This window comes from Paraburkholderia tropica, assembly GCF_914484835.1.
Classification (GTDB): Bacteria; Pseudomonadota; Gammaproteobacteria; order Burkholderiales; family Burkholderiaceae; genus Paraburkholderia; species Paraburkholderia tropica_A.
On record NZ_CAJZAR010000062.1, the window covers coordinates 285,612 to 342,380 of the forward strand.

55 protein-coding genes (2 of these 55 running past the window's edge) are annotated in these 56,769 nt (G+C 63.1%); 35 read left to right on the plus strand and 20 right to left on the minus strand.

Features of this window, described 5'->3' with window-relative positions:
- A protein-coding gene (locus tag LDO54_RS22315; RefSeq protein WP_224012835.1) for a helix-turn-helix domain-containing protein crosses the window boundary here: on the plus strand, positions 1-586 show its 3' portion. It extends 362 nt beyond the left edge of the window; 586 of the gene's 948 nt are visible here — the last part of the coding sequence; its start codon lies off the left edge, out of view; its stop codon occupies positions 584-586.
- Positions 587-711: 125 nt separating this feature from the next.
- Here LDO54_RS22315 and LDO54_RS22320 read toward each other — a convergent pair whose 3' ends face one another.
- Positions 712-1,371 (minus strand): NADPH-dependent F420 reductase, encoded by a 660-nt coding sequence (locus tag LDO54_RS22320; RefSeq protein ID WP_224012996.1) that lies wholly within the window; start codon positions 1,369-1,371, stop codon positions 712-714.
- Between the two features lie 129 nt (positions 1,372-1,500).
- On the minus strand, positions 1,501-2,463 hold the full coding sequence (locus LDO54_RS22325) for a LysR family transcriptional regulator (RefSeq protein WP_224012836.1): 963 nt from the start codon (positions 2,461-2,463) through the stop codon (positions 1,501-1,503).
- Positions 2,464-2,539: 76 nt separating this feature from the next.
- Here LDO54_RS22325 and LDO54_RS22330 point away from each other — a divergent pair, with 76 nt between their 5' ends.
- Both LDO54_RS22330 and LDO54_RS22335 read left to right on the plus strand, forming a co-directional pair.
- The gene (locus tag LDO54_RS22330; protein ID WP_436975644.1) at positions 2,540-2,860 is read left to right on the plus strand and encodes a DUF2798 domain-containing protein; all 321 of its coding nucleotides are present in this window, start codon (positions 2,540-2,542) and stop codon (positions 2,858-2,860) included.
- A gap of 255 nt (positions 2,861-3,115) precedes the next feature.
- A complete protein-coding gene (locus LDO54_RS22335) occupies positions 3,116-4,909 on the plus strand; it encodes a B12-binding domain-containing radical SAM protein (protein WP_224012837.1) in 1,794 nt (597 codons plus the stop codon).
- 80 nt (positions 4,910-4,989) lie between these two features.
- On the opposite strand, the gene LDO54_RS22340 is transcribed toward LDO54_RS22335, so the two are convergent.
- Positions 4,990-6,006, minus strand: coding sequence for a nodulation protein NodZ (locus tag LDO54_RS22340; protein ID WP_224012838.1), 1,017 nt, complete (start codon positions 6,004-6,006; stop codon positions 4,990-4,992).
- 359 nt (positions 6,007-6,365) lie between these two features.
- On the opposite strand from LDO54_RS22340, the gene LDO54_RS22345 reads away from it, so the two are divergent.
- Together LDO54_RS22345 and LDO54_RS22350 are read left to right on the plus strand one after the other, a co-directional pair.
- The gene (locus LDO54_RS22345) at positions 6,366-7,148 is read left to right on the plus strand and encodes a DeoR/GlpR family DNA-binding transcription regulator (RefSeq protein ID WP_436975645.1); all 783 of its coding nucleotides are present in this window, start codon (positions 6,366-6,368) and stop codon (positions 7,146-7,148) included.
- A 63-nt stretch (positions 7,149-7,211) separates the two neighbouring features.
- Positions 7,212-8,354, plus strand: a complete 1,143-nt coding sequence (locus LDO54_RS22350; RefSeq protein ID WP_224012840.1) for an MFS transporter — start codon at positions 7,212-7,214, stop codon at positions 8,352-8,354.
- Positions 8,355-8,543: 189 nt separating this feature from the next.
- On the opposite strand, the gene LDO54_RS22355 is transcribed toward LDO54_RS22350, so the two are convergent.
- Both LDO54_RS22355 and LDO54_RS22360 read right to left on the minus strand, forming a co-directional pair.
- Positions 8,544-8,852, minus strand: a complete 309-nt coding sequence (locus LDO54_RS22355; protein ID WP_224012841.1) for a hypothetical protein — start codon at positions 8,850-8,852, stop codon at positions 8,544-8,546.
- A 191-nt stretch (positions 8,853-9,043) separates the two neighbouring features.
- On the minus strand, positions 9,044-9,943 hold the full coding sequence (locus LDO54_RS22360) for a LysR family transcriptional regulator (RefSeq protein ID WP_224012842.1): 900 nt from the start codon (positions 9,941-9,943) through the stop codon (positions 9,044-9,046).
- A 182-nt stretch (positions 9,944-10,125) separates the two neighbouring features.
- Here LDO54_RS22360 and LDO54_RS22365 point away from each other — a divergent pair, with 182 nt between their 5' ends.
- The 4 genes from LDO54_RS22365 to LDO54_RS22380 all read left to right on the plus strand — a co-directional run bounded on the left by LDO54_RS22365 (position 10,126) and on the right by LDO54_RS22380 (position 12,857).
- Positions 10,126-10,587 carry a (R)-mandelonitrile lyase gene (locus LDO54_RS22365; protein ID WP_224012843.1) on the plus strand — a complete coding sequence of 154 codons (462 nt, stop codon included), beginning with the start codon at positions 10,126-10,128 and terminating at the stop codon, positions 10,585-10,587.
- 35 nt (positions 10,588-10,622) lie between these two features.
- Positions 10,623-11,360 (plus strand): SDR family oxidoreductase, encoded by a 738-nt coding sequence (locus tag LDO54_RS22370; protein WP_224012844.1) that lies wholly within the window; start codon positions 10,623-10,625, stop codon positions 11,358-11,360.
- 73 nt (positions 11,361-11,433) lie between these two features.
- Positions 11,434-11,661 carry a tautomerase family protein gene (locus LDO54_RS22375; RefSeq protein ID WP_224012845.1) on the plus strand — a complete coding sequence of 76 codons (228 nt, stop codon included), beginning with the start codon at positions 11,434-11,436 and terminating at the stop codon, positions 11,659-11,661.
- Between the two features lie 11 nt (positions 11,662-11,672).
- Positions 11,673-12,857 (plus strand): arabinose transporter, encoded by a 1,185-nt coding sequence (locus tag LDO54_RS22380; RefSeq protein WP_224012846.1) that lies wholly within the window; start codon positions 11,673-11,675, stop codon positions 12,855-12,857.
- A 224-nt stretch (positions 12,858-13,081) separates the two neighbouring features.
- Here LDO54_RS22380 and LDO54_RS22385 read toward each other — a convergent pair whose 3' ends face one another.
- The 3 genes from LDO54_RS22385 to LDO54_RS22395 form a co-directional block, all read right to left on the minus strand.
- The gene (locus LDO54_RS22385; RefSeq protein WP_224012847.1) at positions 13,082-14,569 is read right to left on the minus strand and encodes an aldehyde dehydrogenase family protein; all 1,488 of its coding nucleotides are present in this window, start codon (positions 14,567-14,569) and stop codon (positions 13,082-13,084) included.
- Positions 14,570-14,588: 19 nt separating this feature from the next.
- Positions 14,589-15,539 (minus strand): agmatinase, encoded by a 951-nt coding sequence (speB, locus tag LDO54_RS22390; RefSeq protein WP_205994785.1) that lies wholly within the window; start codon positions 15,537-15,539, stop codon positions 14,589-14,591.
- A gap of 116 nt (positions 15,540-15,655) precedes the next feature.
- Entirely contained in the window at positions 15,656-16,498 is an 843-nt protein-coding gene (locus LDO54_RS22395) for a helix-turn-helix transcriptional regulator (RefSeq protein WP_224012848.1), read from the minus strand.
- 240 nt (positions 16,499-16,738) lie between these two features.
- On the opposite strand from LDO54_RS22395, the gene LDO54_RS22400 reads away from it, so the two are divergent.
- From LDO54_RS22400 to LDO54_RS22425, 6 genes are all read left to right on the plus strand, one after another.
- On the plus strand, positions 16,739-17,086 hold the full coding sequence (locus tag LDO54_RS22400) for a cupin domain-containing protein (RefSeq protein ID WP_224012849.1): 348 nt from the start codon (positions 16,739-16,741) through the stop codon (positions 17,084-17,086).
- Between the two features lie 65 nt (positions 17,087-17,151).
- Complete coding sequence (locus tag LDO54_RS22405) at positions 17,152-17,292, plus strand: hypothetical protein (RefSeq protein WP_224012850.1); 141 nt, start codon at positions 17,152-17,154, stop codon at positions 17,290-17,292.
- A 25-nt stretch (positions 17,293-17,317) separates the two neighbouring features.
- On the plus strand, positions 17,318-18,757 hold the full coding sequence (locus LDO54_RS22410) for an NAD(P)/FAD-dependent oxidoreductase (protein ID WP_224012998.1): 1,440 nt from the start codon (positions 17,318-17,320) through the stop codon (positions 18,755-18,757).
- A gap of 19 nt (positions 18,758-18,776) precedes the next feature.
- A complete protein-coding gene (locus LDO54_RS22415) occupies positions 18,777-19,700 on the plus strand; it encodes a LysR family transcriptional regulator (RefSeq protein WP_224012851.1) in 924 nt (307 codons plus the stop codon).
- A 147-nt stretch (positions 19,701-19,847) separates the two neighbouring features.
- Entirely contained in the window at positions 19,848-21,389 is a 1,542-nt protein-coding gene (locus LDO54_RS22420) for a purine-cytosine permease family protein (protein ID WP_224012852.1), read from the plus strand.
- A gap of 197 nt (positions 21,390-21,586) precedes the next feature.
- Entirely contained in the window at positions 21,587-22,444 is an 858-nt protein-coding gene (locus LDO54_RS22425; protein ID WP_224012853.1) for a mechanosensitive ion channel family protein, read from the plus strand.
- 15 nt (positions 22,445-22,459) lie between these two features.
- On the opposite strand, the gene LDO54_RS22430 is transcribed toward LDO54_RS22425, so the two are convergent.
- A complete protein-coding gene (locus LDO54_RS22430; RefSeq protein ID WP_224012854.1) occupies positions 22,460-23,854 on the minus strand; it encodes a DHA2 family efflux MFS transporter permease subunit in 1,395 nt (464 codons plus the stop codon).
- Between the two features lie 160 nt (positions 23,855-24,014).
- Between LDO54_RS22430 and LDO54_RS22435 the strand changes: the two genes are divergently transcribed.
- Entirely contained in the window at positions 24,015-24,410 is a 396-nt protein-coding gene (locus LDO54_RS22435) for a hypothetical protein (protein WP_224012855.1), read from the plus strand.
- A gap of 49 nt (positions 24,411-24,459) precedes the next feature.
- Here the strand turns inward: LDO54_RS22435 and LDO54_RS22440 are convergent, their stop codons facing one another.
- The 6 genes from LDO54_RS22440 to LDO54_RS22465 all read right to left on the minus strand — a co-directional run bounded on the left by LDO54_RS22440 (position 24,460) and on the right by LDO54_RS22465 (position 30,868).
- On the minus strand, positions 24,460-24,741 hold the full coding sequence (locus LDO54_RS22440) for a DUF971 domain-containing protein (RefSeq protein ID WP_224012856.1): 282 nt from the start codon (positions 24,739-24,741) through the stop codon (positions 24,460-24,462).
- On the minus strand, positions 24,738-25,718 hold the full coding sequence (locus LDO54_RS22445) for a HEAT repeat domain-containing protein (RefSeq protein ID WP_224012857.1): 981 nt from the start codon (positions 25,716-25,718) through the stop codon (positions 24,738-24,740). The genes LDO54_RS22440 and LDO54_RS22445 overlap by 4 nt, the downstream gene beginning before the upstream one ends.
- Before the next feature lie 58 nt (positions 25,719-25,776).
- The gene (locus LDO54_RS22450) at positions 25,777-26,022 is read right to left on the minus strand and encodes a 4Fe-4S dicluster domain-containing protein (protein ID WP_224012858.1); all 246 of its coding nucleotides are present in this window, start codon (positions 26,020-26,022) and stop codon (positions 25,777-25,779) included.
- Between the two features lie 26 nt (positions 26,023-26,048).
- Entirely contained in the window at positions 26,049-27,788 is a 1,740-nt protein-coding gene (locus tag LDO54_RS22455) for a fumarate reductase/succinate dehydrogenase flavoprotein subunit (protein ID WP_224012859.1), read from the minus strand.
- The gene (locus LDO54_RS22460; protein ID WP_224012860.1) at positions 27,785-28,576 is read right to left on the minus strand and encodes a GntR family transcriptional regulator; all 792 of its coding nucleotides are present in this window, start codon (positions 28,574-28,576) and stop codon (positions 27,785-27,787) included. Before LDO54_RS22460 ends, LDO54_RS22455 begins: the two co-directional genes overlap by 4 nt.
- 177 nt (positions 28,577-28,753) lie before the next feature.
- Positions 28,754-30,868: a secretin N-terminal domain-containing protein gene (locus LDO54_RS22465; RefSeq protein WP_224012861.1), complete on the minus strand. Its 2,115-nt coding sequence runs from the start codon at positions 30,866-30,868 to the stop codon at positions 28,754-28,756.
- Positions 30,869-31,798: 930 nt separating this feature from the next.
- Here LDO54_RS22465 and LDO54_RS22470 point away from each other — a divergent pair.
- From LDO54_RS22470 to LDO54_RS22525, 12 genes are all read left to right on the plus strand, one after another.
- On the plus strand, positions 31,799-33,526 hold the full coding sequence (locus LDO54_RS22470) for a phospholipase C (RefSeq protein WP_224012862.1): 1,728 nt from the start codon (positions 31,799-31,801) through the stop codon (positions 33,524-33,526).
- Between the two features lie 140 nt (positions 33,527-33,666).
- On the plus strand, positions 33,667-35,100 hold the full coding sequence (locus LDO54_RS22475) for a cytochrome-c peroxidase (RefSeq protein WP_436975646.1): 1,434 nt from the start codon (positions 33,667-33,669) through the stop codon (positions 35,098-35,100).
- 47 nt (positions 35,101-35,147) lie between these two features.
- Positions 35,148-36,584, plus strand: coding sequence for a type II secretion system ATPase GspE (gene gspE / locus LDO54_RS22480; RefSeq protein WP_253074416.1), 1,437 nt, complete (start codon positions 35,148-35,150; stop codon positions 36,582-36,584).
- 18 nt (positions 36,585-36,602) lie between these two features.
- Positions 36,603-37,820 (plus strand): type II secretion system inner membrane protein GspF, encoded by a 1,218-nt coding sequence (gene gspF, locus LDO54_RS22485; protein WP_224006744.1) that lies wholly within the window; start codon positions 36,603-36,605, stop codon positions 37,818-37,820.
- A 46-nt stretch (positions 37,821-37,866) separates the two neighbouring features.
- Positions 37,867-38,346, plus strand: a complete 480-nt coding sequence (locus tag LDO54_RS22490) for a GspH/FimT family pseudopilin (protein WP_224012864.1) — start codon at positions 37,867-37,869, stop codon at positions 38,344-38,346.
- A 1-nt stretch (position 38,347) separates the two neighbouring features.
- The gene (gene gspI / locus LDO54_RS22495; protein ID WP_224012865.1) at positions 38,348-38,746 is read left to right on the plus strand and encodes a type II secretion system minor pseudopilin GspI; all 399 of its coding nucleotides are present in this window, start codon (positions 38,348-38,350) and stop codon (positions 38,744-38,746) included.
- Positions 38,724-39,410, plus strand: coding sequence for a PulJ/GspJ family protein (locus LDO54_RS22500; RefSeq protein ID WP_224012866.1), 687 nt, complete (start codon positions 38,724-38,726; stop codon positions 39,408-39,410). Before gspI ends, LDO54_RS22500 begins: the two co-directional genes overlap by 23 nt.
- Before the next feature lie 2 nt (positions 39,411-39,412).
- Positions 39,413-40,516, plus strand: coding sequence for a type II secretion system minor pseudopilin GspK (gene gspK / locus LDO54_RS22505; protein WP_224012867.1), 1,104 nt, complete (start codon positions 39,413-39,415; stop codon positions 40,514-40,516).
- Between the two features lie 208 nt (positions 40,517-40,724).
- Positions 40,725-40,889, plus strand: a complete 165-nt coding sequence (locus tag LDO54_RS22510) for a hypothetical protein (RefSeq protein WP_224012868.1) — start codon at positions 40,725-40,727, stop codon at positions 40,887-40,889.
- A gap of 196 nt (positions 40,890-41,085) precedes the next feature.
- The gene (locus LDO54_RS22515; protein WP_224012869.1) at positions 41,086-41,643 is read left to right on the plus strand and encodes a sorbitol dehydrogenase family protein; all 558 of its coding nucleotides are present in this window, start codon (positions 41,086-41,088) and stop codon (positions 41,641-41,643) included.
- 13 nt (positions 41,644-41,656) lie between these two features.
- Positions 41,657-43,258 carry a GMC family oxidoreductase gene (locus LDO54_RS22520; protein ID WP_224012870.1) on the plus strand — a complete coding sequence of 534 codons (1,602 nt, stop codon included), beginning with the start codon at positions 41,657-41,659 and terminating at the stop codon, positions 43,256-43,258.
- A gap of 10 nt (positions 43,259-43,268) precedes the next feature.
- Positions 43,269-44,606, plus strand: a complete 1,338-nt coding sequence (locus LDO54_RS22525; RefSeq protein ID WP_224012871.1) for a cytochrome c — start codon at positions 43,269-43,271, stop codon at positions 44,604-44,606.
- Between the two features lie 70 nt (positions 44,607-44,676).
- Here the strand turns inward: LDO54_RS22525 and LDO54_RS22530 are convergent, their stop codons facing one another.
- Entirely contained in the window at positions 44,677-45,174 is a 498-nt protein-coding gene (locus tag LDO54_RS22530; protein WP_224012872.1) for a GNAT family N-acetyltransferase, read from the minus strand.
- 116 nt (positions 45,175-45,290) lie between these two features.
- On the opposite strand from LDO54_RS22530, the gene LDO54_RS22535 reads away from it, so the two are divergent.
- Positions 45,291-46,241, plus strand: a complete 951-nt coding sequence (locus tag LDO54_RS22535) for a LysR family transcriptional regulator (protein WP_224012873.1) — start codon at positions 45,291-45,293, stop codon at positions 46,239-46,241.
- 9 nt (positions 46,242-46,250) lie between these two features.
- Here LDO54_RS22535 and gcvA read toward each other — a convergent pair whose 3' ends face one another.
- Positions 46,251-47,162, minus strand: a complete 912-nt coding sequence (gcvA, locus tag LDO54_RS22540; protein ID WP_224012874.1) for a transcriptional regulator GcvA — start codon at positions 47,160-47,162, stop codon at positions 46,251-46,253.
- Positions 47,163-47,309: 147 nt separating this feature from the next.
- Between gcvA and LDO54_RS22545 the strand changes: the two genes are divergently transcribed.
- The 5 genes from LDO54_RS22545 (at position 47,310) to LDO54_RS22565 (ending at position 51,850) form a co-directional block, all read left to right on the plus strand.
- Entirely contained in the window at positions 47,310-48,152 is an 843-nt protein-coding gene (locus LDO54_RS22545) for a DMT family transporter (protein WP_224012875.1), read from the plus strand.
- Entirely contained in the window at positions 48,110-48,634 is a 525-nt protein-coding gene (locus LDO54_RS22550; protein WP_224012876.1) for a GFA family protein, read from the plus strand. Before LDO54_RS22545 ends, LDO54_RS22550 begins: the two co-directional genes overlap by 43 nt.
- An 83-nt stretch (positions 48,635-48,717) precedes the next feature.
- A complete protein-coding gene (locus LDO54_RS22555; protein WP_224012877.1) occupies positions 48,718-49,722 on the plus strand; it encodes a hypothetical protein in 1,005 nt (334 codons plus the stop codon).
- Between the two features lie 271 nt (positions 49,723-49,993).
- Positions 49,994-50,302: a hypothetical protein gene (locus LDO54_RS22560; RefSeq protein WP_224012878.1), complete on the plus strand. Its 309-nt coding sequence runs from the start codon at positions 49,994-49,996 to the stop codon at positions 50,300-50,302.
- Positions 50,303-50,566: 264 nt separating this feature from the next.
- A complete protein-coding gene (locus tag LDO54_RS22565; protein ID WP_224012879.1) occupies positions 50,567-51,850 on the plus strand; it encodes a hypothetical protein in 1,284 nt (427 codons plus the stop codon).
- A 45-nt stretch (positions 51,851-51,895) separates the two neighbouring features.
- Here LDO54_RS22565 and LDO54_RS22570 read toward each other — a convergent pair whose 3' ends face one another.
- From LDO54_RS22570 to LDO54_RS22580, 3 genes are all read right to left on the minus strand, one after another.
- Positions 51,896-52,510, minus strand: coding sequence for a carboxymuconolactone decarboxylase family protein (locus tag LDO54_RS22570; RefSeq protein WP_224012880.1), 615 nt, complete (start codon positions 52,508-52,510; stop codon positions 51,896-51,898).
- Between the two features lie 49 nt (positions 52,511-52,559).
- Positions 52,560-53,909: an MFS transporter gene (locus LDO54_RS22575; RefSeq protein ID WP_224012881.1), complete on the minus strand. Its 1,350-nt coding sequence runs from the start codon at positions 53,907-53,909 to the stop codon at positions 52,560-52,562.
- Positions 53,910-54,040: 131 nt separating this feature from the next.
- Positions 54,041-54,892 carry an AraC family transcriptional regulator gene (locus LDO54_RS22580; RefSeq protein ID WP_224012882.1) on the minus strand — a complete coding sequence of 284 codons (852 nt, stop codon included), beginning with the start codon at positions 54,890-54,892 and terminating at the stop codon, positions 54,041-54,043.
- 323 nt (positions 54,893-55,215) lie between these two features.
- Between LDO54_RS22580 and LDO54_RS22585 the strand changes: the two genes are divergently transcribed.
- On the plus strand, positions 55,216-56,769 hold the 5' portion of the coding sequence (locus LDO54_RS22585) for a TonB-dependent siderophore receptor (protein WP_224012883.1). 624 nt of this gene lie beyond the right edge of the window; only the first 1,554 of its 2,178 coding nucleotides appear in the window; its start codon is at positions 55,216-55,218; the stop codon falls past the right edge of the window.

The window sequence follows — 56,769 nt, forward strand, 5'->3', positions numbered from 1 at the left end:
CCGCCTGCTCTACGTGCGCGTGCCGATGACGCTGCTGCCGCCGCGCCTCGTCGATCCGCGCCTGCTCGCGTGCGGGATCCTGCCCGGCAACGCGGGGCTCACGCGCGTGCTGGGCGGCATGCTGCAGGCGGTGGGCGAGGAACTGGAGTCGTTCGAGGCGAGCGACCTGCATCCCGTGGAAGTCGCGCTGGCCGAGTTTCTGACCGCGAGTCTCGCGCGCCTGCTCGATACGCCAGGACTCGGCGATCATCGGCGCACCGCGCATTTTCTGCGTATTTGCGAGTCGATCGACCGGCAACTCGGCGACGCCGATCTCTCGCTCAATCAGATCACGGACCAGCATCGCGTCTCGTCGCGCTATGTGCAGAAGCTGTTCGCCGATGTGGGCCTGAGTTTTACGGGCTATCTGCGCGACAAGCGGCTCGAACGCTGTAGCCAGGACTTGAGGAGTCCGGCGCATCGTGCGTTGTCGGTGTCGGAGATCTGCTTTCGATGGGGCTTTAACGACGCCGCGCATTTCAGCCGCACATTCCGCGCGCGTTTCGATATGACGCCGCGCGAGTGCCGGCGGCGCGCGGGGCTGTGAGGCGGGCCGCTCGCGGTCGGGCGGCATAGCGGTGTCGATATGAAAACGCCGCGTTTCCTTGGGGAAACGCGGCGTTTTTTTGTTGGCGGCGGCGTTGCGGTTGGCGTGAGCCGCCGAGGCTTGCGTTAGCGCTTGATCCAGGTGGGCGCGATCTGCACGCCGAGTCCCGCGCCGTAGCCGAGATAGATGTTGAGGCCCGCAACGCTTTCGAGGTAGCGCGCGTTCTTGAGACCGCCCGCGTCGACGATCGCGAAGCCCATCGACTCGCCGAGCGCGGCGACTTGCGCCTTGGCGTCGGCGTCGTCGCTCGCGACGAACACGCTCGCGGCCTGCGAAGGGAACGCGGCGCCGCCATCGAGCACCTGCGCGAACAGCGTGTTGAACGCCTTGACGACGCGAGCCTTCGTGAGCCTGGCGATTTCCTCGCCCGCCGACGTGGTGTGACCGAGCGTGAGACCCATGTAGTCGCTGGTGAGCGGATTCGTGACGTCGACGAGCACCTTGCCGTCGAGCGCGCCGAGTTCCGCGAGCGCGGCGGCGGCGTTGTCGTAGGGCACGGCCAGCACGACGATATCGGCTTGCGATGCCGCGGACGAGAGCGGCGCCGCGTTCGCGCCATGCGCTTGCGCGACGTCGCGCGCGCCGCTCAGTTGACGTCCCGTCACGGTGACGGCGTGGCCCGCCGCGGTAAGCTGCTTGACCATCGCCTTGCCCACGTTGCCGTAACCCACCACGGTAATGTTCATTCGTTCGTTCCTCGCTGGAGTTGTGTGTGAGCGAGTAATTTACGTGGCGGGCGAGCGTGGATAAATGGCGGTGAGGTTGACGGTGTGTCAACTTGCTTCGGGCATCGGGCTTGGCGGCGAGCGCTTCGATTTAGCCCGACCGTTTCCTTCGAATTTCTCCCGACGCGGTCATTCAACGCCAGGCGGGCCGAGCGCATCAAACCGTGCTCCAACTGCATCGGTCTGGCTTTGCAACGCCTGCTCGACATACGCGATGAAGGCTCTCGCCTTGGCATTCATCGCGGATCGCTCGGCGACGCAGGCGTAGAGTTCCATCGGCTCGGGTTCGGCGTGGACGCGGCTCCGGTCGCGTGGCTCGAACAGCGTGACGAGCTTGCCGCTGTCGATCAGTGGTTGCGCCACGAAGCTCGCGAGCCGCGCGATTCCCCCGCCGTTCGCGGCGATTTGCGCGAGCATATCGATGTCGTCGCAGATGAACGCCGGGTTGACGGGCGCGTCGAAACGCCGGCCTTCGCGCACGAATCCCCACGGCAGGAAACGGCCATCGGTCGGATACCGGAAGACGACGCAGGCGTGATGTTTCAGATCCTCGGGCGTGAGGGGCACGCCCGCCTGGTTCAGATACGAGCGCGACGCACAGAACAGAAACGGTCTTGAAGCGATTCGCCGGGCGACCAGCCGATCATCGAGTTGCGCGGCGATGCGGATACTCACGTCGACGCCCTCCAGCCGGTGATCGACGGACCGGTCGGTGCTGATGAGCTCAAGGTCGATGCGCGGGTAAGCGGCCTTGAAACCGGGCATCAGCGGCGCGAGCACGTGGCGGCCAAACGCCGCCGTCGTGGCGACGCACAGCGACCCTTGCGGCGCGGCCTCGACCGTTGCCGCCTGCGAGGCCAGATCGATATCGCCTGGAATATGGCGCACCTTCGCGTAGTAACGCGCACCGCTCTCGGTCAGCGCCATGCTGCGTGTCGTCCGCGACAGCACGCGCACGCCCAGGTGTGTTTCGAGCCGCGCGATGCTCTGGCTCACGGCGGCTGCGCTGACGCCTTGCGCGCGCGCCGCCGCCGCAATGCTCCCGGTCTCCACGACGCGGATGAAGCAGTTGATCAACCCGAGAATATCCATCGTCCTGTGTCGCTCTCATCGGCTATTTCGTAAATTTTACTTATAAATGAATCAAGTCTCTTGCGGCTAGTGATGGATGGAGCGGCTTGTTACGCTGGCCGTCCGTCAAACAGCTCACGCTAAAAAGGTCGAATTCATGCCCGATGAATTGATGCAAGCCCGCGGTATTCGCTTTCCCATCGCCGCTACGCCTTATGTTTTCGCGCTTTATATGGCGACTATCATGGCGTTTCTCATGTGTCTCGTGATTACGGTCGCCGAGTTTGGTATCGACGCGCATTACATGGAAAACGTGATGAATGCGTATCGGGTGGCGATGCCATCGGCGTTTGTCTGCGTGCTGATCGTGCGTCCGGTTGTGGCCCGGCTGGTGGCGTGGACGGTGCATGCGCGCTGAAGCTGCACGCTGGACCTGCACATCGAGCCTGCACGGAAAGCGGAATGGCAATGCCGGTGTTCTTTTATTTGCAGTAACCCCGGGAACGTTTACATGACGACTCAATGCGTTGCCACTTTTTTTCTGGCAGCACAATAGGACTTTCGTCCGATAGCTCTGCCGCGCTGTTCATCGACAATGGGGCGCGAATTCCAAATGGAAGATGGGCGATCTTGACTGTTTTGTGACTTCCAGACAGGGCCGACAGTGCAGACCATGGACACGACGTACGCGACCGCTAAAGATTGTCGATTCACGCTCGTCCTCATCAAGCCGACCCATTACGACGACGACGGCTACCCGATTCAGTGGCTCCGCTCGGTCATGCCGTCCAACACGCTCGCCTGCATGTATGCGCTCGCCGATGACGCGCGAAAGCGAAACGTGCTGGGCGATGGCGTCGATATCGAGATCGAAACCTGCGACGAGACCAATCAGCGCGTGTGGCCGGCGCGCGTGATTCGCGATCTGAAATCAAAGGGCGGGAGAGCGATGATCGGGCTGGTCGGCGTTCAGTCGAACCAGTACCCGCGCGCGCTCGACCTCGCGCGTCAGTTTCGCGCCGCGGGCTTGCCGGTAGCGATCGGCGGCTTCCACGTTTCGGGCTGCATCTCCATGCTGCCCGAGATGCCCGCCGAGCTGAAGGAAGCGCAGGCGATGGGTGTGGCGCTGTTCGCGGGCGAGGCCGAGGAGCAGCGTTTCGACGAGGTGCTGCTCGACGCGTGGAATGGGGCCATGAAGCCGCTGTACAACTTCATGGACGCGTTGCCCACGCTCGAAGGCGCGCCCCAGCCTTTTCTGCCGCGCAAGCATATCGAACGCACGGCAGGCACTTATACCTCGGTCGATCTCGGTCGGGGTTGTCCGTATCAGTGCTCGTTTTGCACGATCATTAACGTGCAGGGGCACAAGAGCCGCTTTCGCACGCCTGACGATCTGGAAAGAATCATTCGCGAGAATGCCAAACAGGGCATCGACCGGTTCTTTATCACGGACGATAATTTCGCGCGCAATCACGACTGGGAAATCCTGCTCGATCGCGTAATCGAACTTCGCGAAAAGCAGGGCATTCACTGCGGCTTCACGATCCAGGTCGACACGCTCTGTCACAAGATTCCCGACTTCATTGAGAAGGCGACGCGCGCGGGTGTGCGCCGCGTATTCATCGGGCTTGAGAATATCAATCCCGAGAATCTGATTGCCGCGAAGAAGCGGCAAAACAAGATCACCGAATACCGCGCCATGCTCCAGAAGTGGCGCACGCACGGCGCGATTACCTACGCGGGCTATATCATCGGATTTCCGGCGGACACGAAAGAATCGATTCTGCGCGACATCGAAATCATCAAGCGCGAATTGCCGATCGACATTCTCGAATTCTTCATGCTCACGCCGCTTCCGGGTTCCGAGGACCATCAGACGATGGTGAAGAACGGCGAGTGGATGGACCCGGACATCAATAAATACGATACCAATCATCGCGTCACGCATCACCCGAAAATGTCGGATGCCGAATGGGAAGAAGCGTATCGGTGCGCATGGAGCGCGTTTTACTCGTACGAGCACATCCGCACGATCGTGAAGCGCGCCGCGCAGATTCCGAATGGCCGGCCGAAGACGATCATGCGCACCATCGCCTGGTTCAGACTGATGATCGAACACGAGGGCGTGCATCCGCTCGAAGGCGGCGCGCTGCGAATGAAGCACCGTCGAGATCGCCGTTGGGGGCTGCCGGTCGAATCGCCGCTTCGCTTCTATCCGCGCTACTGGAGCGAGACCGTTGTCAAGGCGGGCAAGTATCTGCGCTTCTACCTGAAGACAGAGACGACCCTTCGGGCAGTCATGAAGTCGGCGGATCGCTACGCCTACACGGATCTCGCTATCACGCCGCTACAGGACGAGGAGTTCGAGCAGCTTGGGCTCTTTCACGCTACGAGCGGTGGCGAGGCGGCGCTGGCGGTCCACCACCGGCGTATTGCCATCCGCTCGACGGGGCCGACTGCCGCGTGATTTTTTTGGCGGCTCAATGCTGCCAACTGAACCGGTAGTCGCGCCGATACCGGCGCGCGCGCACTCACGCACTCACGCACTCAAGCGATCGTCCGGTTGCCCGCAAAGGGCAATTCGGCACTGGCGGATTCGATTTCGTGAATGACGCGATCGCTGCCGTGGTTCATCTGCTCGTTCCAGATCTGACTATCGGGAAACCAGAAAGCATCTTGACGCGGCGGCACGGCGAGTTTCACTCGCAGCGATGGATTGAATATCTTCGACCACGCCGAGAGATAGGACGGCGTCTTGATCAGCGATCCGCATTGGGCGAGCAGCAGGCTCGTCACGAGGGCTTCGCGGCCGATCGCGAGTCCTGGATGGCCGCTGAAGTGAACGGGCTTCTCACCGCTCGCAAGCAGCGTGGCGGGCGCGACGCTGACCGGCACGGCGAATCCCCAATTCACGAAGAAGTCGAGAAACGCCGCCTCGTCGCTCGATACGAAGAGATTGGTGAGGTGGGGTTCGTCGGCGAGCGTTTTCTCGACCAGACGGCAAAACGCGTCCCGCTCGATTGTATGGGCTTCGAAGCGTTTGTCGGTGCCGCGAAAATGAACGGCGAGTGTTGACGCGCCGATATCCAGCCGCTGGCGAATCTGGTCGACTTCCTCGCGGATCGATTCGGCGGGTCGATAATTCGACAGGAATAGCGCACTCGCGCGTTCGAGACCGAGGCCGTGTTCATACCGGCGGAAACCCAGATCGCCGAGATCGCGCACGACGGATGTTCGCAAACGCGGGCGCGCGGCCATCGACGCAGGTGCGAGGTTTTCGAAGCATTCGGCGAACCAGTCGATCTTGCCTTGCGCGTCGCCGTAACTGCCGCCGCGCGCGGAAATGATGGGCTTCAGATGTTTTTCATCGCAGTACAGCAGGATGCATAAAACAATCTGCATCACGGAGAAAAAGCCGGAATCCGCCCGGATCTCGATGGCGAAGTGACCGCGGTTGAGGCGCTGCACCGCGTGCAGGGAAAGCCGCGTTGGCGTATTGAGCGCATTCTTGACGCCTTCGCTGCGTCGGACGTGTCTTGCGAACCCGATGAAATCTCCAAACATGCGATTTCCCCTTGTCGCCAGTATTGGATAGCAGGCCAGCGTGAGTCTGAGCGTTGATTTGTCGCGCGTGAAAAGCGGATTCGCGCTCTCATCGGTTAATCGGGTGCTGCATTAAGCAATGGAGCGGTATGGCATTTTTATCACTTGCACCATCCTAGCCGACGTCGATGTGTGTGCTCGACTGAAAAAAATAAGGCTATGTGGGGCGCCGTACGCAGTGCGCGCTGTAATCGTTTTACGAAGCGGCAGCGGGATCGGTGTTGCCTGCTTGCCGTGTAGCCACAAGTGCAGCCGCAAGTGCAGCCGCGATGCACGTTTGTGCACGTTTACATTCTCGTTGTTGCACGATATCATTGGGCATGAACGAGGATATTCCGCTTGCCCGCCGTGAACTGATCGCCAGCCGCCTGAGCGCCGGCGAGTCCGTCGTGGCCGCCACGCTCGCTGCCGAATTCGGCGTTTCTGAAGACGCCATCCGCCGCGACCTGCGCGCGCTCGCCGCCGAAGGGCGCTGCCGCCGCGTCTACGGCGGCGCGCTGCCCGTTTCGCCCGCATCGGCGCCCATGTCCGCGCGCATGGACGCCGCGCGTGAGCGCAAGGCGGCGCTCGCGCGCGCCGCCGTCGCGCAGATCGGGCGCGGCGAGTTGCTGTTTCTCGACAGCGGCAGCACGCATCTCGCGCTCGCCGACGCGCTGCCCGAAGACCACGATCTCACCGTCGCCACCAATTCCATCGACGTCGCCGCCGCGCTGCTGCGGCGCGCCGACATCGCGCTGATCATGGTGGGCGGCGGCGTGGACCCGGTGGTGGGCGGCAGCGTCGACGCGGCGGCGGTCGCCGCCGTCGCGCAGATGAACATCGACCGCTGTTTTCTGGGCGCGTGCGCCGTGGCGCCGCAAGAAGGCGTGAGCGCGTTCGAGTTCGCCGACGCCGGTTTCAAGCGCGCGTTGCTCGCGCGCAGCCGCCACGCAACCATACTCAGCACCACGGATAAGCTCGGCGAGACGGCGGCGCACCGCGTGGCAGCCATCGACGAGATCGCAAACGTGATCGTCGAGCACGACGCGCCCGCCGCGCAAATCAAGGCGCTTACGAAGGCGGGCACGGTCGTCATCAAGGCCGAACGCCCCGACGAACGCTGAAGCGTCCGCCCGCATCCAGTCGCCCATCAAGCCACCCAACCTCATCGCATGGAGCCTGTTCCGATGGATTTCGCCGATCGTCCCGCCACGCGTCTCGCGACGCGGCTGGCTTTTCTCGTCGCCGGATTCGGCATTGCGTGCTGGGCGCCGCTGGTGCCGTTCGCGAAGCACCGGCTCGACGTGGACGACGGCCTGCTCGGCATGCTGCTGCTGTGCATCGGCCTCGGCTCGGTCGCGGCGATGATGGTCACCGGCGCGCTGAGCGCGCGCTACGGCAGCAAGCCGATTATCGTGACGAGCGGCGTCGGCCTCGCGGTGATCCTGCCGCTGCTGACCGTCGCGGCTACGCCGCTCGCGCTCGGTGTCACGCTGCTCGCATTCGGCGCGGCGCTCGGCTCGCTCGACGTCGCCATGAACGTGCACGCGGTGGAGGTCGAACGCGCGGCGCAACGGCCGCTGATGTCGGGCTTTCACGCGCTGTTCAGCGTGGGCGGCTTCGCGGGTTCGACGTTCATGACGTTTCTGCTCTCGATGCACGTCGGCGCGCTCGAAGGCACGCTGCTGTGCTCGGTGCTGATGCTGGCGGCGATGCTCGTCGCGCGTCCGCGTCTGATGCGATCGAAGCAGGTGGCGGGCGGGCCGCTGTTCGTCACGCCGCGCGGCATCGTGCTGTTGATCGCGGCGCTCACGGGCATCACGTTTCTCGCCGAAGGCGCGCTGCTCGACTGGAGCGCGCTGCTCATCACGGGCAAGGGGCTCGTGAACGCCGCACAGGGCGGCCTCGGCTACATGCTGTTCGCGATTGCGATGACGGCGGGCCGCTTGACCGGCGACGCCGTGACTGCGCGCATCGGCGACCGCGCGACGCTGATCTGGGGCGGCGCGGTGGCGGTGGCGGGGTTTGCGGTCGTGCTGCTGTCGCCGCTCGCGACGCTGGCGCTGGGGGGCTTTCTGCTGATCGGCCTCGGTGCGGCGAATATCGTGCCGGTGCTGTTCCGCCGCGCGGGTTCGCAACAGGCGATGCCGGCCGCGATGGCGATTGCTGCGATCACTACCACGGGTTACGCGGGCATTCTGGTCGGGCCTGCTGGCGTTGGGTTCGTGGCGAAGGCCGTGGGGCTGGAGACGGCGTTCTGGGTGCTGCTGGGTTTGTTGTGCATCGTGCCGTGTTGCGCGACGCTGGTGACGGCGAACGCCAAGCAATAATTCGGATATCGAATCAAAAAGTAAAAAGCGGCGCCGCCCTGCCCGGGCGAGCGCCGCAAACACGCATGCTGGCGTAGCGATGGGCGTTATCGATGCCGCCGCTCACATAATCATGGGGCGCCCGGTAGCCCCGGAATTCGATGAAACCGCAGTTGGGGCGCGCTGTAATCGTTCGAGTGGAGATACGGACTACCTGCGCCCCTTTAGCGTGAACGGCGCGAGAAGCGACTGAACGTCGACCTGCTGTCCTTGCAGTAACAGCAGCCGCGCGTGCAGCACGGTATTTTCCAGAACGAGCTTCGCGGTGCTGAGAAGGTACAGCGCGTGGATGTCGGAGGCCGGCATGCCCTCTTCGACAACGTGGTGCCGTTCTACGAGGGAACTCATAACAAGACGCCTGAGTTCTTCCTCGCCAAACGGCAAGTCCGCATAGTCTATGGGGTCCTCGGCTTCGACTTCACGCAGCATTTCAACCAGGGTGTCGGTGCTCACTTGCATGTGCAGCTCCTTGACGTCGGGTCGCGAAACACTTTCAGGCTAACGGCTTCCTCAATGGGTGTCCAGTGGGCAAACTAAACCGGCTGTGCGGACGCGCCGCGCAGCGGGCGAGCAACGAGCGCACCGCGAAATCGGGCTATCGGTGTGGTCATGCGCTGTGGCTATCCGCTGGATTGCCTCTGTGCGGTTGCCTACTTTGACCTGGAATATCGCAACGCTTCAACGAGCAGAGCGAACGCGGGCGTGGGTTGACGGCGGCTCGGGTAGTAAAGGTGATATCCAGAAAACGGCTCGCACCAATCTTCCAGTACACGGACCAGCCGGCCGTCCGAGAGATACGGTTCCATTTGGCCTTCCGTGAGATAGGCCAGGCCTCGCCCCTCAATCGCTGCATGCAGAATGAGGTGACTGCTGTTGAAGACGAGTTGACCGTCCACGCGCACGTTCAGCTTGCGCCCGCGTTTTTCGAATTCCCACGTGTAGAGCCCGCCGTGGCCAGATAGCCGAAGATTGATGCAGCCGTGGTTCGTGAGCTCCTGTGGAGTTCGCGGTGGCTTTCGTCTGGAGAAGTATTCTGGCGACCCGGCTACGGCCATGCGCATCGGCGGACCAATCCGCACCGCAATCATATCTTTCGCAATCGTTTCGCCTGGTCTCACGCCGGCGTCGAAGCGGTCTCGCACGATGTCGGTCAAGCCGTAGTCAATCAGCACCTCGACCTTGATGTCGGGATACTCATCAACCAGCTTTGCGATTGCAGGCCAGAGCACAGCTTCCGCTGCGTATTCGGTGGCCGTTAGCCGAATGACGCCGGACGGCTTTTCGCGCAATCCGCTCAGTACCATGAGTTCGCGCTGAATCTCTTCGATGCGTGGCCCGATGGACGCCATGAGTCGTTCGCCGGCTTCGGTCGGGACAACGCTGCGCGTCGTGCGCGTCAGCAAACGCATGCCGAGACGCGCTTCCAGCGCGCGAACGGTTTGACTCAACGCTGACTGGGAAACGCCGAGACGCTTTCCGGCACGTGTGAAGTTTCTTTCCTGCGCGACGACCATGAAAGCCGCCAGGTCATTCAGGTTGTCGGCCGCCATTGAGAAGTTCCTCTTATAGGTCCAATCTCATTTTAGCACCTAGTTTCTTATTAATGCCTCGCCTACATTTGAGGCACTGGGACAGCGGCTACAGGATGCGCGGGTCTCAATCGACACGTGTCGCCCGAGCGCTTGTTGCGCCATGAAGCTCGCGTCCTGACCCGAATGAATACGAGGTAACGATGAAGCATGTACTGGCAGCAGCCGCGACAGCGGCGGGCATTGCCTCGAATGCGGCGATGGCGGCCGGCATCGAAATCCGCCATGGCGCGGAGGTTCAGGCGGTCGCAGGAAAGCCGGACAACTTTACTGGCGATGCTCGCGTGAGGCCGCTTCTTCCGCCCAACGATTCCACGCGTGCGAACGTGGGTCTTGTCGATTTCGCGCCGGGCGCGCGAACCACCTGGCACACGCATCCGGCGGGGCAGCTTCTGATTGTGACCTCGGGCATGGGGTGGATACAGGAGGAGGGCGAGGAGCGCCGCGTCATCGAGTCCGGAGACGTTGTCTGGATTCCCGCCGGTGCAAAGCATTGGCATGGAGCGACCGACACAACCGCGATGAGCCATGTCGCAATGACTTACGTTGTCGACGGTAAAAACGTGGATTGGCTAGAGCCGGTCTCTGAAGACGAATATCGATAGTCATCCCAATCAAATAATCCAGAAGGAACTGTGTCATGTCATCAGGCATTGAAAACAAGGTCGTTGTAATTACGGGTGCCAGTAGCGGTCTCGGTGCTGAAACTGCGCGTTACCTCGCGAAGGCAGGGGCCAACGTCGTACTCGGTGCGCGTCGCATTGAGCGTCTCGAAGCCTTGGCGGGCGAAATTGGCCTTAGCCCACAGGCGATCCAGCAAACAGATGTGACCGACCGCAACCAGGTCCAGGCGCTGGTAGACCGCGCTATCGACCTTCATGGCCGCGTCGATGTGATTTTGAATAACGCGGGCCTCATGCCGAGTTCTATGCTCGACAAGCTCAAAGTCGATGAATGGGACCGCATGATCGACGTTAACATCAAGGGCGTTCTGTATAGCATCGCGGCGGTGCTGCCGCACATGCAGAAGCAGATGTCCGGCCAGATTATCAATGTGTCTTCGGTTGCTGGTCACAAGGTCGGTCCTGGCGGCTCGGTTTATGCGGGCACCAAATGGGCGGTGCGAGCCATCTCCGAGGGACTGCGCCAGGAAGTGAAACCCTGGAACATCCGAACCACAATCATCTCGCCGGGCGCCGTGGCGACTGAACTCACCAGCACGATTACGGACAGTGATGTCGCCGCTGGCATGGCAAAGACCTACGAAAAAGCGATTTCTGCCGGCGCTTTTGCGCGTGCTGTCGAGTTCGCCATCAGTCAGCCGGAAGACGTCGACATCAACGAGATTCTGTTTCGTCCGACAAGTCAGATATCCTGATGGTCCTGATCCCGCTGCCGTGTGGCCGTTCAGTGGCCACCTCTTCGCCGAATCAACACATAGAGGTAAGCACATGCCACACGTCATTGTGAAAGCATGGCGCGGAAAAACCGAAGCGCAGAAGCATGCGCTAGCCGTGGCGATTACACGGGAAATCGTGTCCATTCTGGGAAATGGGCCGGACTCGGTGTCAATTGCGTTTGAAGAAGTTGAGCCGAGTAGTTGGAAAGAGGCGGTCTATGTTCCAGACATTAAAGAGCGCCCGGAAATTCTGCTGAAAAAGCCCGGCTATAAAATGTAGGAAATCGTTGGATGCTGGATTCAAAAACTCTCAAGCCGAGCGAAAGCTCGGTCCTGGTGACCTTGATGCCTATCATGGCCACCGTCCTCGTCGGCTTCGCGATTATCGGTGTCGCACTGCCGGTTCTTCCTCTGCATGTTCACAACGACCTGGGCTTCGATACGTTTGTCGTTGGGCTGGTTGCAGGGACTCAATTTGCAGCGTCATTGGTCTCGCGCATCTGGGCTGGTGCGTATGCTGACCGGCATGGTGCGAAGCAGGGCGTTGTAACCGGACTGGCCGCCGCCGTCGCGGCAGGCGCGCTCTACCTGCTGTCTCTCGCGTTCGTGAAGACGCCGGTTTTGTCGGTCGCCATCTTGCTTCTGGGCCGCGTGGTTCTCGGCGGCGCGGAAAGCTTTATCATCACGGGCGCAGTATCGTGGGGATTGGCTCTTGTCGACAGGGAACACGCCGGTAAAGTCATCGCCTGGGTCGGCACAGCCATGTTTGCGTCGATGGCTTTCGGCGGTCCGATTGGGACGATGCTGTTCGACTCGTTCGGTTTTGTTGCGATCGCCTCGACCACATTGCTCCTGCCAATGCTGGTTCTGATTTATGTTGCGCCGATGCCGGGTGTGGCTCCGCATCGGTCCAGCGAGCATGCTTCGGCGAGGGCGGTGCTGCGCGCAGTCTGGCTGCCGGGGATGGGGGCGGCTTTCGCCAGTATTGGTTACTGCGCAATTCTCGCCTTCAGTTCGCTGTTCTACGCCCACATGCATTGGCAACCCGTATGGCTTGCATTCACGGCCTTCGGCATTGCGCTCATGTTCGCCCGCACAGTCGGCGGCCATCTTCCGGACAGGCTTGGCGGCGCGAAAGTCGCACTGATATTCGTGTTTATCCAGGCGGCAGGCTTGCTCGTGATGGGGCTCGCACACACGTCGCTAGTCGCGGTGACGGGCGCAGCGATAGCAGGCTTTGGCTATTCGCTGGTCTATCCCGGGCTCGGCGTAGAAGCCGTCAGGGCTACGGCTTCGCAGAACCGTGGGTTGGCAATGGGCATCTACACCGCCTTCCTCGATGTCGCGATGGCGGTCGGGAGTCCGGCACTCGGGTGGATTGGAGGTCGAGCCGGGCTTGATGCTGTGTTTCTGGCAAGCTCGGCGGTCGTTTTCTGCACAGCCGGAGTGGCGCTCATTCTGTTGAGAAGGAATTAGCCTGAGCACCCGACTAGTTTTAAGCGATGTAGTTTCAGAGCGGGCGAAGTACGCACGTCGAAACTCCATTGGCCAGGTCATCATCGCAATCGGGTTAGCGACGATCCCGCTGGCACCTTGAGCCAATCCAATAACGTTGATTCCGCAACATCAAAAAAAGCGGCGCCGCCCCACCCGGGCGAGCGCCGCAAACACGCATACAACACTGGAGCAAAGCCAGCCGACTAAACTGCGGCCACCGTGTGCCGCAACTCCTGATAGCTGCGCAAACCCGCCAGTCCCAGTTCGCGCCCGAGACCGCTCAAGCCCATTCCGCCCCAGCACACCTGCGGGAAGATCAATTGCGGCGTGTTGACCCAAACGAGTCCCGCGCGCAGTTCCGCCTTGTAACGGCGTTGCGCTTCGACGTCCTGCGTCACGACCGTCGCGACCAACCCGTAACGCGTGCCGTTGGCGAGCGCGATCGCCTCGTCGTCGGTGCGGAACGACTTCACGCACGCGACCGGCCCGAACACTTCATCGGTCCACAATACGTTATCGGCATCGGGCTCGGCCACCACCACGGGCGCCATGAAAAAGCCCGCGCCGCGCGCGCTGTCCGCGTTGCCGCTGAAGGCGATCTGCGCGCCCGCCGCCACGCCTTGCTCGACGAGCGCCTGCACGCGCGCGCGCTGCGCCTGCGAGATCAGCGGCCCCATCGACACGTTCTCCGCGCCCGGCGCGCCCACGTTCACCGCACGCACCGCCGCTTCGAACGCCGCCATGAATTTGCGGTAGACGTCGTCCTGCACGAGAATGCGCGCCGTCGCCGAACACATCTGTCCGGCGTTCGCGAAAGCGCCGCTCACGGCGAGCGAGACCGCGTGATCGATGTCCGCATCGGCGCGCACGATCAAGGCCGATTTGCCGCCGAGTTCGAGCGTCACGCGCTTCATGTCCAGCGCGGCCGTCTGCATCACCTTGCGGCCCACGGCGGTGCTGCCCGTGAACGAAATCTTGTCGACGAGCGGATGCGCCGAGAGTTGCGCGCCCACGTCGGCGCCGCCGTTGACGAGATTGACGACGCCATCGGGCACGCCCGCTTCGCTGACGATCTGCGCGAGCAGATGCTCGACCGGCGAAGTCAGCTCGGACGGCTTGAGCACGACGGTGCAGCCCGCCGCGAGCGCGGGCGCGAGCTTCCACGCGGTCGTCACCATCGGGAAATTCCACGGCACGATCAGCGCGGCCACGCCGACCGCTTCGTAGTAGCGCTCGCCCGTGACGGTCTCGTCGGGCAGCGCGATCGTTTCGGGCGCGAACGCGCCGGTCTCCGCGCAGAGGTCGCCGTAATACGTGAACGTGGCGATGGCGTCGCTGACGTCGAGATCGGCTTCGAACGGCGGCTTGCCGCTCACCTGCATCTGCATCGCGGCGAGGCGCGCGCGGTCCGCTTCGATCAGTTCGGCGATCTTGCGCAGCAGCTTGCCGCGCGCGGCGGGCGAGGTCGCGCGCCATGCGCCGAGCGCGTCATGCGCGGCGCGCACGGCGGCGTCGATCTGCGCGGCGCTCGCGTGTTCCTGCCAGCCGATCGTTTCGCCGGTCGAGGCGTTGTGGATCGGCGTGGCGCGTTCGGCGTCGTCGGCGTGCAGCGTGGCGCCCGCCACGAGGGCGGCGGGCAGCACGAGCGGGTCGGTGCCAGGGTCGCGGCGAAGGGGAGTGACGGTGGTCATGAGGTTAGCCCTTGAGAGTTCAGCGATACGCGACGCCCGGCATCACGCAGAGCATTTCGAACGCGAGATTCGCGCCCACGAGCGCGGTCGTGCCGGCCTGGTCGTAGGGCGGCGAGACTTCGACGAGATCGGCGCCCACCACGTTGAGGCCCTTCATGCCGCGCACGATTTCGAGGCCCTGCTGCACGGTGAGGCCGCCCACTTCGGGCGTGCCGGTGCCGGGCGCGAACGACGGATCGAGACCGTCGATATCGAAGCTCAGATACACGGGCGTGTCGCCCACGCGTTCGCGCACTTGCGCCATCAGCGGTGCGAGCGACTTGTTCCAGCATTCCTCGGCTTGCACGACGGTGAAGCCTTGCTGACGACACCAGTCGAAATCGTCGGCGTGATAGCCGGTGCCGCGCAGGCCGATTTGCGTGACCTTGTCGCATTGGAGCAGGCCGTCTTCCACCGCGCGGCGAAACGGCGTGCCGTGCGCGATCTTCTCGCCGAACATGGTGTCGTTGACGTCGGCGTGCGCGTCGATGTGCACGACCGCGACCTTGCCGTACTTCTTGTGCAGCGCGCGCAGGATCGGCCACGCGATCGTGTGGTCGCCGCCGAGCGTGATCGGCCGGCAGCCGGTCGCGACGATCTCGTCGTAAGCCGCTTCGATCAGGCGGATCGAGTCCTTCAGATCATAGGGATTGGTCGCGACGTCGCCGATATCGGCCACTTGCAGCGAGTCGAACGGCGCGGCGCGCGTCGCCATGTTGTAGGGACGCAGCAGCACCGATTCCGAGCGGATCTGACGCGGACCGAAGCGCGCGCCCGAGCGGTTCGAGGTGCCGAGGTCGAGCGGCACGCCGACGAAACAGGCGTCGAGGCCTTCGGTGCTGGTCGCTTGCGGCAGCCGCATCATGGTGGCGATGCCGCCGAAACGCGGCATGTCGTTGCCGCCGAGCGGCTGGTTGAGTTCGCGCTGCATGTTCGGTGTCTCCGATCTTGAAGTGATGACGATCGGGCGATGGTAGGCGAGACGCGCGCCGCGCGAATTACGAAGTGGAGATGTTTACATCGACGCCAATCGATGCAAAGGCCGCGTTACGCGCCCTGCAAACGGGGGCAAGCCTGGCCCCAGCCGACCAGTTCGCGCTTGGTGCGCACGCCGAGTTTCGCGAACGCGCGCTTCACATAGGACTCGGCCGTGGCGGTGCGCACGCCGAGAATTTCCGCGGCTTCGGGCACCGTGCGGCCCGTGATCAGATGCGCGCAGATTTCGTATTCGCGCTTGGAGAGGCGAATGGCGTCGGCGGCGATGCGCGCGTCGAATTGCGCGAGCGGATGCAGAAACGAAGTCGGATGCGCGACGCGCCGCGCGGCGCTGGTGGTCGCGTGCAATTCGAGCAGCGGAAACAGGAAGTCGCTCACGTTGCGAAAGCGGTTCATCTCCGCAAGCGTGAACGGCGGCGCATTGAGGGCGCGTTCGAGCGCGATCGAATGCTGGCCGTGGCGCGTGCCGCGCGCGAGCACGCATTCGTGCGCGATCAGCGCTTCGTCGAACAGGCGCTGGCGGAATTCGCCCGGCGGAATCGCGCCGATGTCGCGCACCACGAGCAGCGTGCCCACCTTGCCGCGTATGCCCGCGAACAGCGGATCGCTTTCGTAGAAGCGGTCGTAGTAGAGCGTCATCACGTCGGCAATCGTGCCGCTGTCCACGCCCACGCCGCTGCTGCCGATCCACTCGCAGCGAAAGCCCGTGGGCATGCTGCTGTCCACGCGCGAGCGTTCGATATGCACGACGTTGAGCGGCACGATTTCGTTGAGCAGAACCGTGAGGCGCGGCACGAAATCGGGCGTGCCGACGGCTTCGATCACCTGACCGAGCGTCTTGAACGAGAGCGGGAAATTCGCGGAATCGGCGTGCGGAGGGACGTTGAGCAGCATGGCGCGCACCGGAAAACAAGGCGAATCGATTATAGCCGAAGGGCTGAACGCTCCCGAGGCGGGGTTTTGCGCGCGTCGATCACACGCGCGGCAATAAGCAAGGGAAAACCCCTGGAAATATGACGAAAAGGCGGCAAAAGGCCTATTGCCCCCCCTGAGGGGGGGCATACCAGTGCGTCGCGAGTCGGTAACTTTGGCGCCACCGAATCATTTGAAACCGACACATCGAAGGAAACCAACATGAGCAAGCTGATTCACGACGTCAAGGAACTGGGCGCAGGTCTGGGCGAGTACACCAAGCTCGATTACGGCATGGACGAAGGCGACTGGCGCGGCGCCGAAGGCCAGAGCGGCAACTACGTGGTGGGCTGGTGGGAAGGCAAGGTCGGCTCGGTCGAGTTCCCGGCCACGGGCGCCGACGAAGCCGTGTGGCTCGTCGAAGGCAAGATCGCGCTGACCGACGTGAACGGCGGCCGCAAGGAATTCACGGCGGGCCAGGGCTATCTGCTGCCCGCCGGTTTCGCCGGCCGCTGGGAAACGGTCGAGGACGCGAAGAAGTTCTACGTCCTGCTCGAACCGCAGCAATAAGTCCCCCAAACCGCGCCGCCCGCCGAGGGCGCGCGGTCTCTCCCGCCTCAAGCAGTGAAGCCATCATGAGCCTCTTCGCGCACCTCCGCACCACGCCCGCCGCTCGCGGCGCATCGGCGTCCGCTTTCGTCACGACCCGCCGCGTCTGCGGCCACGCGCTTCGCCGCGCCTCCCAGGCGCTGGAACAGGAGGCGCATCATGAATGACCGCGCCCAACTCTTTGAAGCGGGCATGCCCGCCGATGCACAGACCGACGCGCGTCCCGCCGCACGTCCGCCCGTCGCGCTGGGCGTGGAAGCCGCGCTCGCCCGCACGAAACTGTTTCCCTACTGGCTCGACAATCCCGCTGAGCCGCCCGCCGAGCCGAAACTCACGAGCGATACGTGCGCCGATCTGCTGATCGTCGGCGGCGGCTTCACCGGCTTGTGGGCCGCCGTGCAGGCGAAGGAGCAGATGCCCGAACTCGACGTGGTGCTGATCGAAGCGGGCCAGGTCGCGCATGGTGCGTCGGGCCGCGCGGGCGGCATCATCTCGACGTCGGTGATGCACGGCCTGCCGAACGCCGTGCGTGTGTTCCCCGACGATATCGCCGAACTCGAAGAATTCGGCCAGCACAATCTCGATGGTTTCGAAGAGACGCTCAAGCGCTACGACATCGACGCGGATATCGAATGGAACGGCGAAATGACCGTGGCCGTCGATCCCGAGCACGTCGCGCATCTGCAGGACGATTACGATCTGCACACCGCCTACGGCCATAACGTCGTGCTGCTCGACGAGCAGGCCACGCGCGAACAACTGAATTCGCCGCTGTTCGCGGGCGCGCTCTGGTCGCGCAATCGCAGCGGCATCGTGCATCCGGCGAAGCTCGCGTGGGGTCTCAAGCGCGCGGCGCTCAAACTGGGCGTGCGGCTCTACGAACATAGCCCGCTCGTGACGGTGACCGACGAAGGCGCGACCGTGTTCGTGAAGACGCCCGAAGGCAGCGTGCGCGCGCCGCGTGTGGTGTTCGGCAGCGGCACCGCGAAGGTGGGCATTCCCGACATCAATCGCCGCGTGCTCCAGGTGCGCGACCACGTGCTCGCCACCGAGCCGCTCACCGACGAACAACTCGCGCGCATCGGCTGGAAAAATCGCCAGGGCATTTACGACACGCGCACGCAGCTCAATTACTTCCGCCTCACGAAGAACAACAACATCATTTTCGGCGGCCTTGTGAGCTATCACTTCGATGGCAATCCCGATCCGCAGCAGGATCAGCGCCGCGAAACGTATTACCGGCTCGCGCAGGCGTTCTACAAGACCTTTCCGCAACTCGCCGACGTGCGCTTCTCGCACGCATGGGGCGGGCCGATCGATTACTGCTCGCGCGGCTCGGTGTTCGCGAAACGCTATCTCGGCGACAAGGCCGTGTTCGTCGCGGGCTACACGGGTTTCGGCGTGGCCGCGAGCCGCTTCGGCGCGTTCATGGGCCTGAACATCCTGTTCGATCGAAAGAGTCCCGAACGCACGCTCGACATCGCCAATCAGAGCCCCACGTATATCCCGCCGGAGCCGGTGCGCTGGCTCGCCGCGAAGGTCACGTTCCATGCGTTCGACGGCGCGGACGCCGAAGGTGGCTGGAAGCGCGCGTGGATCAAGGGCATCAAGGCGATGGGTTTCCCGATGTAAGCACAGGCGGCGCAGCGGCATGTTCTCCAATACTTCCGATCTCGACCTGCGCCTCGTGCGGGTCTTCCTCGCCGTCGTGGACGCGCGCGGCATCACCGCCGCCGAAGCCACGCTCGGCGTGCGGCAATCCACCATCAGCTCGCAGCTTTCGGCGCTCGAAGCGCGCGTGGGCTTCACGCTCTGCGAACGCGGACGCGGCGGCTTTCGCCTCACGTCGAAGGGCGAGCGCTTCGTGGCGTCGGCGCGTGCGCTGCTGTCGGCGACCTCGCAATTCGTGGCGCAGGTGCGCGATATCGATCGCAAGCTCGTCGGCACGCTTTCGATCGGCTTGATCGGGCAGGCCTCGCATGTGGAGAACGCGCGCCTCGCCGAAGCCATCGGCGCGTTTCGCAAGCGCGATCAGGCCGTGCGGTTCGCGATGCGCGTGGCGCCGCCGCAAGAGCTCGAAGAAAGCCTCGTCAATCATCAGCTCGATCTCGCGATCGGATATTTCTGGCATCGCGTGGCGGGGCTCGATTACACCGAACTCTTCAGCGAGCGCCAGGTGATCTGTTGCGGGCGCGGGCATCCGCTCTTTCACGAAGCGCCCAACGTGACGCTCGACGATTTGCGCACGCACGACTGGATCTGGCGCAGCTATCCGGTGCCCGAGGAACTCGCGAGCATCGGCGAGCGCCAGGTCACGGCGATCGCGGACAGCATCGACGCGGCCACGGTGCTGATTCTCTCGGGCAGTCATATCGGCTATCTGCCCGAGCATCACGCGGAGCCGTTCGAACAGCGCGGCTTGATTCGCGTGTTGGGACGCTCGGCCTTCGGCTTCGATGTGCCGCTGCATCTCGCGGCCAAGCGCGGCACCGCCGATAAGCCCATCGTGCGCGCGTTTTGCGAGGATCTGCTCAACGTGTATGGCGCGCATGGCAACGAACGCGCGGCGGCATGAGCGGCACCGCGTCGCTCAGGCGTCGATACATTGGCAACGTGTGATGTGAACGTTTCGAATACGCAATATGGCGCGCACTCGTGTGATTTAGAGTGACCGTCAAAGTGGAAGACAGTGCATCGCCACGATGCGCAAGGAGTGAGACACATGGCTGACAATACGAGTATTACGCAGATCGAAACATTCGGTTTCGAACGCATTCCCGATGCTTCGCGTTACGCGCGTCCCATCGATCTGTTCCGGCTGCTGTTCGGCGGCTGCAATACCTTTTCGACATCGGTGCTGGGCGCGTTTCCCGTGCTCGTCGGCTTGTCGTTTCAGGCGAGCCTCTGGTCGATCGTGATCGGCGTGCTGGCGGGCACCTTCATGCTCGCGCCGATGAGTTCGTTTGGCCCGCGTAACGGCACCAGCGACCCGGTTTCGTCGGGCGCGCACTTCGGCATTCATGGCCGGATCGTCGGCTCGTTTCTCGCGCTGCTGACCTCGATCGCCTTCTTCTCGCTCGCCGTGTGGAGTTCGGGCGATGCGCTCGTGGGCGGCGCGCACAACATGGTGGGCGTGCCCGTGAACGGCTGGACGCTCGGCTCGGCCTACATGGTGTTCGCGGTGCTGGTGCTGGTCGTGTGCATCTACGGCTTCCGCTTCATGCTGTGGGTGAACAAGATCGCCGTGTGGGCCGCGAGCCTGATGTTCATTCTCGGCGCGTTCGCGTTCGCGAAGACCTTCGACATTCACTACGCGGGCACGCTGCAACAAGGCAGCGCCGGATTCTGGGCCGCATTCATCGGCGCGACGCTGGTGGCGCTGAGCAATCCGGTCTCGTTCGCTTCGACGCTCGGCGACTGGGCGCGCTACATTCCCGAGACCATTCCGCGCCGCCGTGTGATGGGCGCTGTCTACGCCGCGCAGATCGCGACCTTCGTGCCGTTCTTCTTCGGCCTCGCCACGGCGACGATCATCGCCACGCACGCGCCGAACTACATCGCGTCGAACGATTACGTGGGCGGCCTGCTCGCAGTGTCGCCGCGCTGGTTCCTGTTGCCGATGTGCCTGATCGCGATTATTGGCGGCATGTCGACGGGCACGACCGCGCTGTACGGCACGGGCCTCGACATGTCGAGCATGTTCCCGAAGTTCCTCAACCGCGTGCGCGCCACGCTGCTGATCGGCACGCTCGCGATTGCGTTCATCTTCATTGGCCGCTTCGCGTTCAATCTGGTGGAAAGCGTGTCGACGTTCTCGACGCTCATCTGTACGTTCAGCTGCCCGTGGATGGCGATCATGGTGATCGGCTACATGCAGCGACGCGGCTTCTATCTCGCCGACGATCTGCAGGTGTTCAATCGCGGCGGACGCGGCGGGCATTACTGGTTCACGCACGGCTGGAATCTGCGCGCGATGGGCGCGTGGCTGCCGGCGGCGTTCATCGGCCTGTCGTTCGTGAATCTGCCGGGCCAGTTCGTCGGTCCGCTCGGCTCGCTCGCAGGCGGTTGCGATTTGAGCGTGCCGATCTCGTTCGCAATGGGCGGCGTGCTGTATATCGTGATGCTCTCGCTCTTTCCCGAACCGGATGCCGTGTATGGCCCGCAAGGCCGCCGCTTCGTGCGCGGCGCGGGCAAGACGCACGCGGCGCGCGAAGATCGCGATGGCGTGCGCGCGTTTTCGGCGAATCGTGAATATGCCGAGTAAGCTGAATCGAAGCGCGCAGTAAGCGCCGATCGATCGATGTAACCGCATCGAAAGACGCAGGCATGCCGCCTGCTTCCAACTTACCAGTGCGAGCTTGCAGACTGGCCCCGTTTGATCGCCGCTTGAAGCGGCGAGGGGCGCAGCGCAGGCTCGCGTCCTTTTTTGCGCGAATTTTCGCAACAGGCTGGTGAGCGACTATGGAAGATTTTTTCAATCGATTGTTTCATTTGCAGCCCTCGCTGCTCGACTCGGTGACGCACGACGTGGTGCATCTGGTCGCCGCGGTGCTGATTCTCGCGGTGGGCTGGTGGATTTCGAATCGTGTCGCGCAACTCTCCGAGCACATGCTGGCGCGCTCGCACGCCGATCCGACGCTCGCGCCGATGCTCGCGGGCATCGTGGCGTGGGCCGTGCGCGTGATCGCGATCGTAGCGGCGCTTAGCGAAGTCGGCATCGCAACGGCGAGCGTGCTCGCGGCCCTCGGCGCCGCAGGCCTCGCCATCGGTCTCGCGCTGCAAGGCACGCTGCAAAACATCGCGGCGGGCATCATGCTGCTGTTTCTGCGGCCGTTTCGTGCGGGCGACGTGATCGAAGGCAGCGGCGCGGCGGCGGGCATCGTGCGCGAAGTGGGACTGTTCACGACGCGTATCGAGCGCGGCGACGGCAATGCCGTGTTCGTGCCGAACAGTCAGATCTGGAGCAATCCGGTCATCAATTACAGCAGCGGCGGCACGCAGCGCGTGGACGTGACGATCGATCTCGCGCGACGCGAGCAGGTCGATCCGGCGATCGGCGAACTCAAGAAGATGGTCGCGAACGAACCGCGTGTGCTGGCGGGCACGACGCTCGCGCCCGCGATTGTCGTGGATAGTTATCCCGACGACGGTGGCGTGCGGCTGCGCATGAGCGTGTGGGTGCGCGATCCCGATGCGGCGTTCGCCATCGACGATCTGCGCGAGCATGCGGGTGAGGCGCTCGCGAATGCAGGGATTGCGGTGAAGGGCGAGGAAAAGGCGCGCGAGCGCGAGGATGCGGACGCGGCATTGGCGCACTGACGTTTCAGCGGCTCATCATTTGCGAATCACGCGCACGGGCAATCCCATTGTTGCGGCCAGACACAAGCCATGCAGCGCGGTGAGCAGCACGAACGCGGGCACGAAGTGATGTGCGTGCGTTGCGCCGCTATCGCGCATCGCCAACGCCACGGTCAGCGAAATCAGCGTGGTCGCGAACGGTCCGCCAATGCGCTGCGCGATATTCAATGCGGTGTTGGCCGTCGGCAGATTCGCCTTCGGCAACGCAGCGTAAGCCGCTGAAATCGACGGCACGCTAATCGTGCCCTGACCGATTCCGGCCAGCGCGAGACTCACGAGCGCCCACGCCGTGGAGTAGGTGTGCGCGGCCATCCACGCGAACACGAGCGTGGCGGCGCACGCGAGCAGCGCGCCGCCTGCTGCGAGCGCGCGGCAGCCGAATCGCCCCGTCAACAGCCCGAGCACGGCGAACGCGGCCATCATGCCGACGCCCGTCGCCGCGAGCAGGACGCCCGCCTGCGCCGCGCTCAATCCGCAGGCGAGAATCAGATAAAGCGGCACGAGCAACTGACGCCCGAATAACATGCCGTTCGCGCAGAATTGCGTGACGGCGGCGAACGAAAAAATACGCGTGGAGAAAATGCGCACGTCGATCAGCGCGGCGTCGCCCTTACGGGCCGAATACACGATGAACGCCGCGAGCAGCAGCACGCCTGCAAGCACGCAGGCCAGCCCTGCGCTGTGCGCCGCATTCTGCAAGCCGTAGACGAGCGCGACGAGACCCGGCGAAATCAGCGCGAAACCCAGGAAGTCGAAACGCCGCCTGTCGAGCGTGTCGGCGTCGCGCGGCAGCAATCGCCAGGCCATCGCTACGCCGATCACACCAATCGGCACGTTGACGAAAAAGAGCCATGGCCACGCGGCGTGCGTGAGAATTGCGCCGGCCAGCACGGGGCCGAGTATCGGTCCGAGCAGAATGGGTAGCGTCGCGTAACCCATCACGCGTTCGAGATGCTTGCCCGCCACGCGGCCGATCATCATCTGCGCCATCGGCACGAGCATGCCCGCGATGAGCCCCTGAAACAGCCGCGCGGCGATCAACGCACTCATGCTGTGCGCGAACCCGCAGAGCGCCGAGGCAAACGTGAACGTCGAGAAGCAAAACAGGTACAGGCGTTTCGCGCCGATGCGGTCGACGAGCCAGCCGTTGAGCGGCAGCGTGAGCGCCATCGCGAGCAAATAGCCGGTCACGATCCATTGCGCGGTGGCGAGACGCGCGTCGAGCGCGTGGCCGATGGTGGACAGCGACACGTTCACAAGCGTCGAATCCATCTGCGACATGAACGAGCCGACCGACACCACCGCCGCGACTTTCCAGACGGCGGGGGCAATGCGGTCCGCCGCGGCGGGGCGTGGGGCGTTCGTCGTCATGCGAGTGGGCGTGGGTGCGGATCAGCCGCAAGCATGACGATTCGCCGCGCGGCTGGCAAGGGCCGACGCGGCATTTGTGCGCTTGCGGGCCGCGCATGCGCGATGCCATTACAATGCGGGACTTCGACTCACTTTCGACATTGCAATCGCCATGCGCGCCATGAAATTCTTTCACGCCTTCGCTCTCGCCACGCTTTCGCTGACCGGCGCCACGCTCGCGCACGCGCAAGCCGTGAGTAACGCGCCGCAACAATCGTGCTCGATCGGCACGGCGAGCGGCGTGGCCGGCGCCGCGTCGAGCATGAGCGAGTACCTCGCGCTGCCCGAGCGCGACCGCTACAAATACTTCTCGGATCATCAGATCGAGTGCGACGTGACCGACGATGGCCGCGCGAAGAAATGCGTGGGCCTGATCAATCTGCGCAACGATAAAGTCAGCGTCTACGACGACAGCGATAGCGTGACCACCACCGTGGTCGCGAAGATCGAACTGGAACACGGCACGTTTCCGGCGATCATCGTGGTGCGCAAGCAAGACATCAAATGCGAGGACTGAGGGTCGCGGCGTCGCATTGAATCAACGCGGCGCGTGATGGTCGTTTTCGTTAGCGCCGCGCGTCGAACTGTTCGAACCAGCGCCACGGAAAGATGCCGCGATCGTGCCCGTCGCTGAAGACGAGTTGCACGCCATAACCCATCGGCGCGATTTCGCGCACGCGGATCGCTTCCGCAATCTCCAGCGTGTTGCCCCCGAGGCGCGCGCTTCTGCACGCGGCGCACGGACAGGCGCGCCGTAAATCGGCGTGCGCGAAACGCTGGGTTTCGCCGCTCGGCCAGACGAGCGAAAGCGCATCGGGCGCGTTGCGCACTTCGAGCGGCGTGTTCACGATGCCTGTCCTTCGCGCTGCTGCAAAGCGATGCGCACAGCCTTGCGGACTTCAGGGTCACGGTCTTCGAGCGCCGCGCGCAAGGGCGCGATCACGTCGGGCGTATCGAGTTCGCCTAGCGCGAGCGCGGCCTCCTTGCGCAGATTGCTGATCGTGTGGTCGAGCAGCGCGATCAAGGCCGGTGCCGCGTCCGCATCCGCCATGCGGCCCAGCGCGCGTGCCGCGCGCAGGCGCACTTGCCAGTAGTCGTCCGCGAGCGCGGCAATCAGCGGATCGCGTGCGCGCGGCACGGGCAACTTGCCGAGCGTGGTGGCGGCTTCCTCGCGCACTTGCCAGTCGGCGTCGCGCAACGCGTGCAGCAAGGCATCGCCGAGCGCCGTGTCGTCGATCGGGCCGAAACCCAGCGCGCCGGTCGCCGCGCGGCGCACACCGGCCTCCTTATCGTGGGCCGCCACGCTCGCGAGTGGCGGCAGGGCGCGCGCGTCCTTGAGCCAGCCGAGCACGGCCACGGCTTCGAGCCGCACGTCGGCGTGCGCGTCGGCGAGCGCGTCGAGCGCGGGCTCGAAGGCGCTGGCGTCGCGCAATTCGCGCAGGCCGCGCAAGGCCGCGCGCCGCACGAACGGCTCGGGACGCTGCGCCCAGCGGCGCAAGACCGGTGCGCTCGCGCTGTCCTTCAGTTCGGAAAGCGCCTGCGCGGCGGCGTCGCGCACGCCTTCGTCGCTATCGAGCAGCGCGCCGCACAGCGCTTCGGCCACGCTCTCGCTTTCCCACGACGCCAGCACAGTGGCGGCTTCGCGGCGCACGTCCGGCGCGGCGTCATCGCGCAGCGCGCTCACCAGCACGCCGACGAGCGCGGGCGCTTCGAGGTCGCCGATATCGAGCACGGCGATGCGGCGCACGGTGGCGTCGTCGCTCGCGAGCCGCGCCAGCACGGCGGCGGCTTCGGGCGGCAGATCGGGTTGAGTCGAATGATTCATTGTGCAGGATGGCTAATTAATGGCGATAGGGAAGCGTTGATCAATGACGTCTCCTTCGCTATCGAAGCAAATAGGGAATCTCGACTTTCACCGCGCCGGTCGGGCAATCGCGCTCGCAAGGCATGCAATACCAGCATTCGTCGAACTGCATGTACGCCTTGCCTTTCGAGGTGTCGATGGCGAGCAGATCGAGCGGGCAGACGTCGACGCAGACCGTGCAGCCTTTATCCGCGATGCAGCGTTCCTCGTCGATGGTCACGGGCGCGCTGCTGCGTTGAAAAATCTCGTGGGGCGTATAGCTCATGATCGTTTCCTGAAGAAAACCGAGGCTCAATGCGCGGCGGCGAGGGCGTCGTCGCGCTGAATGCGCATGCGGTCGTAGGCGCCGCGTTCGTCGCTCGAAACCGGCACGATATACGGCTCGACGGGACGCTTTTCGCTGACCATGCGGCCCGCTTCGTCCTTGCGCAGATGCGTGTGGCAGAACCATTGCGCGTCGTCGCGCTGCGGATAATCGACGCGATGGTGATACAGACCCCAGCGGCTCTCGGTGCGGAACAACGAAGCGCGCGCGGCCATTTCTGCGCAGTCGCGAATGGCGCGCACTTCCGCCGCGCGCATTAGTTCATGCGGATGATGGGCCTTGATCGCACCGATATCCTCCTCGATCGCTTCGAAGCGCTGCAAGCCGATTTCCATTTTGCGCGTGGCCTTTGGCGGTTGCAGATAATCGTTCACCATGCGGCGCAATTTATATTCGACCTGAGACGGCGAGAGTCCGTGCTCGCGTTCGAGCGGGGCGTAAATACGCGCGCGTTCGGCTTCGACCTGGGCCGTGTCGAGCGGTGCGTGATCGCGGCCCGCGACGTATTCCGCGGCGTTTTCTCCGGCGAACCAGCCGTAGGTAAACGCACCGAGCATGTAATTGTGCGGCACGGCAGCCATATCGCCCGCAGCATAAAGTCCGGGCACCGTGGTTTGCGCGCGCGCATCGACATAAACGCCCGACGCGCTATGACCGCTGCAAAAGCCGATCTCGGAGATATGCATTTCCACCATCTGCGAACGATAGTCGGTGCCGCGTCCCGCGTGAAAACGTCCGCGGCTCGGGCGCTCGTTGGTGTGCAGAATCTGCTCGATGGTTTGAATGGTTTCTTCGGCGAGATGATCGAGTTTCAGGAATACCGGGCCGTTGCCGCTTTGCAGTTCGCGATAAAACTCCCACATCATTTGCCCGCTCCAGTAATCGCATTCGATGAAGCGTTCGCCCTTGCCGTTGGCCGTGAAGCCGCCGAGCGGACCCGTCACGTAGGCACACGCCGGGCCGTTATAGTCCTTGATTAGCGGATTGATCTGGAAGCATTCGAGATTCGCGAGCGCCGCGCCGGCGTGATAGGCCATGGCGTAGCCGTCGCCCGCATTGGTGGGATTCTCGTACGTGCCCATCAAATAGCCGGAGGCGGGCAAGCCAAGTCGACCCGCCGCGCCGCAACAGAGAATCACCGCTTTCGCACGCACCACGGTGAATTGCGCCGTGCGGCAGTCGAAACCGATTACGCCGCACACGGCACCGCGCGCATCGGTGAGCAGGCGCGTGGTCACGATACGATTCGTCATTTCGATGCGCGCGCGTTTAAGCTGACGATACAGAATCTTCTTGATATCGTGGCCTTCGGGCATCGGCAACACATACGCGCCCATGTGATGCACTTTCTTGACCGCGTAATCGCCGTTGCCGTCCTTTTCGAATTTCACGCCCCAACGGTCGAGCTGTTCGATAGTCGTGAAGCTGTGTTTCGCATAGGCGTACACGGCTTCCTGATCGACGATCCCGTCATTGGCGATGGTGATTTCGCGCGTATATTGTTCGGGCGTGGCGTGGCCGGGAATCACGGCGTTGTTCAGGCCGTCCATCCCCATCGAAATCGCGCCGCTGCGTTTCACATGCGCTTTTTCCAATACCAATACCTTGAGCGCGGGATTGCGCTCCTTCGCCTTGATGGCGGCCATCGGGCCGGCGGTGCCGCCGCCAATCACCACGATGTCGTAATCGACCACTTCGGTATTCATTGCGTTTTCCTCGGTTGCGAACGGCCGCGCGTGCGCGGTTGAGCAGCTTTCTCGCGATCCACGCGCAAGCGGTACTGGAAGGCGTCGCCGCGAAAGTAGAGATATTCGAAGTCGATCGGCATGCCTTGTGCATCGTGGGTCGTGCGTTCGATGCGCAGGATGGGACTGCCTTCTTCCACGCGCAGCGCGTCGCCGATTTCGTCGTCGGCGAGCATCGCGTCGATCGAGACATCGGCATGACCGAGCGCGACGCCGCAATCGTTTTCGAGTATCAGGAAGATGTCGCGCGTGGCGAGATCGGCGTTCGCGAGACGCTTGCCGAGCGACTCGGGCAGCCACGTGAGTTCGAGTGAAACGGGCTCGCGATTGAGCAGGCGAACGCGGCGGATTTCGGTCACGTTCGCGCCTTCGGGTAGATCGAGTTTCGCGGCGATAAGGCGGTCGGCTTTCGTGACGCGAAAGCGCCGCAATTGATTGACGATCTCGTAGCCCATCGACGACATCGCCTCCGCGAAACCTTGCAGCGAAGTCACGTTCTGGAACGCGCGCGGCTTGGACACAAACGTGCCCTTGCCATGCAGTTTGAAGACGAGCCCTTCCTTTTGCAGATCGCCGAGCGCCTGGCGCACGGTGATGCGGCTCACGCCGAACATCGCGCAGAGTTCGTGCTCGGACGGCATGCGGCTGTGCGGCGGATAAGCGCCGTCGAGAATGCGCGCGCGCAGCGTCTCCTTGATTTGCGCATAGAGCGGCTGCGGTGCGAGCGCGATGAGATTCGTATTGGCCATCGGTTTGCGGGGTTGCCGTGTCGCGGACTTGTTATGACAAGATGATCCGCAGTGTAGGCAAGCCCGCGTGCGCGGCAAACGAAGGATTTCTGCTAAGGATGTGCCGTCGCGCAATTTGCGCGCGGGCGCGGCCAGCGGCGGCCGCGCCCCGCTGGCGCGCGTCTTGTCGTGTGCCGCTTACGGCGCAGCAGTCGGAATGCCTTCCGTCGTGGCCGGGGAGGCCGCCGATTGCCGGACGTGAGTCAGGTCGATGATCTCGTTCCCATGCCCGTGCAAAGGCGGCAGCGCGGGCACGGTGTCGTCCTTGATCATCCAGTTATCGGACTGATAACTGGCCGAGCGCGCCTGCATATAGCCGTAGCGATCGGAGGCAATGGCCTGAAGCATCGCGCCGTCGCGCACGATCACGGGCCGCAGAAAGATCAGCAGATCTTTTTTCTCACGGCTTTTCGTTTCATGCCGGAACAATGCGCCGATCACGGGAATTTTCGAAATCCATGGCGTGCGCGTATTGCCGTTCGTGTAGCTGTCGCTGATGAGGCCGCCCAGCGCCACGATCTGTCCGTCGTCCGCGAGAATCGTGGTCTGCAACGAACGTTTGTCGATGGTAAAGCCGCCCGATTGATCGCTCGTGCCGCTCTCGACGCTCGAATCTTCCGAATAAACCTGCATCGTGATCGTGCCGCCTTCGTTGATGCGCGGCTTGACGTTCAGAATAATGCCGACGTCCGTACGCGAATACGTATTGAATGCATTCGCCGCCGACGAACTCGACGAACTCGTGGAATACGAGCCCGATTCGATTGGCACGTTGCTGCCCACGAGAATGCGCGCCTCGTGATTATCGAGCGTGACGAGACTGGGCGTCGAAAGCACGTTCACATCGGAATTCGTCTGCAAGGCGCGGAACAGGCCTTTCGTCCCGAGAATATTCCCGAAGCCCGCCACGACGCCCACATCGGTCGTGGACGCGGCGAGCGACGTGAGACCCGACGTGGTCAGCCATTCAATACCGAATTCGCCGTCTTTCTCGGAGGTGACTTCCATGATCAGCGATTCAATATACACCTGAACCTTGCGCTGATCGAGTCGCGCGATCACCGTGCTGAGATTTCTGAATACCGGTTCCGGCGCGGTGATGATCAGCGAATTCGTGGAGGTATCCGCGACGATTTCACTGCTGCCTTTCTCGCCTTGATCGTCGCTGGAATGCGAGTCGCCGGAGCCGCTGCTCGCGGAACTACCCGACGTGGACGATGTTGTGCTTTTCGTGGAAGACGACGTATCCGATGTGCTCGGCAAAGGCGGCAACGATCCATTGCTGCTCGGCAGGCCGGAGGAACTCTGTGCGCTGCCGAGCGCGCTCGCGAGCGAGTCGCTGCTGCCGCTCGATTGCCCCAGAATCTCGCGCAGCGTCTTCGCGAGATCGGTTGCATCGGCGTTACGTAAGGTGACGATATGGATGTTGCCGGGCGCGCGCGTTGGCGTGTCGAGCTTGACGACCAGCGATTGCGCTTCGTCGAGCCGCGCCGCGCTGCTCGAACGCAGCAGGATCGCGTTGCTGCGCGTGTCCGCTGTGACCACTACTTTCTGTGTCGGATCGTTATTGCCGATGCCGTTCAGATCGAGCATTTTGGAGGCTTGCTGCACGACGTCGGTAGCATCGGCGTAGTTCAGCTGCACGACCGCGATGTGCGGTGCGGATGCGGCTTCCATTCCCGCGATGATGGTCGCGATGCGCCGCACGTTGTCGGCGTAATCGGTTACGACCAGCGTGTTGTTGCTCGCATTCGCGGTGATCGTATTGTTCGGCGAAATCAGCTGCCGCAAAGTCGGTTGCAGCGCGGTGGCGGATTCGCGATGAAGCTGAAACACCTGCGTGATGACCTGATCGCCGTGCGCGACGGGCTGATTGCCCACGTAGGTCGGCACGCCCTGATCTTTGGCGTCCACTTCCGGCACGATCTTGAGTACGCCATGATCCTGGAGCAGCGAGAAGCCGCGCATCCGCAGGGCCGATTGCAGCGTCTTGAGCGCCTCGTCGTCGGGCACCGGATTGGCCGAGACGAGATCCAGCTGGCCTTTGACACGCGGATCGACAATGATGGTCTTGCCCGTCGCTTCGCCAATGGCGTGCGCCACGGCGCCGATATCCGCGTGCGCGAAGTTCATGACCACGGAAGCGGCGGCGGCCTGGGCGTAAAAGGCGAGGCACGCGGCGGCGGCCAGTAGCGCCGTTTTCGGGCGCGAGGGCGGAAGCGGCGCAGCCGTTCCGCGTTGTGGGGCGTTCATTGTCGCGTGGGCGTCGAAGAAATGTGCAAACATTGGCTTAGGGGCGAGCCATGGTAATTAGATTGAATCGCAGTACGAATCGACGATTTTTAATGGCGGACGGGGAGGCGTGAGGAGGGCGTCGTCTGATACTCAAATGGATGGGCCGGCTGACTCGATTCGATAGAGCGACGAAGTCTATTTTTTCAACGTGGCCGGAGAGTGACGTTTCGTCGGCGCAAAAATTAGCGAATATTTCCAGAGCGCATGCGCATGCCATCCATTCCTCACCGTGGTGTAGTGATTGGATGGAAAAGGTAAGTGTGTGATCCACGCCGGCCGGCATGGCGATCGAAGCCTTGCCAGCCGGGCGGAAAGCGCTTTAGTTCGCGCCCTGGCGGCAATCTGGCGGCGGTCCATTGGGCGGCGGACCGTCGGGATGATGGGGCGGCGCGGAGCCATCGAAACGGGCGTTTGCATCGTCGGACGGCGGATGACCGGGAGGTGGTCCGGGCGGCGGGCCACCGCAAGGCGGCCGAGGCGGCATGCCGTTTGAATCGGCGTTTCCGTTGTATTGCTGGGCGAGCGCGCAACATGACGCGCCCGCCAATGCAACGAGCGTAATGAAATGCTTGAGTCTCACAAGATGCTCCGTCTGATCTTCTGGTTTTTGATCTTGAATGGTTGATCGCGCAACGGCATTGGAGTGCGTTACGGATGCGCAGTATTGCGTGAATAGATGACACTGCGCATCACGTATTCGTGCTTTCTCTTATGTATTTTTTTGGAAGGAATTCAATTGGAAAGAATCGTGAACAAGCGGTGTTCTGGTTGAAATAATCGATACGTTTCGACGTCACATTGGCCATGCATCATTCCCCGCGCTGGAAAAAGAGCAAAGTCGTAGTCATTCAAAGAACAGCAAATCAACGAGAAAAGAAGGGGATTTTGATGCGCCGAAAAGTGACAGCCATTACGCTGGCTGCGATTGCAAGCTGGCTAGCCGCGTGCGGCAGCAGCACCAACAGCACCACAGTCAGCGCGCAGGATGCGCTGACCACCGCCACCCCGATCAAGCATCTCGTGGTGATCTACGGTGAGAACCAGTCGTTCGATCATTACTTCGGGACTTATCCGAATGCGGATAACCCGTCGGGCGAACCGGCATTCACGGCGGCTTCCGGTACGCCGACCGTCAACGGCCTGACGACCACGCTGCTAACCGATAACCCGAACTCGTATAACGCCACCAATCTGACGATCTCCGGCATTACGGCGGCGTATCTCGAACCGTTCCGTATCGACCGCTCGCAGGCGAACACGGCTTCGCAGAACCACAACTACAGCCCCGAACAGGAAGCCGAGGACAACGGCGCGATGGACGAATTCCCGTATTACACGGGTAAAGCGACCACGAGCGGTTCCGGCGTGTTCGACACGAAGGGCATGGTGATGGGTTACTTCGACGGCAACACCGTCACCGCGATGTGGAATTACGCGCAGCACTTCGCGATGAACGACAACGCCTACACGGGCACGTTCGGCCCGTCCACGCCGGGCGCACTCGAAGTCATTTCCGGTCAGACCAACGGCGTCACGCTGACGACGGGCACGAGCACGAACAGCACGAGCATTTCGACCGGCACCTCGCTGAGCACGCAGGCGATCGCGGACGGCGCGGATGGCTTCACGCTGATCGGCGACCTCGATCCGACCAACGACACGTGCACGATTTCGAACGACAGCAGCACCACGGTCACGGCCGCGATGACGTCGTCGAACAAGAACATCGGCGATCTGCTGAACTCGGCGGGCATCACCTGGGGCGGCTTCATGGGCGGCTTCAATCTGGATACCGTCAACGCCAACGGCACGACCGGTTGCTCGCGCAGCACGTATTCGTCGGTGCTCAATTCGTCGATCGTCGACTACGTGCCGCATCATGCGTGGTTCCAGTACTACACGACGACCTCGAATCCCGCGCATACGCGCCCGACCTCGACGGCCGACATCGGCTACACCGAGCCGAAGGACAGCACGTCGACGCCGGTGCATCACCAGTACGACATCAACGACTTCTACACGGCGGTGAAGGCCGGCAATTTCCCGTCCGTGAGCTTCCTGAAGGCGCCGGCAGTGCAGGACGCGCACGCGGGCAATTCCGATCCGCTCGACGAGCAGGCGTTCGTGACCAACGTCGTGAACTTCCTCGAAGAACAGCCGGACTGGAAGAACACGGCGGTCATCATCGCGTATGACGATTCGGACGGCTGGTACGACCACCAGTACATCACGCCGACGAGTGCCTCGTATTCGAGCAACGACTACCTGAACGGTTCGAGCACCTGCGGTTCGGGTACGGCGCCGCTCGGCGTGGCGGGTTCGCCTGCCAATGGCCGTTGCGGTCCGGGAACGCGCACGCCGTTCATCGTGATCTCGCCGTGGGCGCGCAGCAATTACGTGGATAGCACGGCGATTACGCAGGCGTCGATCACGCGCTTCATCGAGGACAACTGGCTGGGCGGCACGCGCATCGGCAGCGGTTCGTTCGACGATACGGCGGGCAGTATCACGGCGATGTTCAATTTCAGTGGCAGCGGCAATAACAGCAAGCTGTATCTGGATTCGAACTACGGCACCAAGCTGTCTTCGGCGCCAGCCATATCGGTGACCAACTAGCGGCACGGCCCCATTTCAGGCGTGACCTGAATGGCGAGTCAGCGCGATGTGCTGACTCGCTGCTTGCCGTTTTGCTGTTTCGCTGTTTCGCCAATTCGAAGAACGTCCGTATCACGCTTTAATTTTTCGTTGCCGTCACCATGAATTCAAGCTCGAATGTTGTTCCGCCATCGGCCGCGCCGGATAAACAGGCTCCTGCCGGGCGAAGCCGATATGGCTTCGTTATCTGTTTCGTGCTGGCCGTCCTGCTGCTGATGATGGCGTGCGGCGCGTATGCCTTCATGCACCCGGAGCGCATGCCGAATGCCGTCGGTGAACTGCTCGAAGATGAGTTCGGTGTGAATCCGCATCCGGTCCATCTGATGCGGCCGCAAACTGCGCAGCTGAGTTTGCTCGCGCAGATCGGCAAACAGATTTTCTACGATCCGTCGCTGTCCGCTTCGGGTACGCAGTCGTGCGCGTCGTGTCATAGCCCGCAGCACGCGTATGGTCCGCCCAATGCGCTTTCGGTGCAGTTGGGCGGCGAGCATTTGACGTTGGCAGGGTACCGGCCGCCGCCTTCGCTGACCTATCTGTATCGTCAGGCCAACTTCAGCATCGGTCCCGATCCGGTCGATATGGATACGACGCCGGTGAGTCTCGCCGATACCGCGCAACAGGCGCAGGGCGTGGCGTGCGCGCAGAAGAACGCGGGCGTGGCGCCCGCGGCGCCCGCGATGGTGCCGCAAGGCGGGCTGTTCTGGGACGGCCGCGCCGACACCTTGCAGGCCCAGGCGATGGGGCCGCTGTTCAATCCGGTTGAAATGGCCAACACGAGCGAAGCCGAAGTCGCGCAGAAATTGCAGCGCGCGGGCTACGCGGAGCAACTGAAGAAACTGTTTGGTCCGGCCATGATGCGCTCGCCGGTGATGCTCGTGGATGAGGCGATGTCCGCGGTCAGCCGTTACCAGATCGAAGATGCGTCGTTCCATGAATTCAACAGCAAATACGATGAATGGCTCGAAGGCAAGGCGCGCCTGAGCAAGACTGAACTGCGCGGCCTGCGTCTGTTCAACAATCCCGACAAGGCGAATTGCGCCGGTTGCCACTTGAGCAAGCCTGGCCGCGATGGTTTGCCGCCGCTCTTTACCGATACGCAGTACGAAGCATTGGGCGTGCCGCGTAATCCGGCGCTTGCGCAGAACAAAGACCCGAAATTCTTCGACATGGGCGTGTGCGGGCCGTACCGCCAGGATATCGCGAGCCAGACGCAATATTGCGGCATGTTCCTGACGCCGACGCTGCGTAACGTCGCGACGCGCCAGACCTTCTTCCATAACGGCGTGTATCACGACCTCAAACAGGTGATGGACTTCTACAACCTGCGCGAGACGAGCCCGGAGAAAATCTATCCGCGCGATGCGGCAGGCAAGGTGGAGAAGTACAACGATTTGCCCGCGAAATACGCGGCGAATGTCGATATCGCGGATGCGCCCTTCGATCGAAAATTCGGCGACAAGCCAGCGATGACGGATCAGGATATCGACGACATCATCGCGTTCCTGAAGACATTGAACGACGGATACAAGCATTGAACGCGGTTCTCGACAATCTGGCGCCGTCGAGCGAAAAGTATTCGTCGATGGCGGCCCGCCTCATTCCCTACGGCTTCGCTAAAAGCGGGCAGTTGCTCGTTGCGCAGCAGCGCGCCGAGGGTCTCGAAGTGTGGATCAGCGATCGCACGTCTGCTGCGGCGATTGCCGAGGTGGCGCGTAACTTCGGCGCGTTCTCGCTCGTGCGCGTGCCTGCTGATGAACTCGCGCAGGCGATCAATCAGGCGTATGCGCGTCAGGACGGCAGCGCTGCGCAGGTTGTCGGCGAAGTCGAAGGCGAGGTCGATCTTTCGCGGCTCATGCAGGACATTCCCGAGGTGGAAGACCTGCTGGAATCGGAAGACGATGCGCCGATCATCCGCATGATCAACGCGCTGCTCACGCAGGCCGCGCGCGAGCAGGCTTCCGATATTCATATCGAGCCGTTTGAAAATGCGTCCGTGGTGCGTTTTCGTGTCGACGGCACGCTGCGCGATGTCGTGCGTCCAAAGAAGGCACTGCACGGCGCGCTGATCTCGCGGATCAAGATCATGGCGCAGCTCGACATCGCAGAGAAACGTCTGCCGCAAGACGGACGTATCACGCTGCGTGTTGGCGGGCGTCCGGTTGACGTGCGTGTGTCCACCCTGCCGACGGGCCACGGCGAACGCGCCGTGCTGCGTCTGCTGGAAAAAGACGCCCAGCGCCTGAATCTTGAAGCACTCGGCATGGCCGCCGATACGCTCGGCAAGTTCGATCAGCTGATCGCGAAGCCGCACGGCATCGTGCTCGTAACCGGCCCGACCGGCTCCGGCAAAACGACCACGCTCTACGCGTCGATGTCGCGGCTCGAAACGGCCACGACGAACATCATGACCGTGGAAGACCCGATCGAGTACGACCTCTCGGGCATCGGGCAGACGCAGGTGAATGAGCGTATCGGCATGACGTTCGCGCGTGCGCTGCGCTCGATTCTGCGTCAGGACCCGGACATCATCATGATCGGCGAAATCCGCGATCTGGAGACGGCGCAGATTGCGGTGCAGGCTTCGTTGACCGGTCACCTCGTGCTCGCCACGCTGCACACGAACGATGCGGCTTCGGCGGTGACGCGTCTGACCGATATGGGCGTCGAACCTTATCTGCTCGCCTCGTCATTGCTTGGCGTGCTTGCGCAGCGACTCGTGCGTCAGCTGTGTCCGCATTGCAAGGAAGAACGCGTCGAGGACGACGGCCGCAAGCGCTGGCATCCGGTGGGCTGCGAGCGTTGCGGGCAATCGGGCTATTCGGGCCGACGTGGTGTGTACGAACTGCTGCTCATCGACGAGCCGATCCGCAACCTCATTCACCGCAACGCCGCCGATGCCGAGATCTTCAACGCGGGCCGTGAGCAAGGCATGCGCACGCTGCGCGAGGATGGCGAGCGCTGGATCGACTCGGGCCGCACGTCGCTCGAAGAAGTGCTGCGCGTGACCGGCGGCGCATAAGCGGAGGCGATCAGCAACATGCCAGCATTTCGCTTTGAAGCGATCGACGCCGCAGGGAAGGCGCAAAAAGGCGTACTCGATGCCGACAGCGCGCGCAGTGCGCGTGCGCAGTTACGTGGGCAAGGACTCACGCCGCTCGTCGTCGAACCGGCGGCGACGCGCACGCGCGGCGCGCGTCAGCAGCGGCTTGCACTTGGCCGCAAACTCTCGCAGCGCGAACAGGCAATTCTCACGCGGCAACTTGCGAGTCTGCTGATCGCAGGTTTGCCGCTGGGTGAAGCGCTTGCGGTACTCACCGAACAGGCGGAGCGCGACTACATCCGCGAATTGATGGCCGCAATCCGCGCAGAAGTGCTCGGCGGTCATTCGCTCGCGAATGCGCTCACGCAGCATCCGCGAGACTTCCCGGATATCTATCGTGCGCTCGTTGCGGCAGGCGAACACACGGGCAAACTGGGCATCGTGCTCTCGCGTCTCGCCGATTACATCGAGCAGCGTAACGCGCTCAAACAGAAGATCGTCCTTGCATTCACGTACCCGACGATCGTCACGATCATCGCATTTGGCATCGTCACGTTTCTGCTGAGTTATGTGGTGCCGCAGGTTGTGAACGTGTTCGCGAGCACGAAGCAGCAACTGCCGTTTCTGACCATCGTGATGATGGCGCTTTCGGGCTTCGTGCGTCAGTGGTGGTGGGCGGTTCTGATCGCGGTGATGATCGTCGCTTGGATCGTGCGCGGGACGCTAAGACGTCCCGGGCCGCGTCTCGCGTTCGACCGCTGGCTGCTCACCGCGCCGCTCGCGGGCAAGCTCGTGCGCGGCTACAACACGGTGCGTTTCGCGAGCACGCTCGGCATTCTGAGCGCGGCGGGCGTGCCGATTTTGCGCGCGTTGCAGGCGGCGGGCGAAACGCTGTCGAACAAGGCGATGCGCAACAACATCGACGAAGCGATCGTGCGCGTGCGTGAAGGCACGTCGCTTTCGCGTGCGCTCGGGAATACGAAGACGTTTCCTCCGGTGCTCGTCCATCTGATCCGTTCAGGCGAAGCCACCGGCGACGTCACGACGATGCTCGACCGCGCCGCCGAAGGCGAAGCACGCGAACTCGAACGACGCACGATGTTCCTGACGAGTTTGCTGGAGCCGCTATTGATTCTGGCAATGGGCGGCGTCGTGCTGGTGATCGTGCTCGCGGTGATGCTGCCGATCATCGAATTGAATAATCTGGTGCAGTGAAGTCGAGAAGGCAATGCGAAGTTTAAAACGACCCGAAGTGCCGAAGATGAAAGCGAAACACCGCACGCATCGCGCCGCCGGTTTCACCCTGCTCGAAATGCTCGTCGTGCTGGTGATCGCGGGGCTGCTGGTTTCGCTGGCGTCGCTGGCGATGACCCGCAATCCGCGCACCGATCTGAACGAGGAGGCGCAGCGTCTCGCCTTGCTGTTCGAATCGGCGGACGACGACGCACAAGTCCGCGAGCAGTCCATCGCATGGGAACCCGTGCAAGGCGGCTATCGTTTCGATATTCATACGCACGACGGCTGGCGTCCGCTGCGCGACGATTTGCTCGGGCCGCGCAACTGGGACGGCGGCGTGACCGATGTGCGGATTTCGTCGCCGGGCGAACGCGACGATACGCCGGAGTCTCGCATCGTGTTCGGCGTCGAGGCCGTGGATGCGCCCGTGAACATCACGCTCTATTCCGCAGCGGGCACGGCGACGATTGTCGGCACCGGTAACGGCCGCTTCGAGGTGCGATGACATGCGTGCATCCAAACGTTTCAATCGACACGCACGCGGCTTCACAATGATCGAAGTGCTCGTCGCGTTGGCGATTATCGCGGTGGCGCTCGCGGCCTCGCTGCGCGCGGTCGGCAATCTCGCGTCGAGCGATGCCGAATTGCATCAGCGCATGCTCGCGGGCTGGAGCGCGGATAACGCGCTGACGCAATTGCGCCTCACGCACGCATGGCCGCCGCTCGGCGTACGGCAGTTCGACTGCTCCGAAGGCAATCTCGCGCTGATGTGCACGCAAAGCGTGAGCACCACGCCCAATGCGCAATTCAGGCGCGTGGAAATTTCGGTGACGACACCGGGCCACAAGGGCACGCTCGCACAAATCATGACGATGCTCGACGATGAAAACAACCGCTCGCTTTAAACACCGCGCCGGCGTGCGCAAGCGAGCGCGCGGCTTCACGCTGATCGAATTGATGGTGGCCGTGGCGATCCTCGCGGTGGTCGCTGTGTTGTCGTGGCGCGGACTCGACGCGATCGCGCGCGGCCGCGATGCCATCTCGCGTTCGATGGCGGATGAACGCGTGTTCGCGCAGTTGTTCGACCAGATGCGTATCGACGCGCGGCTCGCGGTATCCGACGATGAAACCGGCGGCAGTGCGATTGCCGCCGACCGCTCGGGCTTGCAGATCGTGCGCACGTATCCGATGGCGCCGGGGCACGCGCCGCGTCTCGAAGTCGTGCGCTATCAGGTGTCCAATGGACTCGTGACGCGTTATGCGTCGCCGCCGCTCGGCAATTTCGGGCAAGTCCGTCGCGCGATGCGCAGCGGCGCGGACAGCACATGGAGCGCGGTGCCGCTGATGAATGGCGTCGGCGAAATTCAGGTGCGCCTGTACGTGCCGCCAACCGGATGGACGACGCAAATGGCGGACGTGCGCAACGCCATCGCGACCAACGACAACAATCTGACGATTCCGCAACTCGCCGCCATGCCGCTGCCACGCGCGGTGACGGGCTTCAAGGTCAGCATCGGTTCGTCGTCGCTTGCGCGGCCCATCGACCGTGCATTCCTCGTGGGAGAGTGACGATGCCGACACGCATTCCCATTCGATATCCCCGCAAAAGACGGCGCGAAAGCGGTGCGGCCATCATCACCGCGCTGCTGGTGATGACACTCTCGGCGATCATGGTGTCGGGCATTCTCTGGCGCGAACAGGTGCAGGTGAGGCGCATCGAAGATCAGCGATTGATCGTGCAGGCGCAATGGGTCGCGCGCGGCGCGCTCGACTGGACGCGCCTGATCCTGCATACCGAGGCCGACACGATGCCGACCGCCACGTATCTCGGCGGCCTGTGGAGCACGCCGGTCGCGCGCACGCGCCTGAGCCACTTCCTCGGCGGCATGGAGGGCGAGGGCAGCGGGCAGGTCGGATCGACGTGGTTGTCGGGCACGGTCGAGGATGCGCAGTCGCGTTTCAATCTGCGCAGCCTCGTGTCGAACCCGTCGCCCGGCGTGCTGCAGGTGAATGCCACGCAACTGGAGGCGTTCCAGCGGCTGCTGCAGGTCCTCGGCATCAACCAGCAGCTGGCGAGCAAGACGGCCTTGTATGTGCGCTCGGGCCTCTCGCATTCCGCCACGCGCTTCGAGAACGCGAGCACGTCGGGCGGTGCGGCGGCAACGGCGCAAAGCTCGCCCGCGCAAGACGACGAGTACACCGATAACCCCGGCATCGACGACGATGACGACGACGATCATCGCGCCACGGCATCGCTGCTGATGACCGATGTGAACGCGCTGCTCGACATTCCCGGCTTCACGCCCGCCGCCGTCGCGCGCCTGCGCCCGTTCATTACGGTGCTGCCGAATGCGACGCCGGTGAACATGAACACCGCGAGCGCGGAGGTGCTGACCGCCATCGTGCCGGGCATGACGCTCGCGAAAGCTCAGACGTTTGTCGCCGCGCGCCAGACGGTGTTCTTCCGCAACATGAGCGACGTGACGCTGGCGCTGCAGGCGGCGGATGTGGACGGCGTGTCGCTCGATTCGTCGCTGTACGACGTCACGACCAGCTACTTTTTCATTCACGGCAGCGTGCAGCAGGAGCGCGCGGAAGTCGACCGGACCACGCTCGTGTGGCGCGATCCGCTTGTGCACAAGACGCGCATCGTGCGTGTGCAGGACGCGCCCTGATGGCGATGCGCGGCGATTCAGGCGCTCGTCGCGCGATAAATGAAAGGAAAATGCAAGCGCGGAAGGTTTGGTAAGTAGTTCCGTTTCTCGCTTGATGATTGCGATTTCGTCCACGCGCCTCGCGCGTATGCTGATCCAACAACAAAGGACGTCACGACTCCCTTTCTAACAGGCTATCCCCGTGTTTCGAACTATCGCTGGTCTACGGTTGCGTAGGCTTTTCCTGCTGATTGCAATCGCCTCTATCACCCAGCTCCAGGGCTGCTCGTCGACGCTCGGCAATATCGCGCTCGGCTTCGGGCTGGGCACCGTCGGCACCGTGAGCGCGCTGGGCTGCGCATTGACCTGCCAGGGCGGGGACCCCGGCTGGTAAGACGGCGGCTTGCGGGAGACGCGCAATCGAAATGGCATTTGGCGCTTTGGCGGAATTGCACTACGCTGTTCTGTAAGCAGGAGTGCGCCAATTCGCCACATCGAGTACACTGCACGCGTTTTTAACCAGTTAGTACAGATTTGCCGATTCGAGTGAAGCGCCGCAGAGCGCGCCGGACGCGCAATCTGGAAACGTGATGACGTCTCCACAGCAATCTCCGTCCCAGCCGTTCGCGCCTTCGCGGCGGCAATTTCTGATCGGCACGACCGTGCTCGCCACGCTGAGCGTGGCCGGTCTCGGCGCGATGGGCTCCATCGCCGCCGCCCATGCGCAGGCCGCCGCGGCCAACGCGGATGCCGACTTCTCCGCTTTCATCAAGCTTTCGCAATACCTGACCGGCAAGACCGCGCTCGACGTTGAAATCGGCCGCGCGATTCTCACCGGACTGAAGGGTGACGACGCGAACGCGAGTGCGATCATCGCACAGCTCAACGACTTCGTCGCGCGCACGAATACCCCTGCAAATGGCCTGCAATCGGTGCTGGACGCCTCGCAGCCCGCGCTCGCCAAACTGCCGAAGAAGGTCATGACGGCGTGGTATCTGGGTGTGGTCGGCAGCGGCAAGAACGCGCGCACCGTCGCCTACGAACAGGCGCTCATGTATCCGCCGATCGCGGATGTCATCGTCATGCCGAGCTACGCGCGCGGCGTGCCTGGTTACTGGGCCAAGCCCCCAGTGCTGTCCCACTCCTGATCCCCGCATTCCCATGGCAACGAACCATTCCGCCGACGTCGTGATCGTCGGCGCCGGCATCGCGTCCGGTCAGATCGCACAGAAGCTCGCCAAGGCGGGCATCGACGTTCTCATGCTCGAAGCGGGGCCGCGCATCGAGCGCTGGCGCATCGTCGAAAATTACCGGAATAGTCCATTTAAGTCGGATTTCCAGTCGCCGTATCCGCCCACCGAGCACGCGCCGCATCCGCAGTATTCGCCGGCCAACGACTATCTCGTGCAGCGCGGCCCGGAACAGTACAAGGCGGGCTATCTGCGCATGGTCGGCGGCACGACGTGGCACTGGTCGGCGCAGTCGTGGCGTCTGCTGCCCAACGACATGAAGCTGAAAACGCTCTATGGCGTGGGCCGCGACTGGCCGATCAGTTACGACGATCTCGAACCGTATTACTACGAGGCCGAAGTGGAAATGGGCGTGGGCGGTCCCGAGGATCTCGGTTCGCCGCGCTCGAAGCCGTATCCGCATCCGCCGCTGCCGCTCTCGGACTTCGACCAGAAGTTCAAGGACGTAGTCGAGAAAGCGGGCTACAAGCACGTGACCGAACCGGCCGCGCGCAATACCGCGCCGTTCGACGGCCGTCCCGCATGCTGCGGCAACAGCAACTGCATGCCGATCTGCCCGATCGAAGCGCAATACACGGGCGAAACCGCCATTCGCAAGGCCGAAGCCGCAAAGGCGCGCCTGCTGCCGAATGCCGTGGTGTATCGCATCGAACACGATGAAAACGCGCGCATCGTCGCGGTCCATTACAAGGACCCGGACGGCAATACGCAGCGCGTGACCGGCAAGATTTTCGTGCTGGCGTCGAACGCGATCGAAACGCCCAAGCTCATGCTGATTTCGAAAAGCGACAAGTTCCAGAACGGCATTGGCAATAGCTCGGACCAGGTGGGCCGCAACCTGATGGACCACCCGGGCACGACCGTCACGTTCCTCTCGGCGGAACCGATGTGGCCGGGCCGTGGCCCGATGCGCCTTTCATGCATCAACAATTTGCGCGACGGTGCATTCCGTTCGGAATATTCGGCGATGAAACTCAACGTCGGCAATTATTCGCCGATGCGCGCCGTGAGCGATTATCTGATTTCAAAGGGCGTCTACGGCGCGGAACTCGACGAGAAGATTCGCGATTACGCCTCGCGCTGGGTGGTGGTGAACAGCTTCTTCGATATTCTGCCGGACCCGGAAAACCGCATTACGGCGAGCACCGAATTCAAGGACAAACTGGGCATCGCGCGTCCCGAAGTGCATTACCGCATCGACGATTACATCAACCGGGCGGCGAAGGTCGCGCGCGGTCATTACGCCAATATCGCGAACCTGTTTGGCGGCACCGAAGTGCGTTTCGACGATTCGTACTTCAACAACAATCACATCATGGGCACGCTCATCATGGGCGACGATCCGCGTGATTCGGTGGTCGACAAGGATCTGCGTTCGCACGATCACGAGAATCTCTTCATCGCGTCGAGCGGCACGATGGCGAGCGCGGGCACGGTGAATTGCACGCTCACGCTTTGCGCGCTGTCGATGCGTCTCGCCGACAAGCTGATCGACGAAATGAAACATGCTTGAGGCGCGCGCGATGAAACTGACCCACAAGATCAACACGAGCCCGCGTTCAATCTTCAGCGTATTGCGCAAATGGCTGCCTGCCAGCGCGCTGGCCTTGAGCGGCGTGCTGACCGGCACGCTCGCGCACGCGGCCAGCGCCAGCGACGAGGCCGCGCTCGTCAAGCGCGGTGAATATCTCGCGCGCGCGGCGGATTGTATTGCCTGCCATACGTCGAACAAGGCGCAGCCTTATGCGGGCGGCGTGCCGTTCGATCTGCCGTTCGGTACGATCTATTCGACGAATATCACGCCCGATAAAACGTATGGCATCGGCAATCTGAGCGATGCGGACTTTATCGGCGCGGTGCGCGAAGGTAAATCGAAGGACGGCAAGCGCCTGTATCCGGCGATGCCTTATACGTCCTATACGCAGCTGACCGACGACGACATTCTCGCGATTCGTGCGTATCTGCGCACGATTGCGCCGGTCGCGAAAGCGACGCCCGCGAATACGCTCGGCTTCCCGTTCAACCAGCGCTGGGCAATGGTGTTCTGGAATCTCTTCAATTTCGATTCGGGCCGCTTCCAGCCCGATCCCGCGAAGAGTGCCGAATGGAATCGCGGGGCGTATCTGGTGGGCGCGCTCGCGCATTGCCAGGAGTGCCACACGCCGCGCAATTTCATGCAGGGTCTGTCGAGCCAGTCGCTCGCGGGCGCGCAACTCGGCAACTGGACGGCGTATAACATCACGCCCGACAACGTTGCAGGCATCGGCGGCTGGAGCGACGCGGAGCTGATCGCGTATCTGCGTGACGGCGCGGTGCCTGGCAAGGCGAATGCGGCGGGTCCGATGGCCGAAGTCGTCGAGAACAGCACGCGCTTTCTCTCGGATCAGGATCTGCGCGCGATGGCGACGTATCTGCGCACGGTGCCCGCGCAGAATAACGGCATGAGCGCCACGAACCTGCCGCGTTATGGCTGGGGTTCGCCGATCCAGAGCGTGAGCGCGTTGCGCAATCAGCCGCTGACCGTGCTCGGCGCGGGTGGCGCTGCCGATGGCCGCACGCTGTTCAATGCCAATTGCGCGAGCTGCCACGGCTGGCAAGGCTCGGGCGTGGGCGGCAAGGACGCGGGCGCGTATCCGTCGCTGCTGCATAACAGCAGTGTGGGCGCGTCGAACGCCGACAATCTCACGATGGTCGTGCTGCACGGCGTGAGCCGTCAGACCAATGCGGGTCATGTGGCGATGCCGGCATTCAAGGGCGAACTCAGCGATAGCGAAATTGCGACGCTGGTGAATTTCGTCACGACGCAATTCGGTAATCCGTCCGCGACGATCACGGCGGATAAAGTCGCGAAGATGCGCTGAAGCGTGTTTTAGCGCGACAAAAAAAGCGGGCCTCGGCCCGCTTTTTTTTCGAGTGATCCATTCACTCGTTTTACGCTTCGATCTCCGTCGCCGCGACGGCGAGCGTTCGAATGGCCTCGCCTTCAAGGCGATAGCGAATCCATTCATCCTGCGGTTTCGCGCCGAGCGATTGATAAAACTCGATAGCCGGCGTGTTCCAGTCGAGCACGCTCCATTCGAAGCGGCCGCATCCCTTTTCCACCGCGATACCGGCGAGATGCTGCAACAGGCGTTTGCCCGCACCCTGACCGCGCGCGTCGGGTGAAACGTAAAGGTCTTCCAGATACAAACCGGATTTGGCCTGCCACGTCGAATAAGAAAAGAAATACACGGCGTAACCGACGGCCTGGTCGTCGAGTTCGCAGATCAGCGCCTTCGCGGGCGATGCATCGTTGAATAACGAGGACGTAATGGTTTCCGTGGTCGCGGCGACCTGATCTTCGGCCTTTTCGTAAATCGCGAGTTCGGTAATGAAGCGAAGAATGAGGGCCGCGTCGTTTGCGGTCGCGGGCCGGATTGTCAGTGCCATGGCGGTATAAACGGTTCCAGATAAACAATGAAGCTGCAAAACGATCAGCAGGTTGACGATGGTAGTCGATATCCGATCTGCGTATACTGCATTGTTGTCATCATGGATTGAACAGTATGCATCGTGATCTGCGCCGGCTCGACCTGAACCTGCTGCTGGTTTTCGACGCGCTCGTGCGCCATCGCTCGGTGACGCTGGCCGCGGAAGAGCTGGCGATGAGCGCGTCGGCGCTGAGTCACGCGCTGGCGCGGCTGCGCGACGCGCTCGCCGACGAATTGTTCGTGCGCATCGGCAATGAAATGCGCCCGACGGCCACGGCGGAAGGCATGATGCGCCCGATTGGCGAGGCGCTCGATTTGCTGCATGCGGGCCTCGCGCCCGCGCGCCAGTTCGATCCCGCCGCGAGCGAGCGCACGTTTGTTTTCGCCGCCACCGATTACACGGCGTTCGCGATGCTGCCCGCGTTTATCGCGAGAATGCAGGACGTCGCGCCCAAACTGCGCTTCAAGATCGTGTATTCGCGCGGACGCGAGTCCGCCGACGAACTCGCTTCGGGCCGTATCGATTTTGCGCTGGGCTATGACGAGGAAGCGCTGCCCTTGCCCGCAGGTGTCGAAAGCGCCGACTGGTTTTCCGACGACTATGTGGTGATCGCGAGCCGCGAGCATCCGTCGATTCGCCGCAAGCTGAGCATGGCGCACTATCTCGCCGCGCAGCACGTGGTGGTCACGCCGTGGGACGAGTCGCGCGGCGCGATCGATCGGGTGCTCGACCGGCTCGGCGTGGCGCGCGAAGTGGCGGTGCATTTGCCGAGCGTGCTGGTCGCGCCGTTTATCGTCGCGCGCTCGAATTTGCTGATGACGGTGCCGCAGCGCGCTGCGTTGATTCTGCGCGACGCCGCACCGGTCGAGATCTTTCCCACGCCGTTTGCCGCGCCGCGTTATACGCTGAAAATCTATCAGCACACGCGGCACGCGGGCACGCCCGCGCATCGCTGGATACGCGATCAATTGCTGCAAACCGTGCCGGATTCGCGCGGGTCGAAGACGCGCAAGGCGCGCGCCTGAGTGACGATTTCAGCGCTTCGTGCCGCGAACCTGTGCCCCCATCCCCTCGCGTTCGAGCCACGCGCGGAACAGCAGCACGCGTTCGTCGTCGGCCTTTTCATCGGCGACATAGGTGCAATAGCTGCGTGACGGCAAACGCGGCCCCGCGAACGGCGTGACGAGCCGGCCGGCCGCGAGATCGTCGGCGACCAGCGCGGTCGGGCCCATCGCAATGCCGATGCCGTCGATCGCGGCCTGCAAGGTCAGATAGAAGTGATCGAAGGTCAGCGTGGCGGCGGGCGTCAGCGCGGGAATCTGCGCGCTCGCCAGCCAGTCGGGCCAGAGCCTCGGCAGACTCGACGTATGCAGCAAGGTATGCGCGCGCAAGTCGGCGGGCGTACGCAGCGGCGCGTGCCGCAACAGCGCCGGGCTGCAGACCGGCAGCCGCTCCTCGGTCAGGAACGGGCGCATCGCATAGCCGTAAAACGTGTCCGGGCCGCCGCGAATGATCACGTCGTAACCGTCCTTGAGGCTCTCGGGCGGCTCGTTCGAGGTCTCCACCTTCACCTCGATATCGGGGTGCTCGGCGCGGAATTTCGCGAGCCTCGGCACCAGCCAGCGCAAGGTGAACGTGGCGAGCGAACTCACGGTCAGCGTGCGGGGCACCGCGCGCGGCGCGCCGTAACGCGCCGTGGCCTGCGATAGCTGCTCGAACAACGGGCCGATTTCGTCGAGATAGACCTGCGCCGCGGGCGTCAACTGCACGCGCCGGTTCAGCCGCTCGAACAGCGGCGCGCCCAGCCATTCTTCCAGCAGACGCACGTGCTGGCTCACCGCGCCGGGCGTCACGTGCAATTCCGCTGCGGCGTCCTTGAAACTGCCGAGCCGTCCCGCGGACTCGAAAGCGCGCAGGGCGTTCAACGGGGGCAAGACGGGTTTCATTCGGATGAGTTTATCTGGCGCGAAACCGCAATTTATCTGGTTTGTTGGTCGCGGACAAGATAGTTATTCTTGCTGCTTCATGGCGTTGATTCACTGCGCCGATTCAAGCCCCTTGCCGCCTTTTACGTCCTTTCAATCACCACGCCCATGCTCAGTTACACCGGCGGTATCGTGCTGCTCGCCGCCATGCTCCACGCGACCTGGAACGCGATGCTGCACGGCAACCGTGACCGTTTTTTGTCGATGACGTGGATGAGCATCGCCATCGCGACCTGCGCGACGCTCGTGATCGTCGCGAACCCGCTGCCCGCGAGCGCGTCGTGGCCGTATATCGTCGCGTCGGGGCTCGTGCATTTCTTCTACAACGTGAGTCTCGTGCGCTCGTATCGACGCAACGATCTGGCGCTCGCCTATCCGATCGCGCGCGGTTCGTCGCCGCTGCTCGTGACGCTCGGCGCGGCGCTGTTCGCGCACGAGGCGATCGGCCCCGTGCATGCGCTCGGGATCGTGATGATTTCGGGCGGCATCTGCGCGATCGCGTTGATGGGCCGCCACGTTTCGCGTTCGGGCGCGCTGGCCGCGCTGACGACCGGCGCGACGATTGCGCTTTATACCGTGATCGACGGCATTGGCGTGCGGCTGTCCGATGGTCAGTCGGTGGCCTATACCGCGTGGATGTTCCTGTTTTACTGGCTCACGCCGCTCTACTTCGTCGCGATGCGCGGCGTCGCGCCGTTGCGGCGGTCGTTGCGCGACGAGCCGATGGCGCTCGGCACCTCGGTCGTCGGCGGCCTGGTGTCGATCGCGGCCTATGGCATCGTGATCTGGGCGCTGCAGTCGGGCGCCATGGGGGCGGTATCGGCGTTGCGCGAGACCAGCGTGGTGTTCGCGGTGCTGATCGGGCGCGTGTTTCTACGCGAAACGGTGAGCGCGTCGCGCTGGATCGCTTGCCTGATCGTGGCGTCGGGCGCGGTGTGTCTGGGGCTCTAAAAATTGCAAATGACTTTCAGCCGGGAGAATGTTTCAACATGATTAGCGATCCGAATAATCTGAAAGCGCAATGCCATTGCGGCGCGGTGCGTTTCGAAGTGAAACTGAGCGACGGTTTCAATTCGATCCGCCGCTGCAATTGCTCCTATTGCCGGATGCGCGGTGCCGCTGTCGTCGCGGCCGCAACGGACGGCATCCGGTTTCTGCAAGGCGAGGACGTGCTTACGCGTTATCGCTTCAATACCGGCGTCGCGCAGCACTTTTTCTGTTCGCGCTGCGGCATCGCTACGCATCTTCAACGTCGGTCGAGTCCGCAGCATTACGCGGTAAACGTGGCGTGTCTCGAAGGCGTCAGCCCGTTCGATTTCGCCGAAGTGCCGGTCACGGACGGCATCCATCATCCGGGCGACACAGGAGAGCCCGCACGCCAGGCGGGCGTGATGCGCTTTATCGCGCAGGACCAGGCGCGGGCGTCACACTGAAGTAACAATCGGTAAATTGCATGTCGGCGCACTGAAATCGCGCTGCCGTAGAATCGCTCGCGCTCAATTGCCTCTTTTCTACGATGCTCCGCTCTTTCGAATCGATTGCGCGTCGCGGCACACGCTGGCTCGCCGCCGCGCTGGCGTTGCTCGCCGGCTGTTACGTGCCGCTCGCGCACGCCGAATGCCGCCCGACCGCGAATCCCGGCGTGCTGGTGCTGCCGCTTTCGCCTGTGCAACTCTCGGTGCCGCTCAATGCGCCGGTGGGAACGCCGGTCGGCTCGGCCCACGTGGCCGCGCTCAACGACCTGCCCTTCACGTGCAGCGGCCCGGACAACGCACGCGAATTGCGCGTGTACGCGCCCGCCGACACGAGTTCGGGACTCGGCAAGGTCTACGCGACCAACCTGCCCGGCATCGGGTTCAGGATCGTGACGCGAGGCGGCAGCTTCGCGGGCATCGACGATGGTCCGCGCGACGCGGCGTATCGCGTCACGCTGCCGCCTCATGCGGCGCACCTCACCGGTTTTGCCGCCGATATCCAGTTCGTCACGACCGGCGCGAGCCGAGGTGGCGTGCTCGCGCCGGGCAAACTGGCGAGTGTGTTGATCGGCGGGAACGATTTCATCGACGTGACGGTGCCGGAGAACGCCGTCGTGATCGACGCGATGCAATGTGCGCCGGTCTCGGTGAACGGCGAGATGTCGGCGGGCGTGGGCACGATGGGCTCGTTTACGCAGGAGGCCGCCGTGATCAGCACGGGCTGCGGGCCGGTGGGCGTGAGCCTCGCGATTGGCGTGGGCCAGGGCTACGTGTATGGCTCGCATCCGTCGCTGAACGCGAATGCGGCCCCCGCCCATCACGCGCACGATGCGCACGAAGCAGGCGGTTTCGCCGCGCTGGACGCGGCGCACGGCCCGGGCGCGGCAGGTTTGACGATCACGCGCAGCCGCAACGCGGCGCGCGCGTCGACACTCGACGACAGCCAGTCGGACAGCACCGAGACGGGCGCGACGCAAGGTTCGAGCGGTGGCGGCTGGTCCGGTGGCAGTTTCGGCGCGGGCGGTGGGGGCGGTATGCGCCGCTGAGCGTTTAGCGATGGGTTTTCACGGTTTTCTTGCGGATTATGAATGGCGCGGGCGTGCGTCGAATGCGCGTCCGCCGATCGCCGGGCGTGGTTTTCGGCGATCAGCAAAGCCCTGGTCGGATCGCCGGGGCTTTTTTTCATCGACGTCCGAATACATTCTCGACGCTTCGTTATGAAGAATTGACTCGCCGCTGAGATAGAATCGGCGTCGGCCAGGCATGCCGTATGAATCTGGGGACAATGAACCGTATTCGAAGTGTGAGGGAGAAGATATGAAGAAGGACAGGCTCGTGGCATTCGCGCTGATCGCTGCTGCGTTGTCGCTCGAAGGCTGCGCTTCGGTGGCCGAAAAAAATACCGACCAGTGCGTGGAAAAAATGCAGACGTCCGCGGAGCCCGCGCTCGTTTCGGTCAGCGACAAGCGGCCGTCGGCGGATGGCCGCACGGTCACCGTGAGCGGCATGATGGAAGACCGGCGCACGCAGTCGCTCGTGCCCGCGCAGTTCGAATGCCAGTTCAAGGGCAAGGTCCTGACCGGCTTCCGCTGGGTCGCGCCCGCCAATTTCGCACCGCAGCATTGAGCACGTTCTGAATGCGCACCGGGCGTTCAGACGCGCCCGCGCGCCGTGCGTTGCCGAAAAGCCCAGGCCTGACCGCCTGGGCTTTTTCGTATCCGCAAACGTTATCGCGACGCGCGTGACAGCTGATTGAATTCAATTCGTAATCGTTCGTAATGCTGCGTGTAACCTGTGAAAGTTTTGGTCGACCTACACTCCAGCGTTTCCGCGTTGGTCTGTCGTCGGTTTCATTCGGCTGCGGGCATTTGAATTCATTACCGAGGTCGCATGCAATCCGAACCCAAAGCCATTTTCCTGCACACCGGCTATCGCACCGCGGGCACATGGTTATGGTCCTGTTTTCGCAATCTCGATCAGGTGACGGGGTACTACGAACCGCTGCATGAAATGCTCGCGGCGATCGACCGCGACATGCTCGACAAAAGCACCGCGAGCAGTTGGCGTTCGGGCCACCCGAATCTGGAAAGCCCGTATTTCGCTGAATTCGCGTATCTGCTCGATGGCGATCAGCCCGGCATCGCCGGCTACGAAGACATCTTTTCGGTGGATAGCTTTTCCGGCGAAGCGCCCGAAGCCGCACCGCGCATCGTCGATTATCTGAACACGCTCACGCGCCATGCGACCGCCGAAAAGCGCGTGCCGGTTTTCAAATTCTGCCGCTCGTTGGGGCGTCTCGACTGGTTCTACAAAACCTTTCCCGACGCCGTGCATATCGTTGTCCTGAAGAATCCGATCACGCAATGGCAATCGTGCTGGGAATTGCTCGCGAAGCATCGCAACGCGCACTTCGTCGCGATTCCGTTTGCCGTGCTCGACATGAACCGCCACGTGCCGCTCGCGCGCAAGGTGATGGAAGCGCTGCGGATCGACTTGCCGGAAGTGCCTGAGGTGACGGAGAGCGGCGAGGGCATCACGCTCGAAGCGCGTCTGTCGTTCTTCAAGGATTACGTGGCGAAAATCGATCCCGCCGATGCTTATCGCGGCTTTCTCGCGCATTGGCTGTTGACGCTGCGGCACGCGTTCACGTCGTCCGATGCGGTATTCGATTGCGATCTCGCCGCGCGCTCGCCGGTTTATGCGCAGGCGGCGGAGCAATGGATCGCGAAGATGTCGGGATTGAATCCGTCGTTCGGCAGCGTGCAATCGGCCGATGGTCCGCGTCAAAGCGGCTTCGACGCGGCGCGCGGTCTGGAGATTCACCTCGACGCATTGGCGCTGTCGCGCGAGCTTGCCGAATCGGGCGAGATCAACGCGGACACGCAATCGTTCTGGACCAGCAAGCTCGCGCAAGCGACTCAGGTGCTCGCCTTCGGTCCCAATGTGAACTGGCCGCACAGCGTGGTGCCGCTGCATCGTTCGACGCGTGTCGTGGATATCGCGCTGATCGACGGTATCGCCGCGGACTCTGCGCTGGTGAATGAACTCGCCGCCACGCGCAGCGCGCTCGAAAGCGCGAAGCAGCAGGTGAAGGCGCTCAAGCGCGCGCCGTTGCGTCGGCTCGGCACGAAGATGCGCAAGATCTTCGCACCGAATTCGCGTCGCGCGGCCTGAATCGCGCGACGTTACGCGCATTGCGTACGCGCATTACGTACGCGTTTACGCGCGCGTGTCGCGAAACGCATCCGTGACATGCAGCGTATGCGCGTAGACCGCGCCCGCGCGCAGCACGACGGCAATCGCATACGCTTCGTTCAGCGCGTCGGGGTGCGCATCGGCGGCTAATGCCTGTGCGTGCAGCGCCTGGCGACGCGCGTCGTTGGACTGCGCATAAGCCACGGCTGCCGCGGTGATCCATACCAGCGGCGCGTCGATCGCATCGGTGGCGAACACCGATTGCGCGAACGCGAGGCGCGCCTGCGCGACGGACATGCCGCGAACGGCGGCTTCATCCTCGATCGAGAGCGCGCCGTGCGTGACGCTCAGCGTGCCTTCGCCGATCGATTCCAGCGCCGCGCTCACATAGCTCACGGCCAGCGCTTCGGCTTCGGTCGCGCCGCATTGGCGCGCGAGCGCCGCGTGATGCTCGATGCAGAACGCGCAGCGCGTGATCTGCGCAATCGCGACCGCCACCAGATGCTTGTCCTTCTCCGACAATCGGCCCGCGCGCCAGACCGGCGCGGACAGCGCGCGAAAGGCTTTCGGGCCGGCGTGGCGGCGTTCGAGGGCGCCCACGATGCGGGCTTCGTCGTCGTGTGTGCGGGATTCGCTCATCGAAATTGACTCGGTAAAAGTGATCGGCGCAAGAGAACAGCGCAAGGCATTAACGTGGGTTCGCAATCGCGGCGTCGCCCGGCGAAACCGCGAGTCGCGCGTCGCGCAACCGGCGTGCGGGGTCCGCCGCCGCGAGCACGGCAATCAGGCTCAACACGCCGAGCGCGCTGATATACGCGCAGATGTACCACGGCGAACCGTGGCCGAGCGCGAGCAGCGCAGCGGCGACGAAAGGCGTCAGGCCGCCGGAAATCAACGTGCCGATCTGGTAGCCGAGCGAGATGCCGCTGTAGCGTACCTCGACAGGAAACTGCTCGGCGAACCAGGCTGCGCCGGGCGCGTAGATCGCCGCGTCGAACAGCGCGAGTTCGATCGCGAACACGACCGGCAGATAGCGCAGATCGCCGTTGTCGAGGAACCAGAAGAATGGCCAGACCAGCAGGCTGATGCCGACCACCGCCCACACGGCCGGACGCTTGCGGCCGATGCGGTCGGACAGCGCGGCCCACAGCGGCGTCGCGACGATGGCGAACGCCGAGCCGATGATCACCGCGCTCAGCGCGAACGACGCGCCGCCGCGCTTGAGATTCAGATAGCTGATCGCGTAAGTGGTGACGATCGCGTACATGGCCGGTTGCAGCAGCCGCAAGCCGATCGTGACGAACAGCGCGCGTCGATGATGGCGGAACACATCGGCGACCGGCAGGCGGCGAATCTTGCCTTCGGCCTGCGCATCGAGAAACGGCGCGGGCTCGTGAATGCGCGCGCGCACGAACACGCCCACGGCGACCAGCACGACGCTGAACAGAAACGGCAGACGCCAGCCCCACGCGGTGAACGCATCGGCGGACAGCCACTGCCGCACCGCGAGGAACGTGCCCGACGCGAGCAGCATGCCCGCCGCCGAACCGACCTGCGTGAACGAGCCGAGCAGGCCGCGCGAACGCTCGCTCGCGTGCTCGACCGAGAGCAGCGACGCGCCGCCCCATTCGGCACCGGTCGCGATGCCTTGCAGCAGACGCAGCGTGACGAGCAGCGCGGTCGCCAGCAGGCCCGCCGTTTCGTAAGTCGGCAGCAGACCCGTGAGCAGCGTGGCGATGCCCATCAGCACGAGCGAAAACACCAGCACGCGTTTGCGTCCGATGCGGTCGCCGAAATGGCCCGCGAACACCGCGCCGAGCGGACGCGCGAAAAAGCCCACGCCATAGGCCGCGAACGAGCCGAGAATGCCGGTCAACGCGCTGGCGCTGGCGGGAAAGAACGCGTGGCTGAAGACGAGCGCCGACGCGGTGCTGTAAATGTAGAAGTCGTACCACTCGATCGTGGTGCCGATGAATGCGGCGAAGCCGACGCGTGCCGCGCCGTTGCGCGGCGACGAAGAGGAGGAGCGGGTTGACATGATCCGATCAGCATAGGAAAGCCGATCAGTGGACCATTGTTCCTGTCATTGAGCTAACAACGATTTGTGCTTTCGTTCGAAGGCGGGCGGCGTATAAGCAACGTGGGAATCGCGATTTGCGGCGATGACCCTCACGCCCCGCCCAACACACCACACATCATCGACTGGTATTTCAGCGGCGTCATTTGGAGCACGCGCTTGAACATCACGGCGAACGAATTCGCGTCGGCGTAACCGAGGCGGCTCGCGACTTCGTCGATCGGCGTATGGGTCGAGAGCAGGCACATCGCCTCGGATACGCGCATCTGCTCGCGCCACTTCGCGAACGGCATGCCGGTCTCGCGCTGGAAATGCCGCGCGAGCGTGCGCGAACTCGCGCCGAAACGGTCGCCCCAGTGTTCGAGCGAATCGTTATTGGCGGGCTGCGCGATCAGCGCCTGGCAGATGCGGTGCAAGCGCGGATGTTGCGGCAGCGGCAGACGGCCAGGCTGGTCGTCGGCGGGCGAGGCCGCGGCGAGCAGATTGACGATCAGCTGCGTGAGGATATCGGCGAGACTGCCCGGTTCGCGCGTGCGCGTGGGTTCCTGCACCATCGCGAGGATCGCTTCGCGCAGCAGGCCGTTGACGGGCAGCAGACGGCCTTCGTCGCCGCCGATGGCCGGGCAGGGATCGACGTAAAGCGTGCGGAAGCCGACCTTGCCGACCATCTCCAGTTCGTGCTCGACGCGCGGCGGCACGAGCATCGCGCAGTCGGGCGTGACGACCCAGCTCGCGGCTGGCGTGCGCACGCGGATCAACCCGCTCGTCGCGTAGAGCAGCTGCGCGCGCGCATGCGTGTGCGCGATCTCGCGCGCGCCCGACTCGTACTCGATGGCCTGACCGAACACGGCCGGCAAATCGCTTTTCGGCGTCGGCGGCGCGGGTGGCGCGGCGGCCCGGAGCTTCGCGCGCGGATTGTCGGTTTGAATCGAAAAGGCTTCCATAACATTCCATCTGGACAAAAGTTGTCCGGGTGATCGAACAAGTCGTCCGCCTCTGCGCGGGGCTAACTTGTATCATCTGACCTCGCCAGGCCCGGCTTAGCCCTTTGTTCACGGGGCTTCGGCGCCTGCGCCCTCTAACGACACAGTCCCCCAAGTCACGACAAACGCCATTGGCCCGCGACGTTCATCGCCGTGGGAAGTATAGCTTTTGTGATTGGAATAAGAAGCATTATCATTAACATTCACTTGGTGATCTGACGATGAAGGGACGTAAAAAGAACAAGATGACGGGGCTGCACGGGTTTGCCACAAGGCTTTTGCCGTTGAAACAGGCTTGGCTGGGTGTACCGCTGGCGTTCTCGGTCGTCGCGCATGCGCAGTCCACGGACAACGCCAACGGCGTTCAAAACGGACAGAACGCCAGTTCGCTGCAAACCGCGCAGGCGGCGACCGCGTCGAGCGCAAACGGCACGCTGCCGGCCGTGAATGTCGATGCTCAGCGCGATTCGCCGACCGGCCCGACTTCGGGCGTTGTCGCCAAACGCACCATGACGGGCACCAAGACCGATACGCCGATCGTGCGCGTGCCGCAGTCGATTTCTGTCGTCACGCGCGAGCAGATGGACCAGCAGGGCGCGACCACCGTGGATCAGGCCTTGCGCTACACGCCGGGCGTGTACTCGCAGGACTCGACCGATTTTCGCTTCGACCAGTTGCGCGGGCGCGGCTTCGACTATTCGGAGTATCTCGACGGTCTCGCGTTGCAGGCGAACCAGTACTACGCGAATCCGCGCATCGATCCGTACTTTCTCGAACGTATCGATGTGATGCGCGGTCCGGCGTCGGTGCTGTATGGCGCGGGTAGTCCGGCCGGCATCGTCAACATGGTGTCGAAGTTCGCGACCGAGGATCAGGTCAACGAAGTCCAGTTGCAATTCGGGAATCACAACCGCTACGAGGCCGCGTTCGACGTGGGCGGCAAGGTCGACAAGGACGGCACGGTGCTGTGGCGCATCGTTGGTCTGGGCCGCGACGCGGACACGCAGGTCGACGGCGTCAAGGATCAGCGCATCGCGTTCGCGCCGAGCGTCACGATCAAGCCGAACGCCGACACGCGCCTCACGCTGTACGCGCAATATCAGCGAGATCCGGCGGGCGGCCTGTTCGATTCGCTGCCGGTGCAGGGCACGGCGACGTACAACCCGAACGGCAAGATCAGCCCCGGCACGTACATCGGCAATCCGGACACCGATTATTTCCGCCGCACGCAATATGCGTTCGGTTATCAGTTCGAGCAGAAGATCAATAACGTCTTCACGTTCCGTTCGAATGCGCGCTATATGCATGACGACGTCGATTATCGTCAGTCGTATTTCGGCACGTGGAAGGCGGGCACGAATCAGTCGGTGCTCACCATGAGCGCGTTTCTCGATCGCGAACACCTGAGCCAGTTCGCGATGGACAATCAGCTTCAGGCGAAATTCTCGACGGGCGACGTGAAGCAGACGGTGCTGTTCGGCGTCGATTACCAGCGCCTGCTGAGCGGCACGAATTCGGGCTCGGGCTCGGTCGGTACGCTCAATCCGTTCGATCCCGACTACTCGACGGTCGGCCAGATCTACACGACCACCAAGCGCGTCGATACGGCCACCGATCAGCTCGGCGTGTATTTGCAGGATCAGATCGAATACCGTCACTGGCTGCTCACGCTCGGCATCCGCAACGACTGGACGTCGACGAACATTCAGACGAGCGGGTCGAGCACGGGCCTGCAAAACCAGACGCCGCACGCGTTCACGTGGCGCGGCGGTCTCTCGTATCTGTTCGACAACGGCATCGCGCCGTACTTCTCGTATGCGAAGTCGTTCCAGCCGACC

Bases quoted from the DNA above. Each gene is read 5' to 3' on its own strand.
- LDO54_RS22325 (WP_224012836.1), bottom strand. From the start codon at position 2,463: ATGGATATTCTCGGGTTGATCAACTGCTTCATCCGCGTCGTGGAGACC.
- LDO54_RS22330 (WP_436975644.1), top strand. From the start codon at position 2,540: ATGGAGCGGCTTGTTACGCTGGCCGTCCGTCAAACAGCTCACGCTAAA.
- LDO54_RS22335 (WP_224012837.1), top strand. From the start codon at position 3,116: ATGGACACGACGTACGCGACCGCTAAAGATTGTCGATTCACGCTCGTC.
- LDO54_RS22340 (WP_224012838.1), bottom strand. From the start codon at position 6,006: ATGTTTGGAGATTTCATCGGGTTCGCAAGACACGTCCGACGCAGCGAA.
- LDO54_RS22345 (WP_436975645.1), top strand. From the start codon at position 6,366: ATGAACGAGGATATTCCGCTTGCCCGCCGTGAACTGATCGCCAGCCGC.
- LDO54_RS22350 (WP_224012840.1), top strand. From the start codon at position 7,212: ATGGATTTCGCCGATCGTCCCGCCACGCGTCTCGCGACGCGGCTGGCT.
- LDO54_RS22355 (WP_224012841.1), bottom strand. From the start codon at position 8,852: ATGCAAGTGAGCACCGACACCCTGGTTGAAATGCTGCGTGAAGTCGAA.
- LDO54_RS22360 (WP_224012842.1), bottom strand. From the start codon at position 9,943: ATGGCGGCCGACAACCTGAATGACCTGGCGGCTTTCATGGTCGTCGCG.
- LDO54_RS22365 (WP_224012843.1), top strand. From the start codon at position 10,126: ATGAAGCATGTACTGGCAGCAGCCGCGACAGCGGCGGGCATTGCCTCG.
- LDO54_RS22370 (WP_224012844.1), top strand. From the start codon at position 10,623: ATGTCATCAGGCATTGAAAACAAGGTCGTTGTAATTACGGGTGCCAGT.
- LDO54_RS22375 (WP_224012845.1), top strand. From the start codon at position 11,434: ATGCCACACGTCATTGTGAAAGCATGGCGCGGAAAAACCGAAGCGCAG.
- LDO54_RS22380 (WP_224012846.1), top strand. From the start codon at position 11,673: ATGCTGGATTCAAAAACTCTCAAGCCGAGCGAAAGCTCGGTCCTGGTG.
- LDO54_RS22385 (WP_224012847.1), bottom strand. From the start codon at position 14,569: ATGACCACCGTCACTCCCCTTCGCCGCGACCCTGGCACCGACCCGCTC.
- speB (WP_205994785.1), bottom strand. From the start codon at position 15,539: ATGCAGCGCGAACTCAACCAGCCGCTCGGCGGCAACGACATGCCGCGT.
- LDO54_RS22395 (WP_224012848.1), bottom strand. From the start codon at position 16,498: ATGCTGCTCAACGTCCCTCCGCACGCCGATTCCGCGAATTTCCCGCTC.
- LDO54_RS22400 (WP_224012849.1), top strand. From the start codon at position 16,739: ATGAGCAAGCTGATTCACGACGTCAAGGAACTGGGCGCAGGTCTGGGC.
- LDO54_RS22405 (WP_224012850.1), top strand. From the start codon at position 17,152: ATGAGCCTCTTCGCGCACCTCCGCACCACGCCCGCCGCTCGCGGCGCA.
- LDO54_RS22410 (WP_224012998.1), top strand. From the start codon at position 17,318: ATGCCCGCCGATGCACAGACCGACGCGCGTCCCGCCGCACGTCCGCCC.
- LDO54_RS22415 (WP_224012851.1), top strand. From the start codon at position 18,777: ATGTTCTCCAATACTTCCGATCTCGACCTGCGCCTCGTGCGGGTCTTC.
- LDO54_RS22420 (WP_224012852.1), top strand. From the start codon at position 19,848: ATGGCTGACAATACGAGTATTACGCAGATCGAAACATTCGGTTTCGAA.
- LDO54_RS22425 (WP_224012853.1), top strand. From the start codon at position 21,587: ATGGAAGATTTTTTCAATCGATTGTTTCATTTGCAGCCCTCGCTGCTC.
- LDO54_RS22430 (WP_224012854.1), bottom strand. From the start codon at position 23,854: ATGACGACGAACGCCCCACGCCCCGCCGCGGCGGACCGCATTGCCCCC.
- LDO54_RS22435 (WP_224012855.1), top strand. From the start codon at position 24,015: ATGAAATTCTTTCACGCCTTCGCTCTCGCCACGCTTTCGCTGACCGGC.
- LDO54_RS22445 (WP_224012857.1), bottom strand. From the start codon at position 25,718: ATGAATCATTCGACTCAACCCGATCTGCCGCCCGAAGCCGCCGCCGTG.
- LDO54_RS22450 (WP_224012858.1), bottom strand. From the start codon at position 26,022: ATGAGCTATACGCCCCACGAGATTTTTCAACGCAGCAGCGCGCCCGTG.
- LDO54_RS22455 (WP_224012859.1), bottom strand. From the start codon at position 27,788: ATGAATACCGAAGTGGTCGATTACGACATCGTGGTGATTGGCGGCGGC.
- LDO54_RS22460 (WP_224012860.1), bottom strand. From the start codon at position 28,576: ATGGCCAATACGAATCTCATCGCGCTCGCACCGCAGCCGCTCTATGCG.
- LDO54_RS22465 (WP_224012861.1), bottom strand. From the start codon at position 30,868: ATGAACGCCCCACAACGCGGAACGGCTGCGCCGCTTCCGCCCTCGCGC.
- LDO54_RS22470 (WP_224012862.1), top strand. From the start codon at position 31,799: ATGCGCCGAAAAGTGACAGCCATTACGCTGGCTGCGATTGCAAGCTGG.
- LDO54_RS22475 (WP_436975646.1), top strand. From the start codon at position 33,667: ATGAATTCAAGCTCGAATGTTGTTCCGCCATCGGCCGCGCCGGATAAA.
- gspE (WP_253074416.1), top strand. From the start codon at position 35,148: ATGGCGGCCCGCCTCATTCCCTACGGCTTCGCTAAAAGCGGGCAGTTG.
- gspF (WP_224006744.1), top strand. From the start codon at position 36,603: ATGCCAGCATTTCGCTTTGAAGCGATCGACGCCGCAGGGAAGGCGCAA.
- LDO54_RS22490 (WP_224012864.1), top strand. From the start codon at position 37,867: ATGAAAGCGAAACACCGCACGCATCGCGCCGCCGGTTTCACCCTGCTC.
- gspI (WP_224012865.1), top strand. From the start codon at position 38,348: ATGCGTGCATCCAAACGTTTCAATCGACACGCACGCGGCTTCACAATG.
- LDO54_RS22500 (WP_224012866.1), top strand. From the start codon at position 38,724: ATGAAAACAACCGCTCGCTTTAAACACCGCGCCGGCGTGCGCAAGCGA.
- gspK (WP_224012867.1), top strand. From the start codon at position 39,413: ATGCCGACACGCATTCCCATTCGATATCCCCGCAAAAGACGGCGCGAA.
- LDO54_RS22515 (WP_224012869.1), top strand. From the start codon at position 41,086: ATGACGTCTCCACAGCAATCTCCGTCCCAGCCGTTCGCGCCTTCGCGG.
- LDO54_RS22520 (WP_224012870.1), top strand. From the start codon at position 41,657: ATGGCAACGAACCATTCCGCCGACGTCGTGATCGTCGGCGCCGGCATC.
- LDO54_RS22525 (WP_224012871.1), top strand. From the start codon at position 43,269: ATGAAACTGACCCACAAGATCAACACGAGCCCGCGTTCAATCTTCAGC.
- LDO54_RS22530 (WP_224012872.1), bottom strand. From the start codon at position 45,174: ATGGCACTGACAATCCGGCCCGCGACCGCAAACGACGCGGCCCTCATT.
- LDO54_RS22535 (WP_224012873.1), top strand. From the start codon at position 45,291: ATGCATCGTGATCTGCGCCGGCTCGACCTGAACCTGCTGCTGGTTTTC.
- gcvA (WP_224012874.1), bottom strand. From the start codon at position 47,162: ATGAAACCCGTCTTGCCCCCGTTGAACGCCCTGCGCGCTTTCGAGTCC.
- LDO54_RS22545 (WP_224012875.1), top strand. From the start codon at position 47,310: ATGCTCAGTTACACCGGCGGTATCGTGCTGCTCGCCGCCATGCTCCAC.
- LDO54_RS22555 (WP_224012877.1), top strand. From the start codon at position 48,718: ATGCTCCGCTCTTTCGAATCGATTGCGCGTCGCGGCACACGCTGGCTC.
- LDO54_RS22560 (WP_224012878.1), top strand. From the start codon at position 49,994: ATGAAGAAGGACAGGCTCGTGGCATTCGCGCTGATCGCTGCTGCGTTG.
- LDO54_RS22565 (WP_224012879.1), top strand. From the start codon at position 50,567: ATGCAATCCGAACCCAAAGCCATTTTCCTGCACACCGGCTATCGCACC.
- LDO54_RS22570 (WP_224012880.1), bottom strand. From the start codon at position 52,510: ATGAGCGAATCCCGCACACACGACGACGAAGCCCGCATCGTGGGCGCC.
- LDO54_RS22575 (WP_224012881.1), bottom strand. From the start codon at position 53,909: ATGTCAACCCGCTCCTCCTCTTCGTCGCCGCGCAACGGCGCGGCACGC.
- LDO54_RS22580 (WP_224012882.1), bottom strand. From the start codon at position 54,892: ATGGAAGCCTTTTCGATTCAAACCGACAATCCGCGCGCGAAGCTCCGG.